This is a genomic window from Streptomyces sp. NPDC008079, assembly GCF_042957385.1.
Lineage (GTDB): Bacteria > Actinomycetota > Actinomycetes > Streptomycetales > Streptomycetaceae > Actinacidiphila.
Genome location: NZ_JBIBIC010000001.1, coordinates 1,490,080 through 1,545,881, shown reverse-complemented (window position 1 = coordinate 1,545,881; position 55,802 = coordinate 1,490,080). Strand labels below are relative to the sequence as shown.

The following is a 55,802-nucleotide window of genomic DNA, read 5'->3' as shown; positions in this document are numbered from 1 at the left end:
CTGACGCAGAGCCGGCGCGGATTCCCGCGCTGAGCGGACGGCTCTCGGCGCGGTCATTCGCGGACCTGGATCCGCGTCCGCGCTACCAGGCGGCAGAAAGACCAGGCTGTGGCATCCAAGGTGCCCACCTCCCCGTCCACGTCCCCACCCGGGACAACGCCCACGCCCGCCGCTGTCGACGCAAAGCCCGGCTACCGGCAACTACTGAGCACCCCCGGCGCCTGGGCCTTCCTGCTCCCTGGCTTCGCCGCCCGGCAGCCGTTCGCGATGCTCACCATTGGCATGGTGCTGCTCGTCGAGCACACCACCGGCTCCTACGGCACAGCGGGAGCCGCCGCGGCCGTCACCGGGGTCTCGATGGCCCTGTGCGCCCCGAGGAGCGGCCGACTGGCCGACCGCTTCGGGCAACGTGCCGTCCTCGTGCCAGGCGTCGCTCTGCACACCGTCTCCGTCATCGGGCTGGTGACGCTCGCGCTGACCCATGCGCCTACCTGGACGCTGTTCGCGGCGGCCGTGCCCGCTGGTGCCACCGTGCCGCAGATCGGGCCGATGGTGCGCGCCCGCTGGGCGGTGGCGTTGAACGGCTCGGCAACCGCCCCGTCCAGCGCCGCCTCCCCCTTGATGACAACGGCCGCGGCCTTCGAGTCGGTGACCGACGAGTTCACCTTCGTCATCGGCCCTGTGCTCGCCACCGCGCTGTGCACCGCGGTGCACCCGGCGGCCGGGCTGATCACCGAGGCGGCGCTGACCCTTGCGGGAGGAATCCTCTTCGCCGCGCAGGGAAGTACCGCGCCCGTTCCGCACCCCACCATGGGGGGCGTCAGCGGAAAGCCCGCCTCAGCCTTGTCCGTACCCGGAGTGCGCGCGCTCGCCGTCGCCTTCCTCGGCATCGGCGCCGTCTTTGGCGGCATGCAGGTGTCGCTGACCGCCTTCACCCAGGAAATCGGCCGGCCCGGCATCAGCGGCCTGTTGTACGGGACCTTCGCCGCCGGAAACATGCTGGCGGGCGTCGTCTACGGCGCGGTCGCCTGGCGCCGCAGCCCCCGCGCCAGGCTGCTCGCGGCGTACGCGGCCCTGACACTCGCCTGCGCCCCGTTGTGGGCCGTGCACGCCGTGCCGGTACTGGCACCGCTCGGACTGCTGGTGGGCCTGTGCATCGCACCCACCCTCATCACCGGCTACACGATGGTGGACGCCCTGGTACCGGCCGAGTCCCGCACCGAGGCGTTCACGTGGCTGACGGGGGCGGTCGCGCTCGGGCAGGCGGCCGCCGTGACGACGGCCGGGCTGCTGGCCGACCACGCCGGCTCGCACGCCGGTTTCACGGTGCCGTTGGCCGGTACGGCGCTGGCGCTCACGGTGCTGGTGGGGCTGCGCGAGAGGTTGGTGCCACAATCGCGAGGAGTGGTCGCGTCGGGTGTGATCGGTCACCGTGCGGCGGTCCCGGTGGACTGACGCCGGGAAATACTGCACTATTGAGCGTCGTTAGCACTCAATGAGTGAGAGTGCCAGGAGGAGCAAGTGCCGACGTACCAGTACCAGTGCACCGAGTGCGGCGAGGGCCTCGAGGCGGTGCAGAAGTTCAGCGATGACGCGCTGACCGAGTGCCCCAACTGCGGCGGACGCCTGCGCAAGGTCTTCTCCGCCGTGGGCGTGGTCTTCAAGGGCTCCGGTTTCTACCGGACCGACAGCCGCGGCTCGTCCACGAGCAGCGCGCCTGCCGCCAAGAGCAGCAACTCGGATAGCAAGTCCGACAGCAAGCCGTCCTCCGGCTCGTCGTCGGGTTCATCGTCCGGCTCCTCTTCGGGTTCCGGCACGGGCTCCTCGTCCTCGAACAGCACGTCGGCGGCCTGAGCCCTTCCGAGGCTTTCGCGGATCTTACGAACCCCCGCCGTTTTCACGGTGGGGTTTCGTCGTGTACGCGGCGTCGCAATAGGGTGATCGACATGGTGCAGAGCAGCAGTGCGACGGACGCGCAGGCCGAGATCGGCGTCATCGGTGGATCCGGTTTCTACTCCTTCCTCGACGATGTGAGCGAAATCACGGTCGAGACTCCCTACGGCCCGCCGAGCGACTCGCTGTTCGTCGGTGAGGTAGCGGGGCGCCGGGTGGCGTTCCTGCCCCGGCACGGTCGCAAGCACCATCTACCACCGCACAAGATCAATTACCGCGCCAATCTGTGGGCGTTGCGGTCCGTCGGCGCGCGCCAGGTGCTCGGTCCGTGCGCGGTGGGCGGTCTGCGCACCGAGTTCGGCCCCGGAACGCTGCTGGTGCCCGACCAACTCGTGGACCGTACGAAGTCGCGCACCCAGTCGTACTTCGACGGCGAGACGCGAGCCGACGGTCAGGTGCCGAACGTGGTCCATGTGACCTTTGCCGACCCGTACTGCCCGGTGGGCCGGAAGGCCGCCGTCGGCACGGCACGGTCGGGTGGCTGGGAGGCGGTCGACGGCGGGACGCTGGTGGTGGTCGAGGGTCCCCGCTTCTCGACGCGCGCGGAATCGCTCTGGCACGCGGCGCAGGGCTGGTCCGTGGTCGGGATGACCGGCCACCCCGAGGCCGTGCTCGCCCGCGAACTGGGGCTTTGCTACACGTCGTTGACGCTGGTCACCGATCTCGACGCGGGCGCCGACACCGGAGAGGGCGTCTCCCACGAGGAGGTGCTGGAGGTCTTCGCGGCCAATGTCGGCCGGATGCGGGACGTGCTCTTCGACCTGATCGGCGAGCTGCCGGACAACGACGCGCGGGACTGCCTGTGCGTGGACTCGCTGGGGGGCCAGGACCCGGGGATCATTTTCCCCTAGCACGCGGGCTCCCGTATCCCTTGGCTCCTGTCTTCCGCGAAGCGGTAATTCACGCCTCCGGGTGGCCGAGTTATCCACAAGTCGGGAGTTGTCCACAGGGATCGGAGCGCTGTCGGCGCCGTGCGCGATGGTGGATACATCGACCGGACATACCGGTATCGAGCACCTCACGTCAGGCGGTGGTCCGTCATGTCCTGCTCCCCCACTCCCTATTCGGCTCCGGCGTGCCCCGAGCCGTACACGCCGCCGCGTTGCGCGGTGCCGGACTTCCCGCCGATCCGAGCGGGCGGCCGACGGCAGCTCCTGCGGCGGTCGCCGGGGCGCCGACGGCGCTCATTGGCCTTCGGTCTGGCGCTGACGGCGGCCGCGCTGGCGGCGGCCGCGGCCCACGGGACCGGCCCGCGTCATGACGCGGCGGCCCCACGCGGACCCGCGCCGGCCAGCGACACCACCCGCGCAGCGACCGTACGGGCGCCCCATGACGTGGCCGAGGTGCTGGTCAGGGCGCCGGTGCGGATCGCCGACGCGGCGGCCGTCGGGCTGCTGCGCCCTGGCGACCGGATCGATGTGCTGGCCAGTTCTCGGGTGGTGGCGTCGGACGCGACCGTTGTGGCCGTGCCGGGCCGCGCGGACGACTCGAAGCCCGCAGGAGAGTCCGCCCCACCCGATGTCAGTGGCGGTGGAGGCGGCGGGGCGCTGGTCGTGCTCGCCGTGCCACGCCGTACGGCGGCGGCGCTCTCCGGAGCGGCCGTCTCGTCACCATTGGCGGTGACATTGTGCTGAATCACCCGTTCGTGGACGGCGATTGGACACGCCGAACCCGCATTGCCTTCTATGGCGGAACCCATCATTCCGCCACATCGGCGTCACGGAAGAGGCATAGCGGTGACCGACAAGAACAAGCCGGGCGTGCTGGCAGGCTTCAAGGAATTCATCACGCGCGGGAACGTGATCGACCTCGCGGTCGCGGTCGTCATCGGTGCCGCGTTCACCAACATCGTGAACTCCGTGGTGAACGGCGTGATCAATCCCCTGGTCGGTGCCTTCGGTACGAAGGATCTCGTTGGGTACTCGTCCTGTCTGAAAGGCCCGTGCGTCGTCAACGACAAGGGCGAGACGATCAGCGGGATCCACATCCTGTGGGGGTCGGTGCTGAGCGCCGTCCTGACATTCCTGATCACCGCGGCGGTCGTGTACTTCCTGATGGTCGTACCGATGTCCCGCTACCTGGCGCGGCAGGCGAGCAAGCGCAAGCACGACGAGGTGGTGGAGAAGGCGGCCGAGGTCGAGGAGATCACACTGCTGCGCGACATCCGCGACGCGCTGGTCTCGCCGCGCAGCGGGGGCGGGAACTGATCGTCCGCTCGGCTCAGAGGTGGTGCGGCGGCTTCTCGTTGAGGAAGCGCGTGAAGTCGTCGTCATCGGCCGCCGAGCCGGAGGGCCGGTCGCCCCAGCCCCGGTCGGTGTCGTCGGCCGAGGGGCGGTCGAGCGGATCGTCGAAGACGAGGCCCGAGGGGCCCACCGGGGGTACGACCGCCGGGGCGGGTTCGTCGCCGGGGTTCTCGGCCGGGGTGCGATCGGGGGCGCTGCTCATGCCTCCAGGGTACGGCGGGGCGTCGGTGGCCGGGCTGTCGTCCCTGCTCAAGCGGCCGGAGGGAGATACCCCAAGTGTCCGTTTGAGGCAGTCGGCCGGATATACCTGGCCGCATGCAGACACCGGACCCGACGCCCTCGCCCACACCGGCAGCCGTACGCCCGGACCCGGAGAGCGGGGAACAGCGACGCGCACAGGCACACGTACCGGAGCGGGAGCACGTAGAGGCGCGGGCGCGGGAACAGGATCTCGACCGAAGCGACCTCGCGTACCGCCGCTGGTTGAGCGAGGCTGTGGGGAAGGTCCATGCCGACGCCAATCGGTCCGCCGATACCCATTTGCTGTCAGTTCCGCTCCCGGCGGACTGGGGCGTCGACCTCTATCTGAAGGACGAGTCCACACATCCGACGGGCTCGCTGAAGCACCGCCTGGCGCGCTCGCTGTTCCTGTACGCCCTGTGCAACGGCTGGATCCGGCCGGGGCGGCCGGTGATCGAGGCGTCCAGCGGATCGACGGCGGTCTCGGAGGCGTACTTCGCCCGGCTGATCGGTGTCCCCTTTGTGGCCGTGATGGCACGTGGGACGGTGCGGTCGAAGATCGAGCTGATCGAGTTCCACGGGGGCCGATGTCATCTGGTCGACGACCCGTGCGAGGTGTACGGGACGGCGGCACGGCTGGCGCGGGAGACCGGCGGTCACTACATGGATCAGTTCACGTACGCGGAGCGGGCGACGGACTGGCGGGGCAACAACAACATCGCCGAGTCGATCTTCCGGCAGATGGCGGTCGAGCGGTTCCCGGTCCCGACGTGGATCGTGGCGACGGCCGGCACCGGGGGGACGTCGGCGACGCTGGCCAGGTACGTGCGGTACGCCCAGGCGACGACGGGGATCTGCGTCGCGGATCCGGAGAATTCGGCGTTCTTTCCGGGCTGGCGGGATCACGATCCGGCGGTGACGACCGGAGCGGGGTCCCGTATCGAGGGGATCGGCCGCCAGCGGGTGGAGCCGAGTTTCGTGCCGGGCGCGATCGACCGCATGATGCGGGTCCCGGACGCCGCTTCCATCGCGTGCGTGCGCGTCCTGGAGCGCCTGCTCGGCCGCCGGGCGGGCGCGTCAACCGGCACCGGGCTGTGGGCCGCCTTCCGGATCATCTCCGAGATGCGCGAACGCGGTGAACAGGGCAGCGTGGTGGGCCTGTTGTGTGATCCGGGTGAGCGGTATCTGGAGAAGTACTACTCGGACGGCTGGCTGGCCGAACAGGGCATCCGGATCGGCCCTTACGTGGAGCGCGTCGAACGCTTCCTGACGACGGGGGAGCTGGCGCGGGCGGATTCGCCGCGCGGGCAGGCGAGTCGGGGCTGAGCGGCCTGGAATTCCGCGCGGCGCGCTGCGCGTAGTGCCTGCCGTACTCCATGGTGTCCTCCATGACTGAACCGACGACTCCGGCGGGTCCCGTGGCCAGGACCAGCGGCGCGTTGCGCCGGATGACGGCACGCAGCCGCCACGAGGAAGACCGCGCGTCCACGCCACTTGAGCTGTTCTTCGACTTGTGTTTCGTGGTCGCGGTCGCGCAGGCGGGCGTCCGGCTGGTGCATGCCGCCGTGGAGGGGCATCCGGGACACGGCGTGACCGGCTACCTGTTGGTCTTCTTCGCCATCTGGTGGGCGTGGGTCAACTTTTCATGGTTCGCCTCCGCATACGACACGGATGATGTGCCGTACCGGATCACCACGCTGGTGCAGATCGTCGGTGTGCTGATGCTGGCAGCGGGTGTGCCGCGCGCCTTCGACAGCGGCGACTTCCGGTTGGCGGTGTGCGGATACGCGGTGATGCGGCTGGCGTTGGTGACGCAGTGGCTGCGGGCGGCCGGGGCGGAGACGGGCGCGGCCCGGGGGACGGCTCTGCGGTACGCGTTCGGGGTGACGTTGTGCCAAGTGGGCTGGATGGCGTTGCTGTTGCCGCACGGTGCGCCGCCGGTGTGGGCGTTCGTGCTGTTGGCGGTGGCGGAGATGTCGGTGCCTGTGCTGTCGGAGCGGGCGGCACCGACGACGTGGCATCCGCGTCACATCGCGGAGCGGTACGGGTTGTTCACGATCATCGTGCTCGGGGAGTCGGTGTCCTCGGCCACCATCGCCGTACAGTCGGCGGCCGACGAGCACGACGCGCTCGGTGAGTTGTTGCCGATCGCCATCGGCGGGTTGCTGATTGTCTTCGCCGCGTGGTGGATCTACTTCGCGGTGCCGATCCATGACCACCTGGTGTCGAACAGGCAGGCGTTCCTTTGGGGTTACGGCCACTTCGCGGTGTTCGGTTCGGCGGCGGCGATCGGGGCGGGGATGGAGATCGCAGTCGAGCAGGCGGTCGGGAAGGCGGAGATCTCGACGCGGGTGGCGGCGGCCTGGGTCACGGTTCCCGCCGCGGTGTTTCTCATCACTGTCTGGTTGTTGCACTCACGGCACTACAAGCGGGGTCTCGCGCAGCAGCTCACGCTGCCGGTCTCGGGGGTGGTGGTGTTGGCGTGCACCTTCACGGGGTCGCACGCCGTGTTGTGGGCCGGGTTGGTGTGTGCGGTCACGGTGGCGGTGGGGGTGACGTTGCAGGCGCGGGGTGGTGGTCAGACGGCGCCGGTCGCGCCGAGGAGCTCGCCGACGGCGTAGGTGATGGCCATCGCGATGGCGCCGCCCGCGGCGTTGCGGAGGATGGCGGGGCCGGTCGGTGCGCTGCCGAGGCGGGCGCTCGCCCAGCCGCAGCCGACGAGGGCCAGCAGGACGGAGACGACGGTGACGGCCAGGCGCCACGAGGTGGGCGGCAGGACGATGGCCAGGAGCGGGAGCAGGGCGCCGATGGTGAAGGAGACGAAGCTGGCGCCGGCGGCGTGCCAGGGGTTGGCGAGTTCGTCGGGGTTGATGCCGAGCTCGACGCGGGCGTGGGCGCCGAGGGCGTCGCGTTCGGTGAGTTGCTCGGCGACTTCGCGGGCGAGTTCCTGGCTAATGCCGCGGTCTTCGAGGAGGCCGGTGAGTTCGTCGAGTTCGGCTTGGGGGGTGGTGGCGAGTTCTTCGCGTTCCAGGGCGAGGGCGGCCTGTTCGGAGTCGCGTTGTGTGCTGACGGAGACGTATTCGCCCGCCGCCATCGACAGGGAGCCCGCGAGGAGCCCGGCCATGCCCGCGGTCAGGAGCGTGGAGCGGGAGTCGGTGGCTCCCGCGACGCCGACGACCAGGCCCGCGGTGGACACGATGCCGTCGTTGGCGCCGAGTACGGCGGCGCGCAGCCAGTTGAGCCGGGTGCCGAGTCCGTCGTGGTGGGGCTCGTTCTTGTGGGGCCCGGCTTGGGCGTCGGTCTGGTCGTCCATAGGCGGAAGCGTCTCACCTGGGGCGGTCGTGCCCGATCAGGTGGTTGTGGGTGTCGCGGACAGGCCGAACCCCGGTGCGGGGGGGAATGCACCGGGGTTCGGGTCTGTGGGGAAGCGCGCCGGTCAGGCGGCTTCGTATTGGTCGAGGCCGGTCGCGCGGGCCATCCGCTTGAGGTCGGCCAGTGCGTGCTTCTCGATCTGCCGGATGCGCTCGCGCGTCAGTCCGTGCTGCTTGCCGACCTCGGTGAGGGTGCGCTCGCGGCCGTCGACGATGCCGTAGCGGGCCCGGATGATGGAGGCGGTGCGGTCGTCGAGGCGGTCGATCAGCCCGTCCAGTTCCTCGCGGCGGAGCATCACGAGCACGGAGTCCTCGGGGGACGGCGCGGCGCCGTCTTCCACCAGGTCACCGAATTCGGTCTCGCCCTCGGCGTCGACGGACATGTTGAGCGACACCGGGTCGCGGGCCCAGTCGAGGACGTCGGTGACGCGCTCGGGGGTCGAGGCCAGTTCGGTGGCGATCTCGGCGGGCTCCGCGTCGCGGCCGTGCTCGCGGTTGAACTCGCGCTGCACGCGGCGGATGCGGCCCAGTTCCTCGACGAGGTGGACGGGCAGCCGGATCGTGCGGGACTGGTCGGCGATGGAGCGGGTGATGGCCTGGCGGATCCACCAGGTCGCGTAGGTGGAGAACTTGAAGCCCTTGGCGTAGTCGAACTTCTCGACGGCGCGTACCAGGCCGGCGTTCCCCTCCTGGATCAGGTCGAGGAGCGGCAGTCCGCTGCGCGGGTAGCGGCGGGCCACGGCCACGACGAGCCGGAGGTTGGAACGGATGAAGACGTCCTTGGCCTGCTCGCCCGCGGCGACGATGGCCTCGAGCTCGTCGCGGCGGGCGTCACCGCCGGCCTTTGCGGGCAGTCCGGGATCGGTTGCGAGTATGCGTTCTGCGTAGACGCCCGCTTCGATGTCGCGGGACAGTTCCACTTCCCTGGCGGCGTCGAGCAGCGGGGTGCGCGCGATCTCGTCCAGGTACATGCCGACGAGGTCGCGGTCGGCGACTTCCCCGCCTGCGGCGCGAACGCTACTGGTCCCGCCAGCGTGACGACGGGCGACGGCACGGGTTGCCATGCGTGCTCCCTTACGAAGGTGCGGTCGGGTCTCGGTCGGACCGGGCGGTCGGGCCGCTTGCCGGATGGTTCCGTCAGGTGCGGCTCTTGCCTTGCGGTTGCCCCGTCCTGATCGGGATAACGATTGGAATCCGGACACAATTCCCATCTCGTGACCTGAATTTTGTGATCATGCAGTACCCTGTCTCGCCACACAGGGAGGCCAAAGGGTGCCGGAACGTCCAGAAGTCCAGGTCAGACCAGGTAGCGAGGGCGATCTGGCCGCTCTTACCGACATCTACAACCACTACATCCGTGAAACGTCGGTCACGTTCGACGTAGTTCCCTTCACCGTCGAACAACGTCGTCCGTGGTTGCTCTCCCACCCGAAAGACGGCCCGCACCGCCTCTTGGTTGCTCACTTTCCCGGCCCGTCGGGACGAATCCTGGGTTATGCGACCAGCAGCCCCTTCCGACCGAAGGCCGCGTACGCGACGTCGGTGGAGACGACGATCTATCTCGCGCACGACGCGGGCGGGCGCGGCATCGGCACGCTGCTCTACACGGCGCTCTTCGAGGCCCTGGCGGAGGAGAACCTGCATCGCGCGTACGCGGGCGTCACGCTGCCGAACGCGGCGTCGCTGCGGCTGCATGAGCGTTTCGGCTTCCGGCCGGTCGGGGTGTACGAGGAGGTCGGCCACAAATTCGGCGCCTACCACGATGTGGCGTGGTTCGAGAAGCGCCTGGGCTGACGTCGGCCTCGCACGCTGATAAGCGCGGACAGTGCGGACAGCCCGGACAGGTGCGGACACGTGCAGCTTATTTGAAGGTTCAAGCATATGGGGTTACGGTGGTGCTCCCGTATGCTTGAAACTTCAAGGAGGGTGCGCGATGACCACGGCAACCCCGGAGCGCATGCCCGCGCTCTACCTCTCGCACGGCGCCCCGCCGCTCGCCGACGACCCGGTGTGGCCCGCAGAGCTGGCGGCCTGGTCGGCCGACCTGCCGCGCCCCAAGGCGATCCTGGTGGTCTCGGCGCACTGGGAGGAGGCCCCGCTGGCGATCGGTGCGACCACCACCGTCCCCCTGGTGTACGACTTCTGGGGCTTCCCCGAGCACTACTACCAGGTGCGGTACACGGCGCCCGGCGCGCCCGCGCTCGCCGACTCCGTACGGAAACTGCTGCGCGGCGCAGGTAATCCCGTACAGGACGTGCCCAACCGCGGTCTCGACCACGGCGCGTACGTACCGCTGGTGGAGATGTTCCCCGCCGCCGACATTCCGGTGCTCCAGGTGTCGATGCCGACGCTCGACCCGGAGAAGCTGCTGGACATCGGACGCAAGTTGGCACCGTTGCGCGACGAGGGCGTGCTGATCGTGGGCAGCGGATTCTTCACGCACAATCTGGCGGCGCTGCGCAACGCGGGTCCGCGGCCGCCGAGCTGGTCGGCGGAGTTCGACGACTGGGGTCACCGGGCGTTGGAAGCCCAGGACGTGGACGCGCTGCTGGACTTTGAACACACCTCGCCCGCCGGGCGGTTGGCGCACCCGCGGACCGAGCACTTCGCCCCGCTGTTCGTTACGCTCGGCGCCGCCGAGTCCGAGCTCGGCAGCCAGCGCAGCATCATCGACGGTTTCTGGATGGGGCTCGCCAAGCGTTCCGTCCAGTTCGGCTGAACAAGGAGACCCCACGCTCATGCAGAAACGACGCATCGGGATCGGCGTGGCCGTAGTGGTCAGCGCCGTGACGCTGGCCGCCTGCGGCTCCGGCTCCAGCTCCGCCAGCGGCAAGGGAGCGAGCGACACGGCGACGACTACCGCGGGCGGTGGTGACAGCAAGCCCGCGGCCAGTTCCGTCTCGTGGCCCGCGCCCGCCGACGCCTCCGCGCAGGTCAAGGCGGCGGGGCTGCCGATGCTCGGGCAGGAGGGGCAGGTGCTGCACATCCACAGTCACCTCGATGTGTTCGTGGACGGCAAGGCCGTCGTCGTGCCCGCCCTGATCGGCATCGACGAGGCGAAGCAGTCGATCAGCCCGCTGCACACGCACGACACCAGTGGCGTCGTGCACATCGAATCGCCGGTGCAGGCCGACTTCACGCTCGGCGAGTTCATGACCGAGTGGAACGTGCCGCTCACGAAGGACACGCTCGGTTCGCTCAAGACCGGCGGCGGCAAGGAGCTGCATGTGTACGTGAACGGCAAGGAGCAGACCGGCGACCCGGCGGCGATCAAGCTGGGCGCGCACGAGGAGATCGCGCTCGTGTACGGCGCGCCTTCGGACAAGGTGACGGTGCCCAGCTCGTACAAGTGGCCCGAGGGGCTCTGACGGTCGCCGCGCGGGGCTGCGTATGGAATGACGAATGACCAACGGCAGGGCCCCGCCTCGTGCTTCACGAGGCGGGGCCCTGCCGTTTTCACGCGCTCACCCCATCGGGTGAGTGCCGTGCCGGGTCAGTGTGCGATGACCGGGATCGGGATGTCCTCGAAGTCGCCTTCGGCGACCCTCTCTCCGGTGTTCTGGACACCCGCGTCGACCAGGACGAAGGCCAGGACGGCGGAGAGCACCAGGATGGCGGTGGCCCAGTAGATGGCGACCGAGTAGCCGTGGACGGCAGCCTGGTTGACGAACAACTGGTTCTTCAGGTCGGCCGGGCTCTTGGCGTGCGAGCCGATCCACGTGGTGGTGGCGCTGGCCGCGAGGGTGTTCAGCAGGGCGGTGCCGATGGAGCCGCCGACCTGCTGCGAGGTGTTGACCATGGCGGACGCGACGCCCGCGTCCTCGGGGCGCACACCGTGCGCGGACAGGCTCATGGCGGGCATGAACGCCGTACCCATGCCGAGGCCCATCAGGACCAGGCCGGGCAGCAGGATTTCGGCGTAGTTGGAGTCGACCTTGATCTGGGCGAGGATGCCCATGCCGACGGCGGCGACCAGGAAGCCGGGCGCCATCAGGAAGCGCGGCCGGACCCGCAGCATCAGCCGGGTGCCGATCTGCGTGGAGCCGATGACCATACCGCCGACCATGGGCAGGAACGCGAAGCCCGACTTGAGCGCCGAGTAGCCCATGACCTGCTGGAGGTAGTAGGTCAGGAACAGGAACAGGCCGAACATGCCGATGATGGCGAGGCCCAGCGACAGGTAGACGCCGCCCCGGTTCCGCTCGGTGATGACGCGCAGCGGCAGCAGCGGGGCCTTGACGCGGCTTTCCACGGCCACGAACGAGGCGAGCAGCACCACGGAGGCGACGAACAGGCTGATGGTCACACCGGACGACCAGCCGTCGGACTCGGCGCGGCTGAAGCCGTAGACGAGCGCGACCAGACCGGTGCTGGCGAGGACCACGCCGGGGATGTCCAGGCGGTTGCGGTTGCGGCCTTCGGCGGGTTCGCGGATGAAGGCGATGGCGCCGAGGACGGCGGCGACGGCGAAGAAGATGTTGACGAACAGCGCCCAGCGCCAGTTCAGGTACTCGGTGAGGACACCGCCGAGGATGAGGCCGACCGCGGCGCCGGCGCCGGCGATGGCACCGTAGATGCCGAACGCCTTGGCGCGCTCCTTGGCGTCGGTGAACATCACCGAGATCAGGGACAGCGCGGCGGGCGCGAGCAGGGCGCCGAAGACACCCTGGAGGGCGCGGGCGCCGAGCAGCATCGCCGTGTTGACGGCGGCGCCGCCGAGCGCGGAGGCCGCGGCGAAGCCGAGCAGACCGACGATGAAGGTGTTCCTGCGTCCCCACAGGTCCGCGATCCGGCCGCCGAAGAGCAGCAGGCCACCGAAGGCGAGGGTGTAGGCCGTGACGACCCACTGGCGGTTGCCGTCCGAGATGCCGAGGTCGGCCTGGGCGGAGGGAAGTGCGATGTTCACCACGGTCGCGTCGAGCACGACCATGAGCTGAGCGATGGCGATAAATATCAGCGCTGTCCAGCGCTTCGGATCGGGCAAGCGTGTTTCAGGCATAACTGATCTCACTAATGGATGCGGAGTGACAGGACGTGGGGACGTGTGTCATCGAGCTGGCGCCGGACGATGCGGATCGTGGTCCGGGATCCGGTCGCGGTGTTCATCGGTCGAGCGGCCGAGAACTGCGCTTCGGTAAGTCGGCGAACTTCCCTACGTTATCGCCCGGTTCATGGGCGTTGCGAACTATTTGTTTCCGGCTTTGAGGTCCTCCAGGGTGGCCGCCGTCCCGACGAGTACGGATCCGGCGGGGGCGCGCAACCCGTCGAGGAAGAGCTGCAGGTGGCGGTGGACGAAGCGGTCGAAGCCCATGCAGCCGGTGCCCGGCAGCGGCCGGGTGAGCTGCGTCAGGGCGACCATCAGGTCACCGACGGCGATGTCGGTACGGAGCAGGCCCGCGCTCTGCGCGCGTTCCATGATGGCGTTGACCGACCGCTCCAGCCGTTCCATCTGCTGGGTGACGGCGGGGTCCTGGCGGTCGAAGGCGTCCGACAGCATCGGGCACAGCGCCCCGATCCGCTCTTCGGCCGCTTCGAAGACGAAGCGGCGCAGCGCGGCGAAGGCGTCGGGCTCCTGAGCGAGGGCGTCTTCGGCCCGCTCGGCGGTCGTGGCCATGACGGTGAGCGTGACCTGGCGGATCAGTTCGGCGCGGTCGGTGAAGTGCCGGTAGAGCGTGGCGTTCCCCACTCCCGCGCGGCGCGCCACGTCGTCGAGCGGCACGTCCGGGCCGAACTCCACGATGGCCTCGCGGGCGGCGGCGACGATGCGCTCGCGGTTGCGTGTGGCGTCCGCGCGCAGCCGCACGGCGCGCGGCCTGGTGCTGCTGGTGGTTGCGGTGGCGCTGGTCGTACCAACAGTGTCGAGGCTCACGGCGGGCGGCTCCTTCCGATCGATCCAGCGGTCGTTCACGGGGGTACGAGCCCCGTCGTTGAAACGGACAAGCACTCCCCGTTTCGCGGTCACCTGGTCTAAACGGGGACCGCGTCCCCGGATATTTCCCGTCACGCTTGTGACCTGCGTCACGCGATTGGCGGGGTTGGCGGGAGGCTTCACCAAAGAGGCGTCCGGTCGTACGAGCCGGACGCGCCCGGTCGCGGACCGACGGCGTGACACGCCATTTTATTGAAGCTTCAAGAAGTGCACGTACCATGAACGCCATGACATGGCTGACCGAAGACGAGCAGGCGACCTGGCGGGCGTTCCTGCACGCCACGACGTTGCTGGAAGACCACCTCGACCGTCAGCTCCAGCGCGACGCGGGCATGCCGCACATGTACTACGCGTTGCTCAGCACACTCTCCGAGACGCCCGGCCGCAGTATGCGCATGACGGAACTCGCCGAGCGCGCCAAGATCACCCGTTCCCGGCTGTCGCACGCCGTCGCCCGCTTGGAGGGGAACGGCTGGCTGCGCCGCGAGAACTGCCCCTCCGACCGCCGCGGGCAGATCGCGGTCCTCACCGACGCCGGCTACGACGAGGTGGTGCGTACGGCGCCCGGTCACGTCGCCGCCGTCCGCTCCGCGATCTTCGACCGGCTCACTCCCGAGCAGACGGCGCAGCTCGGGGAGATCTCCCGCGTCATCGCCGAGGGCCTGCACCAGCCGGACCGCGCGGACCTGCCCTGGCTGCGCTGAAAACGTCGGTCACCGACCGCGGGAGCGTCAACCTCGCGCCCGTGAAGTCACCCCATACGGTCAGCGCCGCCCGGAGCGGGCGAGCCACCGTCCCTCGTGCCTGCTGACCTCGATCGGCCGCCCGAAGCAGTGGGTCATCGACTCGGCCGTGAGCACCTGCCGCGCGGTCCCCGAGGTCAGCACCCGTCCCTCCTTGAGCAGCAGTACGTGCCCGATCGCGGGCGACAGCTCTTCCAGGTGGTGGGTGACGGTGATGGTCGCCAGAGCCGTACGGGTGAGCGCGAGGCGGTGCATGGCGTCGATCAGGTCCTCGCGGGAGGGCAGGTCGAGCGCATTGAAGGGCTCGTCGAGGAGCATCAGTGCCGGGTCGGCCATCAATGCCCGCGCGACCAGAATGCGGGCGCGCTGACCGCCGGAGCAGACCCCGTACGCCCGGTCCGCCAGATCCTTGATCTCCAGCTCCGCCAGCAGCTCGTGCGCGCGCTCGCGGACCTCGTCGTCGTACTTGCGCCACAGCGGCTGCACCGTGCCCGTGTGGCCGGTCAGGACGACGGTGTGGGCGGTGGCGTCGAGCGGCACCTTCTGTGAGGACGACACCAGGCCGATGTGCGCGCGCAATTCGCGCATGTCGACACGGCCGAGACGGTGGCCGAGCACGTCGACCGTGCCGGAGGTGGGATGCATGAGGGCGCCGATGAGGCGCAGCATCGTCGTCTTGCCCGCGCCGTTGGCGCCGAGCAGCGCCCAGTGCTCGCCGGACCGTACGGTCCAGTTGACGTCGTCGAGGATGACCTGGCCGGTGGTGAAGCGGCGGACGCTGACGGCGTCGAGAGCGGCCACGACGGTGTTGGCTGTCATGACGGCACGGTAGCTGTATCCGCCACCTTCACGCCCCGGGATTCCACGATGTGAGCGGCCGTGCGCGGGAGGGAGGCGTCACATATGTGCGGCGGGCGGGGCGTCGGGTTCGGCGTCACCTGGTGCGGGCGAATCGTCGGGCAGCGTGCTGGGCTGCGCCAGGGCACGCGGCTTGCCGCGCCGGTAGAGGAAGGCCGTCACCACGGTGCCGACGGCGAAGAAGCCCGCCGCCCACCAATAGGCGGTCGAATAGCTGTGCAACTGGGCCTGCGCGGCGACGGCGGGAGTGTTCTGCTTGCCGACCACGTAGCTGGCGGCGGCGCTGGTGGCGAGGGTGTTCAGCAGCGAGGTGCCGACGGAGCCGCCGACCTGCTGCGAGGTGTTCACCATGGCGGACGCGACACCCGCGTCCCGCGCTTGTACGCCCGCGGTGGCGAGGTTCATCGCCGTGGCGAAGATCGAGCCGAGGCCGAGGCCGAGGATCAGCAGCGGCGGCAGTACGTGCGCGGGATAGGTGCTGTGCAGGTCGAGCGCGGTCAGCCACGCCATGGCGACGCCGGCCAGGGCCATGCCGGTCGGCACGATCGGCTTGGCGCCGAAGCGCGGCACCAGCACATTGGTGGTGGTCACCGACGTCACCACCATCACGGCGATCATCGGAAGAAAGGCGAGTCCGGTGGAGACCGGCGAGTAGTGCAGGCTCTGCTGGAGGTAGTACGTCAGGAACAGGAAGACGCCGAACATCCCGCCGCCGGAGATGAACATCGCCAGGAACGACGCGCCCCGGTCCCGGTCGGTCACCACCCGAAGCGGCAGCAAGGGGTGCGCCGCACGGCGCTGCCAGGTGACGAAGGCGAGCAGCAGGACGACGCTCGCCACCAGGAAGCCCCAGGTCTGGGGCGAGCTCCAAGGGTGCTTCTCGGCGTTGGAGAAGCCGTAGACGATGCAGAACAGGCCGGCCGATACCAGGGCGGTACCGGGGATGTCCAGCTTGGGACGGTCGGGCAGGGTGCCGCCTTGCAGCAGTCGTACGCCGCCGATGAACGCGATCGTGGCGAAGATCAGATTGACGTACAGGCACCAGCGCCAGTCGAGGTATTCGGTCAGCACACCGCCGAGCAGCAGACCGACGGCGCCGCCCGCGCCCGCGATGGCGCCGTAGATGCCGAACGCCTTGGCGCGCTCCTTGGGGATGGTGAAGGTCGTGGTGAGCAAGGAGAGGGCGGCGGGGGCGAGCAGGGCGCCGAACATGCCCTGGAGGGCGCGGGCGGTGACCAGTACGCCGAAGTTGGGGGCGGCGCCGCCGATCGCGGAGGCGAGCGCGAAGCCGGTCAGGCCGATCAGGAAGACCCTCTTGCGGCCGACCAGGTCGGCGAGACGGCCGCCGAGCAGCAGCAGCGAGCCGAAGGCGAGGGCGTACGCCGTCACGATCCACTGACGGTTGCCGTCGGTGAAGCCGAGGGCCGTCTGGGCGGAGGGCAGCGCGATGTTCACGATGGTGGCGTCGAGGACCACCATGAGCTGCGCCAGGCCGATCACGCCGAGCACCCACCAGCGGTGGGAGGGGGTGCCGACGACACTGCTGCGGCCCGGCTTCCCGTCGGGCTGTGGGCCGCCGCCGAGGCCGGCGGCGGAAGCGGAGGTGTCCGGGCTGCTACGGGCCATGACGGAGTTCTCCCTTGGCGCGACCACCCCCCGGGGACTCCACGCTAGGCGCAGCTCAGCGGCCTCGCCACGCGGGAAGCCGTCGCCCGGACGGCGCAAGGGCCCTGGGCAGTGCCGAGGAGCCGCCGCGGTCCGGTCCCCGTACCGGAACCGCGGCGGCTCCTCCGTCTTCGGTGTCGGTCGTCGCGTCCGCGGCGGTGGTCGCCCGCCGGGCCCTGGAGTCCACCGCGACCGCCATCGGACGACCGTCCCGGGTGGCGATGACGGTCACGGAGTGGTCGGCCGCTCCGCGGTCCGCGGTGGCGGCGTGGGCGGGCGTCGTCCGCGCGGCCGGGAACCGCACGGCGGTGGCCGTGCCTGTCCTGTCCAGCAGCAGACGGGTGGTGATCACGCGGTGCGCCCTTCACGAACCTGACCGCCGCGCGACCCGCGCTTCACCGGGTCTGCGGCACCGACACAACGATCAGTAACCGCCCATCCCATAGGACTAACGCGTCGTCACCCGAATGGCGCGACCCAAGGAGCGCGACCGCGTGCGCTGAGGTAGCGCCGCACACCGTCACACACCGCGCGAAAGACGATTTAGCGACAACCCTGACGTACCAACTCCGCGCGCGCACCCGCCCGGCAGCACGTTCCCTGAGAGGAACGGGCCCGGTCGGGCGGCACTCGCACAGGCAGGGGGTACGTGGATGGCGGCGACCGCCGACGGACCCGCCGCCGGAGACGGCGCGTCAGGGTCGGGACCGTTGGGTGACGACGAGCGCGCGGAGTTGACGGCGCTGCGGGCGCGGTTGGCGGGGACGCGGTCGCGGCACCGGGTGCGGTCGTTCTTCTCCGCGCTGCTCATCACACTGGCCGCGGTACTGGCTCCGCTCGGCGCGGTGGCGGTGTGGGCCGCCGACATCGTCGGCAACACCGACCGCTATGTGGCGACGATGGCGCCGCTCGCCGACAACCCGCAGGTGCGGAGGGCCGTCACCGATCAGGTGACGTCGGCCGTCATGGACCGGATCGACCTCGACTCGCTGCTGTCGAACGTGGCGCCCTCGGATCTGCCGGGGGTGAAGGCGGCGCTGGGCGGGATCAGCGGCCCGATCACGTCGGGGGTGACGGATTTCGTGCACGGCACGGTGGCGACGTTCGTGTCGAGCAGTGCCTTCTCGACGATCTGGGAGGAGCTGAACCGGAGGGCGCACGCGACGGTCGTCGACGCGCTGACCGGCAGTAACGATTCGGCGGTGCAGGTCGAGCACAACACGGTGACGCTCGATCTCGCGCCCGTGGTGGCCGGGGTGAAGCAGCAGTTGGTGGACCGCGGGTTGAAGGTCGCCGGGCGGCTGCCCGACGTGCACACCGACTTCACGTTGCTGAAGTCGGACGAGATCGGGCGGGTGAAGACCGGTTTCCGGGCGCTGCAACTGGCCGGGGACTGGCTGCCGGTGGTCACCGTCGTCGTCGCGGGCGCCGGGGTGCTGCTGGCCGTACGGCGTCGCCGCGCGTTGGTCGCCGCCGCGCTGGGTGTCGCGGCGGGGGTGGCCGTGCTCGGCGTCGCGCTCGCTCTCTTCCGCACCTTCTACCTCGACCACCTCTCTCCCGATGTGCACCATGCGGCCGCCGCGGCGATCTACGACCAGGTGGTGCGGTTTCTGCGGGCGAGCGTTCGGATGGTGATCACCCTGGGGGTCGTGGTGGCGCTGGGGGCGTGGCTGAGCGGTTCGGGGCAGTGGGCGGTACGGGTGCGGTCGATGTGGGAGTCGGGGATCGCGGCGGTGCGGGAGGCGGCGGGGGTGCGGTCGACCGGGCCGGTGGGGCCGTGGGTGGACCGTTTCCGTGTCTGGCTGCGGTGGGTCGTCGTCGCGGTCGCCTCGGTGGTCCTGGCGCTGTGGCCGTATCCGACCGGCACGGTGATCTTCTGGATCGCGTTGGTGACGGTGGCGGGGCTCGCGGTCATCGAGTTCCTGGACGAGCGTCCGGCCGTTGATACGACCGGCGGGGGTGAGCGCGGAGCCGGGGCGTTGACGTCGTAGTTGACGCCGTCGTCGGGTCCCTCGCCCCGGCTCCGTCGCACGGTCACTCTTGTGGCGCCGTCACCCTTGCGCGCCGAGCGCCGCCAACTGCTCGGCGAACGGCACGACCTCGTCGTCGGTACCGGCGCCCATACCGGCGTCCGTCGTCGCGCCCCCGCCCGGCGCCGGGCGGGACGGTCGGGAGGTCATCAGGGCGGCGAGTTCGGCTCCCGCGCGTTCGATGCGGGCGGCGAGGGTGCCGTCGACGGCGCTGCTCCCGTTGCCGTCGCCACCACCGCTGCCGCTGCCTGCCGTGCCCCAGTCCTCGGAGGCCGCGTATACGGCGGTCGGTACGACGATCGCGCGCAGGTAGGCGAACAGCGGGCGCATGGCGTGTTCGAGGACCAGGGAGTGGCGGGCGGTGCCGCCGGTGGCGGCGGCCAGCACCGGGGTGCCCGCCAGTGCGTCTTTGTCGACAATGTCGAAGAACGACTTGAACAGGCCGCTGTACGAGCCGGTGAACACCGGGGTCACGGCGATCAGGCCGTCGGCGCCGGTCACCGAATCGATTGCGTCGCGCAGATGATGCGCCGGGAAGCCAGTGAGCATGTTGTGCGCGATGTCGTTGGCCAGGCCCCGCAGCTCGATGACCCGTACGTCCACGTCCACGTCACCGTCGACATGGCGGCGTACCGCCTCCGTCAGCCGGTCGGCCAGCAGCCGGGTGGACGACGGCTGGCTGAGACCGGCGGTGACGACGGCGAGCCGGCGTCGCTCGATCGGGTGGTGCGTCATGCCCGGGCCTCCAGGACTTCGTCGGCGGTGTCGGCGTCGCGGCGGGCGAGCAGCGAGGCGTGGGTGGGGGCGTCGGGCACCTCGGCCGGGCGGCCCTTGGCGAATTCGGCGCGCAGGACGGGGACGACCTCCTCGCCGAGCAGGTCGAGCTGTTCGAGGACGGTCTTGAGGGGCAGACCGGCGTGGTCCATGAGGAAGAGCTGGCGCTGGTAGTCGCCGACGGCGTCGCGGAAGGTCAGGGTGCGTTCGATGACCTGCTGCGGGGAGCCGACGGTCAGCGGCGTCTGCTCGGCGAAGTCCTCCAGCGACGGCCCGTGCCCGTAGACCGGGGCGTTGTCGAAGTACGGCCGGAATTCCCGTACCGCGGCCTGCGAGTCGCGGCGCATGAACACCTGGCCGCCGAGGCCGACGATGGCCTGCTGCTCGGTGCCGTGGCCGTAGTGCGCGAAGCGGCGGCGGTAGAGGTCGACCATCTTCTTGGTGTGTTCCATGGGCCAGAAGATGTTGTTGTGGAAGAAGCCGTCGCCGTAGTACGCGGCCTGCTCGGCGATCTCCGGGCTGCGGATGGAGCCGTGCCAGACGAACGGGGGCACGCCGTCCAGCGGGCGGGGCGTCGAGGTGAACGACTGGAGCGGCGTACGGAACTTGCCCGCCCAGTCGACGACGTCCTCGCGCCACAGCTTGTGCAGCAGCGCGTAGTTCTCGACGGCGAGCGGGATGCCCTGCCGGATGTCCTTGCCGAACCACGGGTAGACCGGCCCGGTGTTGCCGCGGCCCATCATCAGGTCGACGCGGCCGTCCGCCAGGTGCTGGAGCATCGCGTAGTCCTCGGCGATCTTCACCGGGTCGTTCGTGGTGATCAGCGTGGTGGAGGTGGACAGCACGATGCGCTCGGTGCGGGCCGCGATGTAGCCGAGCATGGTGGTGGGCGAGGACGGCACGAAGGGCGGATTGTGGTGCTCACCGGTCGCGAAGACGTCCAGGCCGACTTCCTCGGCCTTCCGCGCGATGGTGACCATCGCCTTGATCCGCTCGTGCTCGCTCGGCGTCCGTCCGTTGGTCGGGTCCGTCGTGACGTCGCCGACCGTGAAGATCCCGAACTGCATCACACCCACCGTCCTGTCGCACTCACCCTGTTTGGTTGAGCATTCAACATCCCGAACATTCCGGCCACCCTACCTATTCCCCTGACCCGGCCGCACCCTGAGCCCGGCCGCACCCTGACCCCGCCGCACCCGGCCCCCGGCCTCACCCGGCCCCCCGCCGCACCCGGCGCGAGCCCCCGCCTCGGCGTACGTTGGAAACGCCCGCCCCACCCGCCCCCAGCGACACGGAAGAGAGAGCCACCTCCATGGCAAGGATCCTGTTCGTCCTGACCGGAGCCACCCACTGGACACTCGCCGACGGCAGCGCGCACCCGACCGGCTTCTGGGCCGAGGAGGCCGTGGTCCCGTACCGGGTCTTCACCGAGGCGGGCCACGAGGTTGTCGCCGCGACGCCGGGCGGGGTCGTACCGACGGTGGACCGGGGAAGCCTCGCGCCCGAGTTCAACGGCGGCGAGGAGGGCGCAGCGGCGATGGCGGCCGAGCTGGCCGGGATCGCCGCCTTCCAGCACCCCGTGAAGCTGTCCGACGTCTCGCTCGACGACTACGACGCGGTCTTCTACCCCGGCGGCCACGGCCCGATGGAGGACCTGTCGGCCGACGCCGTGTCCGGCGCCCTGCTCAACGCGGCCCTCGCCTCGGGCAAGCCGCTCGGCATCGTCTGCCACGCGCCCGCCGCGCTGCTCGCCACCGCCACGGGACCCGGCGGCGCCTCGCCCTTCGCCGGTTACCGGCTGACCGGCTTCACCAACGTCGAGGAGACCCAGGCGGGCTTCGCCGACAAGGCCCGCTGGCTCCTCCAGGACCGGCTCGTGCAGCTCGGCGCCGACTTCCAGGAAGGCGCGCCCTGGGCGCCGCACACCGTCACCGACCGCAATCTGCACACCGGTCAGAACCCGGCCTCCGCCGGTCCCCTGGCCGCCGAGATCCTCAAGACCCTCGGCTGACGAACCGGCCTTCCGCCCCGCCCCCGGGCCCCCGACCGGCCACCGCCGACCCGCTACAATGGCGCCTGTCCCCGCCCCAGTAGCTCAGGGGATAGAGCACAGCTCTCCTAAAGCTGGTGTCGCAGGTTCGAATCCTGCCTGGGGCACACCGGAAGTAGCAGGTCACAGCCATGAGAGGCCCTCCCGTTGTCGAACGGGAGGGCCTCTTTGGCCGTGGAAGTCCGGACGGGGGCCGCTCGGAGACCGCGCGGGGACCCACGGAGACCGCACGCCCCCGAGGAGACCCGGCCGGTCAGCTCATGTTGTTATACGCGTTGCCCGTGTGGGCGTCGGAGATCGCGCGGGGGGCGAAGGGGCGGGCGGGGTCGCCGGTGCCGGAGTAGAGGTAGACGGTCTTGGTGGCGGCCTGGTAGGCGAAGAGGTCGGCCTTGCCGTCGTGGTCGACGTCGCCGGCGCCGGTGAGCTGGGAGTACGTCTGCCAGCCGGAGCCGATCCGGGTGCGGCGCTCGAAGGTGCCGTCGGACTTGCCGAGGTAGAGCCACAGCACGCCGTCCTTGTCGCGGGCGACGAGGTCGCCCGCGGGTCCGCCCGCGAGGTCGCCGACGGCGGTGAGCTGGTCGTAGCCGGTCCAGCCCGTGCCGACGCGCACACGGGGCTCGAAGGGGCGGGCCGCGCTGCCGGTGCCGCGGTAGAGCCAGAGGGCACCGGTCGTGTCGACCGCGACGAGATCCGGGCGGCCGTCACCGGTGAGGTCGCTGCCGCCGGTGAGATGGGTGTACGTCTGCCAGCCGCCGCCGACGCGGACGCGCGGGGTGAGACCGCCGTCCTCGCGGCCCGAGTAGAGCCACAGGACCCCGTCCTTGTCGCGGGCGACGAGTTCGGGAAGGTAGTCGGGACTGTTCGTCCCCGCGATGTCGCCGACGGTCTCGAGCTTGTCGTAGATCTGCCAGCCGCCGCCGATCCGCGCCCGCTGGCGCCCGTCGGCGGCGCTGTCCCGCCACAACCCGCCCGAGGCGTCGCGGCCCAGCAGGTCGGGCAGGCCGTCGTTGTCGAAGTCGTGCAGGGCGGAGGTCGGGGTGCCCGCGTGCGCGAGGAGCCGCGCGAACGGCCGGCCGTTCGGGTCGAGGGCGACGCGGAAGACGCCCGCGCCCTGGGCGGAGTCGCTGCCCTGGACGATCCGCGCGGTGCCGTCGGGGACGGCGTACGAGGCGTCGGCGCGGTCGAGGAAGGTGACCTTCTCGCCGGTCCCGACGCGCAGGGCCGTCGTCCCGTACGTCACCCAGTCGCCGAGCAGGCCGATGGTCAGGTCCGTACCGGCTTTCACGCCCGGCACGGGCACCGCGGTGTCCGCGCCGGTGGTCCGGTTGCGGACGACCACCCGCAGCGTGTTCGCGGCGGTGTCGTCCTCGATCCAGGCGAGGCGGTTGCCGGAGATCACCGGATTCCGCGCCTGCCGCGGGTAGGGGAAGGTGAGGGTGGCGGTGGTCAGGTCGATCAGGCCGAAGCGCCGGTCGCTCTCCCCGGTCCCGGTGGGGACCAGGCCGTGGGTCGCGTCGCCCGGCCGTACCCGCCCGTAGTCGGTCCCCTCGGGCAGGCCCTGCACGGCGCGGTTCGCCCCGTCCGCGGTCTCGACCCACAGCTTCGTGGCGCCCCGGACGAACAGCGCGCGGCCCGCGACGCCCCCGTAGAGGCTGTCCAGCCCGTCGTCGACCGTCCGCAGCGCGAAGGAGGTGCCGGTGGGCATGTCCAGCACGCGGCTCCCGAACGTGTCGCTCGTGGTGGTGACGGTGTCCCCCGAGATCTCGGCGATCCCGTTGGCGGTGTCGAAGCGCAGGTCGCGGACCGGGCCGGGCCCGTACGGGGTCCAGCGGAGCTTGCCGTCGTCGCCGTCGTGCGGGACGTACGTCCAGAAGCCCTGGGTGCCCGCGGACGCCAGCGTGGCGCCGGGCGTCATCGGGAGCAGGCCGCTCACCCCGGATGTCGCGGCGGACGCCCGCGTCGCACCCGCGGAGGCGGAGGTGGTGGCGGTGGCCGTGGTGGTCAGCGAAACCGCGCCCAGGGTGACGGCCAGGACGGTGGCGGTCGCGGCGACGAGACGGCGGCGCCCGGTGCGGAGGGAGAGCGGGGAGACCAAGGAACGTTCCTCCTGTGCGTAACGGGGTGGGACACCGCCCTTGGTGTCCCACCCCGTCCGACAGCCGACCCGTCGGGTTGGTTGTGCTCTGCGGTCAGATGATCAGAGGAAGTCAATACGGCGTCGTACGGGTGAAGTTGGGGACACCCCGGTCTCCTTCGGCCGTTCTCAGGTCGCGAGGTGGGCGAAGACCACGGTGTTTCCCTCGTAGGAGTGAGTGCGCGCGTTCCAGTCGGAGCAGGTGATGAGCCGGAGTTCGGCGTCCGCGGTGTTGCCGTAGACGTCGAGGGTCGGGAACCGGGCCTTCTCGTAGGAGCGGACGGCGTCGACGGTGAAGACGGCGACTTTGTGGTCGGCGCGGGTGACGCGGATCTGCTGCTCGGGCTTCATCGCGCCGAGCCGGTAGAAGACGGCGGGGCCGGTCTCCTTGGAGTCGACGTGGCCGAGGATGACGGAGGGTCCGGTCTGGCCCGGGGCGGGCGAGTTGCGGTACCAGCCGGCGCGCAGCGGCTTGGAGGGGACCTCCAGGCTGCCGTCCTTGTTGAGGCCCAGGTCCAGCAGGTCGGAGTGGACGCCGATGGCCGGGATGTCGAGGGCGACCGGCTTGGACGCGGGCAGGGTGCCGGGCCGGGTGGGCGTCGGACCGGCCGCTTCGGCCGAGGCGGCGCCGCTCGGCGGGGCGGGCATCGCGGCCATGTCGTGGCCGGACATCTCGTGACCCGACATGTCGTCGCGCGGTGTGCTTCCCGCGACGGCCGGGCCCGGCTGCGGCGGCGGGTTGCCGCCGCCCCCGGTGGTCCCGGCGAGCACGGCGGTGACCCCCGCGGCGACGCAGGCCACCGCGAGGACGACGAGCATGACCGCCGTACGTCGCGTGCGGCCCACGCGGGCAGTGCGGCCGGTGCGGCCGGTGCCGGTCGTACGTACGGTGTCGTCCGTACGGCCGGTCTCGTCCGTACGGCCGGTCTCGTCGTCCGGGCCGTCCTCGTGCGCGGCGGCGGCGTCGTCACTCATCGGGTCGTGACGCCCCTGCGGCGCAGGGCGAATCCGCCGATGCCGAGGCCGACCAGGGCGGCGGCGCTGCCGCCCGCGACCATGCCGGTGTGGATGCCGCTTCCGGTCTGCGTGGCGCCGTCACCGGTGTCCGCGCCGCCGCCGGGCATCGAGGTCATCTGGGAGACGTTGAAGGCGCCGCAGAGGGCGGGGTCGGTGGCCTCGGCGGGCAGGGTCTTGTCGAGTTCGCTCGCGCCGAGCACGTTGTCGTACTTGCCGTTGCCGTTGTAGTCGATGCCGTGCACGACCAGGACGGCCTTGCCGGACTTGAGGTTCGCGGCGACGTTGTCGGTGACTTCGAGGGTGCGGCTGTACTTGACGCTCGAACCGGCCGGGAAGCGGTCGACGGCCAGGGCGCTCTTGGGGGTGCTGTCGCCGCTGGTGGTGAGCGAGGTGCCGATCATGCCGTAGTCCTTCATGGCGTCGGCGACGTTGATCGAGCTGTGGCCGTTGTGGTCCTTGGCCTCGGACGGCTTGGGACACACACCGGCGCCGTCGACGTGGATGTGCATGGCGTGCGGGGAGCCGCCGCCGACCAGGCCCGACGCGGTGACGGTGATCTTCGCGGTGTTGCCGGAGAGCTGGATCATCGCCGTACCGCTGCCCGTGACGTGGTTGGCGGTGATCGGGTCCAGCGACGCCTGGTACGTGGTCCAGGGGACGTCGGTGTCCGTCGGTGCCGCCCACGCCGCTGCCGGGAAGGCCAACGGGACTGCGGCGACTGCTATCGCGGTCACGACACGTGCGCTGGTGGATCGCATGGTGGTGCTGCCCTTCACTCGCGGATCCGCGGAGTCGGCATGGCGTCGGCTCCGCGACCGGAGGCGGGTGCCTCCGCACTGGCATTCGGAGCGGTGGGGGGCGCGGATTGGTACGGGTGTGCCCATGACCTCTTTACGGCGGTACCTCCGCGTCCGGGCATACGGACATATCGCATACGTATGTCCGTATGCCCGGGGAGAGCCGGAGCGCCTTGCGCCGCGCACGACATGACGCGCCGTCAACATCGGCACCATCGCCAAGCCGGACGGCGCACCCCTGGCATCCGTATCCGCATATTCGCCCGATCGGGGACAAAAACCTCTTTCGGGCAATCCGGCACCTCCCCTGGAGACGAACGGGGTGCAGGGACCGGTCCCGAGGCCGGACTCTTCACCCCCACAGAAAGACCACCCATGAGTTCACGCAGAACACCGGGCATCGTCGGCCGGTGGAAGTCGGCAGCGCTGCTGCTGACGCTCGGCACGGCGATCGCGGGAGCGGCGCTCGCCGGTCCCGGTACGGGCGTCGGCCAGGCGTCCAGCCACCGCGAGGCGCCGCTGATCGCGGCGGACCCACAGGTCGACAACACCGACCTCTACGCGTTCTCCAGTCCTGACAAGTCGGACACGGTGACGCTGGTCGCGAACTGGTACCCGTTCCAGGAGCCCAACGGGGGGCCGAACTTCTATCCGTTCGCCACCGACGCCCAGTACGACATCAATGTCGACAGCCAGGGCACCGGCAAGGCGGACCTCACGTACCGCTGGACCTTCCGCAACGAGGACCGGCGCGGAGACAAGACATTCCTGTACAACAACGGCGTGGTGAACAACCTCAACGACAAGACGCTGCTGTTCCGCCAGCACTACACGCTCCAGGAACTGCGCGCGGGCAAGCGCCCGGTCACGCTGGTGAAGGACGGCATCGCGACGCCGTCGAACGTCGGCAAGGCGTCGATGCCGAACTACGGGCGGCTGCGCGGCCAGGCGACGCGGAAGCTGCCCGGCGGCGGTCAGACGGTGGCCTCGCAGGCCGCCGACCCGTTCTTCCTCGACCTGCGCGTCTTCGACCTGCTGTACGGCGGGAATCTGTCGGAGACCGGGCACAACACGCTCAAGGGCTACAACGTCAACACCCTGGCGATCCAGGTCCCGAAGTCGGCGCTGGCGCTCAACTGCAACTCCAAGCGCAACCCGGTGATCGGCGTGTGGAGCACCACCTCGCGCCGCACCATGAACCTCTCCCCGGGCAAGCAGACGGCCAGCGGCCCGTACGTGCAGGTCTCGCGGCTGGGCAACCCGCTGGTGAACGAGGCGGTGGTGCCCGCGGGTCTGAAGAACGCGTTCAACGCGCTGCCGCCGTCGCAGGACCACAACCAGCCCAAGGTCGTGGCGAAGGTGCTCAACCCCGAGCTGCCGATGCTGATCCAGTCGATCTACGGGATCCCGGCGCCCGCGACGCCGCGCAAGGACCTTCAGGAGATCTTCCTGACCGGTATCGCGAAGGCGGCGAACGGCCCGCTGGCCGTGGACCTCAACTCGCAGCTCATGAACCAGGACGCCGACAAGAAGCGGTTCGTCCCCGCCGAGGAGCTGCGGCTGAACATGTCCACCCCGGTGACCGCGAAGCCGGACCGTCTCGGCGTGCTGAACGGCGACTTCCAGGGCTACCCCAACGGCCGCCGCCTCGGTGACGACGTCGTGGACATCGCGATCCAGGCGCTGGAGGGCGCGACCCCCGGCCACCTGATCCAGGCGCTCGCCGCGGGTGACGGCGTGAACGGACCCGGCGTCCCCTTCGCCGGCACCTTCCCGTACGTCGCGCTGCCCTACACCGGCTCGGTCAACCAGGCCGGCTGAGCAAGCCACCCGGCGTGGGCACCTGACAGGCCCACGCCGGGTCCCTCTCCTCCGGTCCGACCGCCCCACCCGTCCGACCGGCCGGAGCCCCTGTTCGCCCCGAGCGGAGAAAACAGACCCCCATGCGCCGCCTCGCCCTGATCGCCACCACCGCCGTGCTCTGTGCGGGCCTGACCGGCTTCGCAGCGCTGGAGCGCTCGGGCGGCGCCTCGTCCCCGCCGCCGTCCGACGCGGTCCCGGGCCAGAGTTCCGATACGGGTTCCGGTACAGGTTCCGGTACGGGTCCCGGCCCGGACTCCGGCCCGGTCTCCGGCCCGCAGGCGGCGCCGTTGAGCGTGGACGCCATCGTCGCCAAGCTCCAGAGCACGCTGCGCGCACAGCCGAACGACGCCTCCTCCTGGGCCCAGCTCGGCTCGGAATACGTCGAACAGGCCCGGCTCGACGTCGATCCGACGCTGTATCCGAAGTCGGAGGCGGCGCTGCGCAAGTCGCTCGCGCTCCAGCCGCGGCACAACACCGCCGCGCTCACCGGAATGGCCGGACTGGCCAACGCGCGGCACCAGTTCGCGCAGGCCAGGACGTGGGCGGACAAGGCGATCAGCGACGACCCGTACGCCTGGGCGCCGTACGGCGCGCTCAACGACGCGCTCACCCAGTTGGGTGAGGACAGCGCCGCGCAGGACGCCGTGCAGCGGATGCTCGATCTGCACCCGTCGACGGCGTCGTTCACCCGGGCGTCGTACACCTTCGAGCTGCACGGGCGCACCGCGGACGCGGAGCAGGCGCTGCGGCGGGCGCTCCAGGACGCAACGACGGCGGCCGACCAGGCGTTCTGCCACCACTACTTGGGCGAGCTGGCCTTCAACACCGGCAAGACGCGCGAGGCGCTGCGGGAGTACCGGACGGCGCTCGCGCTGGATCCGACGTACACCGCGTCGCTGGCGGGCGCGGCCAGGGCGGAGGCGGCGCTCGGGCGGACGGACCAGGCGGTCGCGGACTACCGGACGGCGATCGACCGGGTACCGCAGCCGCAATATGTGCTGGAATTCGGCGAATTGCTGGAGTCGCTGGGCCGGGCGCCGGAAGCCAGGGCGCAGTACGGGGTGCTGGAGGCGGAGCAGAGGCTGTTCGCGGCCAACGGCGTGGTGGACGACCTCAACCTCGGCCAATATCAGGCCGATCACGGCGACGCGGACCTCGCGGTGAAGCTGCTGAGCGCCGAGTGGGACCGGCGGCACAGTGTGCTGGTCGCGGACGCGCTGAGCTGGGCGCTGCACCGGGCGGGCCGTGACGGCGACGCGCTGCCGCTGGCCGAGCAGGCGAACCGGCTCGGCTGGCGCGACGCGCTGCTGCGCTACCACCGGGGCGTGATCGAGCAGTCGCTCGGCGACGACGAGGCGGCGCGTACGGACCTGGCCGGGGCCCTGGCCGCCAATCCGGCCTTCTCGCCGCTGTACGCGCCGGACGCGCGCGCCCGGCTGACCGCCCTTCAGAAGGATCAGAAGGAACCGGCGGCACAACCACCGCAAGGACGGCGAGGACAGCGATGACGACCCCGATCCGTGCCCGGCGCGGCGCGGCCCTGCTGCTGGTGGCGGTGCCCTCGCTGCTGTGGCTGGCCGCCCCGGCCGTCTCCGCCCACCCGCTGGGCAACTTCACCGTCAACCGGTACGACGGTCTGACCGTACGCCCCGACCGGATCGACGACCTCGCCGTCGTGGACACCGCTGAGATCCCCACGCTCCAGGCCAAGGCCGCCATGGACACCGACCACGACGGGGCCCTGAGCCCGGCGGAGGCCGCGGCCCACGCGCACACCGCCTGCACCGACCTGGCGCGCGGTATCGACGCGACGCTCGGCGGCGACACGGGCGCGGCCGGCGGTTCGGGGACCGCGGGCGGCGCCGGGGACGCGCGGCGGGCCGAGGCCCTGCGGTTCGGGCTGACGGACGCGTCCTTCCGGCTGGTGCCCGGGCAGGCCGGGCTCGACACCGGACGGCTGGAGTGCCGGCTGTCCGCGCCCGCCTCCCCCGGCCGCGGCGACACGATCACGCTGGCCACCGGCGTGGACAGCAGCCGGATCGGCTGGCACGAGATCACCGCGCACGGCGACGGCGTACGCATCGGCTCCTCGGACGTCCCTGCCGTCTCGGTCTCGCGCGAGCTGCGCGCGTATCCGGCGGACCTGCTCGCCGACCCGCTGGACCAGCGCCGTACGCGGCTCGTCCTGGGCTCGGGTCCCGGGGCCGTCGCGGCCGTCGCGCCCGGCACCGGCTGGCCCTCCTCCTGGTACGCCGCCCTGGACCGGCGGCTGGGCGCGCTCACCGACCACGACCGCCTCACCCTTCCCGTCGGGCTGCTCGCCGTGCTGATGGCCATGGTGCTGGGCGCGGGGCACGCGGCGCTGCCCGGTCACGGCAAGACCATCATGGCCGCGTATCTGGCGGGCCGTCAGGGGCGTCCGCGCGACGCCGTCACGGTCGCGGGCACGGTGACGCTGACCCACACCGCCTCCGTCCTCGTCCTCGGCATCGCGCTCAGCGTGTCCTCCGCGCTCGTCGGCGAGGACGTCCTGGCCTGGCTCGGTACGGTCAGCGGCATCGTCATCACCGCGGCCGGTCTGTGGCTGCTGCCGTCGGCCGTCCGGGTCTTCCGGGCGCGGCAGGCGGAGCACGGGCACGCGGGGGGCGCGGCTCACGGTTCGCACGGCCACGGCCACGGCCACGAGCACGGACCGGGACACGGACACGCGCACGGACACGCGCACGGACACGGGGCTGAGCACCAGCACCCGCACCCGTCGTCCGGCCCGCTCGTCGAGGTCCCCGAGGGCGCCGAGGGCATCACCCAGCAGAGCGCGGCCACGACCGTCGCCACCACGCGGGTCGCGGTCCTGGACGAACGGGAGGCCCCCGAACACGAACACGACCACGAGCACGGCCTTGAGCACGGCCTTGAGCACGACCACGGCCACGACGGTCACCACTCGCACCACACCGACGATCACACCGCCCACGAACACCCGCACCGCCACGGCCTCTTCGGCCACGGCCACCATCACCACTCCCACTCCGCGGGCGGCACCCGCAAGCGCGGCGGTCTCATCGGCATCGGCATCGCGGGCGGCCTGGTCCCCAGCCCCTCGGCGCTGGTCGTCCTGCTGGGCTCGATCGCCCTCGGCCGTACGGCGTTCGGCGTGCTGCTCGTCGTCTGCTACGGCCTCGGCATGGCCGCCACCCTCGCCGCCGCGGGCCTGCTCCTGCTGACGCTCAGGGACCGCTTCCCCGCGCTGAGCGGCGGGAGATGGCACGCCGTCGGCGCGTGGAGCGGTCGCCTCACCCCTCTGGGCACCGCGCTGCTCATTCTCGCCGTGGGCGTGGGAACCGCCCTGCGTGCGATGCCCCTCTGACGGATCGACAACACCCGCACCCGTTGTCCCACGGACGCCACAAGGACAGAACCATGCGCACACCCTCGCGTACGACGACCCGCACGACTGATATGACCGGCACGACCCGCACGACAACGCGCACGGCAACACGTACGGCCACACGTACGGCCACACGTATGACACCGCCTACGTCACCGCGTACGGCCTCCCGCCCGGCCGCCCTCCTCGGCGCCGCCCTGACCGCCGCCGTCCTCGCGCTCGCGCTCACCTCCTGCGCCGCCGACCGGCACACGGGAGCGCTGGTCACCGGCCCCGCGAGCCCGCGTCCGACCTGCCGCGTGCACCAGGCGACGCTGCCCGACCGCGACTACACGGCGGGCAAGAACAGCGACCCGATGGCCGTACTGTCGATGCTCCGCTACTACACGGCCCAGCACGCGCTGCCCTATTGCGACGGAAAACCGGCCAGCCGTCAGGACGACGCCTGGGACACCCTCTACGGCGACCTCACCCGGCGCTGAGCGCGCCACCGGCCCCCGACTCCGCCCATGACCCCGGCGGACGGCCGACGGGCGCCACGTCAGGGCGCCCGCACATCCGTACGTCCGTACCCCCTTTCCAGGTGGCCATCGGGCGGAGCGGCCATACCTGAGGACCGGGGCCACGAACTCCCCTTGGTCCGCACGGCACCCGGTTCAGCACCGGGCGCTGAGGAGGTGAGCCGAATGCCGGACGCAGGTCCGACGCGTCTCCCGTCGCCGCCGGAGGCGGAGTGCTGGGAGAGCGACGGCCTCGAACAGCACATGCTGGCGGCGGGACGCGGCGACCAGGAGGCGTTCACCGCGCTGTACACGCTGCTCTTTCCCATGGTCAGGTCGCTGGTCCAGCGGCGGGTGCGGCTGCGCGCCGAAGCCGAGGACATCGCCCAGGACGTCATGGCCGAGGTGTGGGCGAAGGCGTCGCTGTACCGGCCGGAGCAGGGGAGCGTACGCGGCTGGGTCGTCACCATCGCGCACCGCCGTGCCGTCGACTGGATCCGGCGCAACGCCGTACTGCTGCGCAGTGAGGACCTGGCGGCCCGCAGGACGCGGCTGCCGCCCGGCGACAACGTCCTGGACATCGTCGAGCGGCGCATGAGGCAGGCGGCGGTGCGGCGCGGGGTGAGCGTGCTGACCGATCTGCAACGGGAGGCGATCCACCTGGCGTTCTACGCCGAGCGCAGCCACCAGGAGGTCGCGGAGACGCTCGGCATCCCGCTGGGCACGGCCAAGTCCCGTGTCCGCAGCGCCCTGACGCGTCTGCGCCGTGACCTCGGTCTCGACCTGGACCTGAACCTGAACCTGAACCTGGATCTGAACCTCGACCTGGACCGCAAGTGACGGCGCGGGACGACGGACACGGGACGACGGAGACGGAACGACGGACACGGGACGACGGGGGCGGGACGACGGGGGCGGGACGGCGAGGGCGGAGGGGCGTTACGGGCGGCGGGCCGCGTTCCACTCGCGGTAGACCGCCCACGCGTCCCCGACCGGGCCCAGGTGGCCGAGCTTGTCGGGGTTGCTGACGGAGTTGATCATCTGGATCCGGCCGTCGAGCACGTCCAGCGTCCACACGTTGAGCACCTTGCGGTCGCGGTCGCGGAAGATCATGCCGGGCTGGCCGTTGATCTCGTGGGACTCGACGGTCACGTCGATGCGGAAGAACCAGGGGAAGGTGGTGGCGAGCAGGCGCGTCACGTTCTCGACGCCGCTGATGGCGCGGGCGAACTGCGGGGTCTTGCCGCCGCCGTCGCCGACGACCTGGACGTCCGCGGCGAGCACGTCGCGCAGGGCCTCGACGTCGCCCTCGCGCAGCGCGTCGAAGAACCGTCCCGCCAGCCTCTCCCGCTCCCGCCGGTCGGCCTCGAAGCGCGGGCGGCCCTCGTCCATGTGCCGCCTGGCGCGTACCGCGAGCTGACGGCAGGCGGCCTCGGAGCGGCCGACGGCGGAGGCGACCTCGGGGAAGCCGAAACCGAAGACCTCGCGCAGCACGAAGACGGCGCGCTCCAGCGGGCTGAGCCGCTCCAGCAGCAACAGGGCGGCCGTCGAGACGGAGTCGGCCAGTTCCGCCGAGCGCGCGGGGTCGTCGTAGGGGTCGGCGAGCAGCGGCTCCGGCAGCCACTCCCCCACGTACTCCTCGCGCCGGAAGCGGGCGGAGCGCAGCACGTCGATGGAGACGCGGGTGACGGCGGCCGACAGGTACGCCTTGGGCGAGGCGGGCGAGGTCCCGGCGGCCTCGTAGCGCAGCCAGGTGTCCTGGACCGCGTCCTCCGCCTCGCTCACGCTGCCCAGGATCCGGTACGCGATCGAGAACAGCAGCGGCCGCAGGTCCTCGAACTCCCCCGCCCGCGCCGCACCGGACCGTGCCCCGTCAGACCGTGCCGAACCCTGCCCCTGCCGCGCATCCGCCCGCGTCACTTCAGCCCCTTCTCGAACCCCTCGCGCCACGACGAGTAGCGCGGCTCCCAGCCCAGTTCCCGCCGGGCCTTGGCATTGGAGAAGCCGCGGCCCTCGGTCATCATCGTCACCGCCACCTCCCCGGCCAGCAAACGGGCCAGCCACGCGGGCACCCGCATCGGCCGTTTCGCGCCCGCACACCGGGCCAGATACGGCAGCCACTCGGCGGCCGGCGCCGGTTCGTCGTCGACGACGTTGAACAGGCCGGTCGCGCGCCGCTCGACGGCCAGGGCGGTGGCGCTCGCCGCGTCGTCCAGGTGGATCCACGAGGTGTGGCCCGCGCCGGCGCCGACGAGCGGGAGCTGCCGCTTGCGCAGGAGTTCGACCATGTCGTCGGTGACGCCGGGGCCGTAGAAACTGCCGTAGCGCATGACCGCGCCGCCGAAGTCCGCCACCACGTCCTCGACGTGCCGGATCGCCCGCATCCCCGCCTGCGCCGCCGTCCCCTCCATCAGGTCGAGCGGGTCCTGTTCCGTCTTGACCCAGCCGCCCTCGCGGACGCCGTTCCAGGAGGCGTAGCCCTGGGCGACGACGTGGCGCACGCCGGTCGCCTGGGCCGCCGCCAGCAGGTGGTCGGTGCCTTCGGTGCGGAGCCGGATGGTGGGGGCGAACCAGCGGTCCATGTGCTTGAGGTCGGGCTTGCCCGCGTGTGCGGTGGCGATCGCCGTCATCTGGTGCACGATGACGTCCGGCCGCGCCGTGGCCACCGCCTCGCCGACCGACGCCGCGTCCAGGCCGTCCATCACGACGCCGTCGGCGCCCAGCGCCTTCAGCGAGACCAGTTTGGCCGCGCTCGTCGTGGTGGCCGTCACCTGGTGGCCCCCGTCCACGAGCAGCGGCACCAGCCGCCGCCCCAGTACCCCGCTCCCGCCCGCCACGAACACCCGCATGACCGCCACCGTCCTCGCGTTCCGGTCGTCCCCGGCTCATCGCGGGGCTCTCCCTCACGGGACGGGACAGCGCGGGCGCCTGTGACACGCGAGGGACGGTGCGGGTGTGCGAGGTGTGCGGGGGAATGTCAGTGCGGCTTGATAGGGATCTTGATAGGGATGGGGCATGACTGAGCGTGTGACGATCCATGACGTCGCTCGAGGGCTGCCGTCGATCGCGGGGCTGCGGGATGTGTGCCGGGCGTCGGCCGCGTTGGAGATCGTGCGGTATCCGGGGGCGGGGGAGGTTCGGGGGGACGGCCGGGGGGAGCTGGAGCGGATCGGCTACCCGGTCGCGCGCTGACGGGGGGCGGGGACATGGCACGCAGGGGCGGGCGCAAGGCGCCGCCGTCGCCGTTGGCGCAGCGGGACGGCGTGGACCCGGTGCGGCTGCGGCTACCCGGCGGGGGCGGGGAGCCGCAGACGGTGGCGGCGTATCTGCTGGAGCGGTACGCGGGGGCGGTGGGCGCGGAGCGCGTCGGGGCGATGCTGGCCGAGGGGCGTTTCGTGACCGCGGACGGCGGTCCGGTGACGGCGGGGACGGCGTACGAGGCGGGCGCGTACGTATGGTTCCACCGCGATGTGGCACCGGAGACGGCCGTGCCGTTCGAGGTGAGGGTGGTGTACCGCGACGAGCGGATCGTGGTGGCGGACAAGCCGCACTTCCTGGCGACGACCCCGCGCGGGCGGCACGTCACGGACACCGCCCTGGCGCGGCTGCGGCGCGACTGCGGGCTGCCCGAACTGTCGCCCGCGCACCGGCTCGACCGGCTGACGGCGGGCCTGGTGCTGTTCGTGGTCCGCCCCGGGGACCGGGGCGCGTACCAGACGCTCTTCCGGGACCGGCGGGTGCGCAAGGAGTACGAGGCGGTCGCCGCGTACGACCCGCGGGTGGAGCTGCCCAGGACGGTACGGAGCCGGATCGTGAAGGAGCGCGGGCGGATCGCGGCGTGGGAGGAGCCGGGGCCGCCGAACGCGGAGAGCCGGGTCGAACTGCTGGAGCGGCGCGGTGCGCGGGGCCGCTACCGGCTGCTGCCCGCGACGGGCCGTACCCACCAGTTGCGGCTGCACATGAGCGCGCTCGGCCTGCCGCTGCTGTACGACCCGGTGTATCCGCGGGTGCTGCCGGAGCCCGAATCGGAGGGCGGCCGGGAGGACTTCACCCGGCCGCTGCAACTGCTCGCGCGGGCGCTGGAATTCACCGATCCGGTGACCGGACGGGCGCTGCGGTTCGACAGCGCACGGGAGCTGGCGGCGTGGCGCGAGGCCCTGTGACCGGTCGGCCACGCTCCGGTGGGCTGGTTGCGGGGCCGCGGGGAAGTACGGGATGGTTGCTGGACGGCAACGGTCTTCTGGTCGCCGTACGCAACTGTCCCCTAGTCGATGAGGTGAGGGATTCGCTCAGCGGATCCTGAATGTGTGGTTGGTTCCGTCACGACGGCAGCCGGTGCGGACGCACCGGTGAGCGTTTCGAGGAGCGACACTCCGTACCCCCTGCTGGCGCCCTACCCGGTGCTCGTGGTCGAGGCCGACGGCAGGCTGATACTCGCGAACGAGGCGGCGGGGATTCTGCTGCCGGGGGCCGGGAAAGGGGTGGCGCTCGCGGATGTGGCGCCACCGTGGCTGTCGCGGGCACACGAAACGCTGCGCGCGCCGACGGAGGATTCCCCGGGCCCGGACGGGGCCGCGACGGCTGACGTGGACGGGGACGTGGCCGCTGACGTGGACGGGGACGTGGCCGCTCACGTGGACGGGGACGTGGCCGCTCACGTGGACGGGGACGTGGCCGCGACCGCTGACGTCGACGTGGCCTGGGGCGCGGTCGGCGGGCGCACCTTCGAGGCGCATCCGACGGTGCTGGCCGACGGAAGCGCCGTGTGGTGGCTGGTCGAGGACACCGACCGGCGGCTGGCGCGCGAGGCGTTGCGCATGGAACGCGAGCGCACCGAATTCCTCAGCCGTTCGTCCAACCTGCTGCTCTCCTCGCTCAACCTGGACCGGTGCATGGACGTCACCGCGCAGATGGCCGCCGAGCACCTGGCCGACGCCGCCATGGTCATCGCCCCGTCGCGGGCGAACCGGCTGCCGGTGGTCTCCTGTGTGCGCGGCGGCAGCCCCTCGCAGTCGCACCTGGGCGTCGATCCGGACGAAGTGCCGGGGCTCGGCGAGGCGTTGCGCGGCTTCCCGCCGGTGCCCTCGCGCTGGCTCGACCCGGCGACGGCCCCCTCCTGGCTGGTGCCCGAGGGCTTCGGGCCGGTCGGTTCGATAGTGATCACCCCGCTGCCGGGGCACGGGGTGTCGGCGGGCGCCCTCGTCCTGCTGCGGCGCTCGGAGACCGACGCCTTCACCGAACGCGAAGAGGTCTTCGCCCGGCTGTTCGCCGCGCGCGCGGGCGCCGCCATGTCGGCGGCCCGGCTGTACGCGGAGCAGTCGGCGATCACCGACGTCCTGATGCGGGAACTGCTGCCGCCGTCGCTGCACCAGGTCGGCGGGGTGGACTTCGCCGGCGGCTACCGGCCCTCGCAGGACCACGAGCGGATCGGCGGGGACTTCTACGACGTGCACCCGTCGGTGACCGAGGGCGAGGCGTCGCTGGCGGTGCTGGGCGATGTGTGCGGCAAGGGCCTCGAGGCGGCCGTGCTGACCGGCAAGATCCGCAACACCCTGCACGCGCTGCTGCCCATGGCCGACGACCACCAGCGGATGCTCAGCCTGCTGAACACGGCGCTGCTGAACTCCCACCACACCCGCTTCGCGACGCTGATCCTGGCCTCCGCGCTCCGCGACGGGCACCAGGTGCGGCTGCGGCTGACCAGCGCGGGGCACCTCGCGCCGCTGATCGTGCGGGCCGACGGCGAGGTGGAGCAGGCCGACACCAAGGGCACCCTGGTCGGCGCGATCCCCGACGCCGTCTCCCGGACGGTCACGCTGTCCCTGGCGCCCGGTGAGACCTGCGTGCTGTACACGGACGGGATCACCGAGGCGCGCGGCGGCCCCCTGGGCGGCGCGCTGTTCGGCGAGAAGCGGCTGCGGCGCGTGCTGTCGGAGTGCGCGGGCATGCCCGCGGAAGGAATCGTGGAGCGGGTCCAGATGCTCGCCGCCGAATGGGTCGGCACGGGGCGTCACGACGACATGGCCGTCGTCGTGATCTCCGCGCCCCGGACGCACCACCTGAGTGCGGTGAACGGCCGTACTCGGGGCAGGTACACAGCGTGAGCACCGACACCGAGCCGACCGCACCCTCGTCGCACTCCGCGTCCTCGCCGCCCGCCCCGCCGTCCGGAGCCCGCTCCGGACCTGATCAGGGGCTCGGGCGGCGCGTGACGGAGCTGTGGGAGGCCGTCGCGCACGGCGACGAGCACGCGGCGGCCGGTGTGGTGCTCGGCGCGCTGGACACGGGGGTGGACGCGGAGAGCGTGCTGCTCGACCTCATCGCGCCCGTGCAGGGCAAGGTGGGCGAGGAGTGGGCGGCCAACCGGCTGAGCGTCGCCGAGGAGCACGCCGCCACCGCGATCAACGACCGGGCGGTGGCGGCGCTGTCCCTGCACCCGGCCGCCCGTACCGAACCCTGGCGGGGCAGGATCACGGTGGCCTGCGTCGAGGGCGAGTGGCACGCGCTGCCCGCCCGGATCCTGGCCGAGGTGCTGAAGCTGCGCGGCTGGCGCGTCGACTTCCTCGGCGCCCAGGTGCCCACCCCGCACCTCATCACCCACCTGCACCGCACCGCGTGCGACGCGGTGGCGCTCTCCAGTTCGCTGGCCACCCGGCTGCCGACCGCGCACGCGGCGATCACCGCCTGCCAGGCCGTCGGGGTGCCGGTCCTCGTCGGCGGCGCCGCCTTCGGCCCGGACGGCCGGCACGCGCGGCTGCTGGGCGCCGACGCCTGGGCCCCCGACGCGCGTACGGCCGCGGAGCGCCTCGCGCGCGGCCCGCTGCCGCGCCCGCAGCCCGAGCACCAGCCGATAGACGATCTGCCGCACCTGGCCGACCAGGAGTACACGATGGTCGCGCGCGCCCGTACGGCCCTGGTGCGGACCGTCTTCGGCGGGCTGGAGGCCGCCTTCCCCGCGATGCGCGCGTACAGCGAGCTCCAGCGCGAGCACACCGCGCAAGACCTCGCGCACATCGTGGACTTCCTCACCATCGCCCTCTACACGGGCGACGAGGACCTCTTCGCGGACTTCCTCACCTGGACAGCGGGGATTCTCGCCGCCCGCGGCGTTCCCGCGCACAGCCTGCCGCCCGCGCTGCGGATCCTGTCCGACGAGCTGAAGGACTTCCCGCGCGCGGTCCGGATACTCCGGCTCGGCACCGACTGTCTGACCTCGTCCGCACTCACCACCGCCAGGACCACCGCATGACCACGATTCCCCCGAGCCATCTGCGGCTGACGGCCGTCGACACCGAGACGACCGTGCGGATCGAACTGCACGGCGACCTCGACTACGACAACGCCGACCGGCTGCTGGCCGTCGTGAGCGACAAGATCGCCGACAATCCGCGCCTGGCGGACCTGCACCTGCACTGCGCCGGGCTCGGCAGCACGGACTCCAGCGGGCTCTCGGCCCTGCTGATGATCCGCCGCCGCACCGACGAGGCCGGTGTCCGGCTCCACCTGGACGACCGGTCCCCCGCGCTGGAGCGGCTGCTGACGATCACCGGCACGCTCGCCCATCTGACGGCGCTCCCCGCGACCGGGGCCGGTGCGGCGGAGCCGTCCGCCGCCGAGCAGGCCGCCCCTTCCACGGGCCAGGACCCGCGGGCCTGAGACCCGCGCGGGCCGGGCATGCTCTGTGGCGGCTTTGCGGGCCGTGCGGGCTGTACGGGCTGTACGGGCTCAGGACGTCATCGAGGCCGCCGGGGTGAGCACGGCGAAGAACGCGCCCTCGGGGTCGGTCAGCAGGGCGAGGCGGCCGACGCCCGCCATGTCGGTGGGGGGCAGGAGGGCCGTGCCGCCGCCCTCGGTGGCCCTGGCGACGACGGCGTCGCAGTCGTCGACGCCGAAGTAGGGCTGCCAATAGGCCGTACCGGCGGGGAGCAGGTCGGGGCCGAGCTGGAGGATGCCGCCGTGCGAGCCGTCCTGGCCGCCGCCGGAGCGGGACACCACGGTGTAGACGTCGGCGGACGCGTCGCCGGGCAGCGGCATGTCCTCGTAGTCCCAGGCCAGGACCGCGGCGTAGAAGTCCTTGGCGCGCTGGGCCCGCGGTGTGTACAGCTCCGTCCAGCACAGGCCCCAGGGGCCGACGTGGTCCAGGCCCTTGTTGGTGCCGGGCTGCCAGACGCCGAATTCGCCGCCGGTCGGGTCGGTGTAGGAGGCGAGGCGGCCCTGGTCGAAGACGTCCATCGGCGGCACCCGTACGGTGCCGCCGTTCTCCTCGACGGCCGCCGTGGTGGCGTCGGCGTCGGCGGTCTCGAAGTAGACCGTCCAGGCCGGGTGGGCGCCGGTGTCCTGGAGCGGGCCCAGCGCGGCGACCGTCGCGCCGTCCCGCACGAAGGTGCCGTACCCGCCGGACGCGGGGCCGCCCGGTTCGAATTCCCAGCCGAAGAGCGAGCCGTAGTACGCGGCGGCGGCCGTGGTGTCGCGGCTGCCCAGGTCGATCCAGTCGGGCGCGCCGGGCACGTAGTCGTTGGTGAGCATGGGTGCCTTCCTCCTGGAGCTGTCGTGCGGTGACCGGGCGGATCGGAGCCGTCCGGGCGGATCGGAGGCGTCGGGCGGGTCAGGGGTGCCGGGCGGATCGCAGGCGCGGGGCGGATCGGGTGGGTGCCGGGCGGATCGGGTGGGTGCCGGGCTTTTTGTCCGATTGGGACGCAGTGTCCTCTCTCACACCCAGCATGGCAGCCGGTCCCGACAATCGCCGTTCGTGCGCAGGTCACCGCCTTGGCGGGTGAAACGGAAGGCGCCGGGCCGCATCGACACGGTCACGCGCGGTGTTTAACGGATTCGGGATTGTCAGTGCCGCCGTCTACTGTGGTTCACATGTACGGGGGAAGTCTCGATCAAGCGAACGCGGCCCTGCGCGCTTATGTGCAGGAGCACGGCGACCGGCCTTGGACGGCCGAAGAGCTCACGGAGCTGGCGCGGCTGCGCGCCGAGTGGACCGCCGCCGCGCGGGGTACCCAGATGCCGATACGCCCGGTCCAGGGCCCGGCCGTCGGCCCGGTGAGCGGCGCGGCGGTCGTCACCGCCGCGTAACGCTCACCGTCGGACACACGAGGCGCGACGCGCCACGAGCGGTCCGCGAACATTCCGCGAACACCCCGCGATCAGCGAGCGGGCCCCGGCACATCAGTGATCCGGCTTCGGCCGTCAGACCCGCGCCACGGCGTGCGGGGGGCGGAGCGTGTCCGCGCCGGGGGTGGGCTCCGACGGGTCGCCACCGACCGTGATGATCCGGTTGTCGGCGTCCACATGGACGACGGCCGGGCGCAGCGCCCTGGCCTCGGCGTCCTCGACCTGCGCGTAGCTGATCAGGATGACCAGGTCTCCGGGGTGCACGAGGTGGGCGGCGGCGCCGTTGATGCCGATGACACCGGAGCCGCGCTCGCCCTCGATGACATAGGTCTCCAGCCGGGCGCCGTTGGTGATGTCGACGATGTGGACGAGTTCGCCGGGCAGCAGGTCCGCGGCGTCCATCAGATCGGCGTCGACGGTCACGGAGCCCACATAGTGCAGATCCGCCTGGGTCACGGTGGCCCGGTGGATCTTCGACTTGAACATGGTGCGCAGCACGCTGCCGCCTCCTGGTGAAAGAGCTGGTCGCGTCCCTGCCACGGGTACGCGCCGACGCGTCCAGCCTAGGCGAGCGCGCGGCGCGCCGGGAGCGGCGGGGCGCCCGGAGTGCCGAAGATCTCAGCTTCGTGGAATACCCCTAGGGGGTATATGGTTGTTCCCGGCGGACGGAGAAGCACGTCCGCACAAAGCAGGCACGCACGCACGTATCGAGGAGAACACCATGAGCGAGGCCGTCTACTCCGTGTCCGGGATGAGCTGCGGTCACTGCGAGTCCGCGATCACCAAGGAGGTCACCGCGATTCCCGGTGTCACCTCCGTCAAGGCGGTCGCCTCGACCGGTCTGCTGACCGTCGCGTCCGAGCAGCCGGTGGACGACGAGTCGGTACGCGCCGCCGTGGACGAGGCGGGTTACGAACTGGTCGGCCGCGCCTGACCGGCGCTTCGCGGCCCTCATGGCGGGGGCCGGGGGCAGGGGCCGGACGGCGGGAAAGGTACGACGGGGACACGAGGGGAGCGGGAGTGGCCATGACCACGGCGGCGAAGGACGGCGGGACGGCGGCGGCCGAGCAGGCGGTCGAGCTGGAGATCGGCGGCATGACGTGCGCGTCCTGCGCCGCGCGGATCGAGAAGAAGCTCAACCGGATGGACGGCGTCAGCGCCACCGTCAACTACGCGACCGAGAAGGCCAAGGTGGCGTACGCCGAGGGAGTCGCGGTCGGCGATCTCATCGCGACCGTCGAGGCCACCGGGTACACCGCCGCGCTCCCCCCGCCCCCGCTCGCGCCCCCGGCCGACGCCGACGGGACCGCCGCCGGCCCGGTGCGCGACCCCGAATCGACCTCCCTGCGGGAGCGGTTGATCACCGCCGTCGTCCTCGCCGTGCCGGTCGTCGCGCTGTCGATGGTCCCGGCGCTCCAGTTCGACAACTGGCAGTGGCTGGCGCTGACGCTCGCCTCACCGGTCGTGGTCTACGCGGGCTGGCCCTTCCACCGCGCCGCCTGGACGAATCTGCGGCACGGCGCCGCCACCATGGACACCCTGGTGTCGGTCGGCACCCTCGCCGCGTACGGCTGGTCCCTGTGGGCGCTGTTCTTCGGCGACGCGGGCATGTCCGGCATGAAGGACTCCTTCGACCTCACCGTCTCGCGCGGCGGCGGCAGCGGCCACATCTATCTGGAGGCGGCGGCCGGGGTCACCGCGTTCATCCTGGCCGGGCGGTACTTCGAGGCCCGCGCCAAGCGGAAGGCGGGGGCGGCGCTGCGCGCGCTGCTCGAACTGGGCGCCAGGGACGTCGCGGTGCTCCGCGACGGGCGGGAAGTGCGCGTCCCCGTCGGCGAGTTGGCGGTCGGCGACCGCTTCGTCGTACGCCCCGGCGAGAAGATCGCCACCGACGGCGTCGTCCGCGACGGGGGCTCCGCCGTCGACGCGTCGATGCTCACCGGGGAGTCCGTACCGGTCGAGGTCAGGCCCGGCTCGCGGGTCACCGGCGCCACCGTCAACGCGGGCGGGCGCATCGTCGTCGAGGCCGAGCGGATCGGCGCCGACACCCAACTCGCCCGTATGGCACGGCTGGTGGAGGACGCGCAGAACGGCAAGGCCGCCGCGCAGCGGCTCGCCGACCGGATCTCGGCCGTCTTCGTGCCCGTGGTGATCGTGCTGGCGCTCGGCACGCTCGCCTTCTGGCTGCTGACCGGAGAGGGCGCGACCGCCGCCTTCACCGCGGCCGTCTCCGTCCTCATCATCGCCTGCCCGTGCGCGCTCGGGCTCGCCACGCCGACCGCGCTCATGGTCGGCACCGGGCGCGGCGCGCAACTCGGCATCCTCATCAAGGGGCCCGAGGTGCTGGAGTCGACGCGGGCCGTCGACACGGTCGTGCTGGACAAGACCGGGACGGTCACGACCGGGTCGATGACGCTGACCGGGGTGCGTGTGTCGGGAGCCGAGGAGGCCGACGTCCTGCGGCTGGCGGGCGCGCTGGAGGACGCCTCCGAGCACCCGATCGCGCGGGCCGTCGCCGCCGGGGCGCGCGAGGCGGCCGGTGAACTGCCGCCGGTCACGGACTTCGAGAACGTCCCCGGCCTCGGTGTGCGCGGTGTCGTCGAGGGCCACGAGGTGCTGGTCGGCCGCGAGCGGCTGCTGAGCGGGCGCGGGCTCGTCCTGCCCGCCGACCTCGCCGAGGCCAAGGCGGCGGCCGAGGCGCACGGCGGCACGGCGGTCGTCGTGGGCTTGGACGGGCGGGCGCGGGCCGTGCTCGTCGTCGCCGACGCCGTCAAGCCGACGAGCGCGGAGGCCGTACGGCGGCTGCGGGCGCTCGGCCTGCGGCCGATGCTGCTCACCGGGGACAACGCGGCCGTCGCGGCGGCCGTCGCCGCCGAGGTCGGCATCGACGCGGCCGACGTCTTCGCGGACGTCCTCCCCGAGGACAAGGTCGCCGTCGTCCGGCGCCTCCAGGCCGAGGGGCGCAGCGTCGCCATGGTCGGCGACGGTGTGAACGACGCCGCCGCGCTCGCCCAGGCCGACCTCGGGCTCGCCATGGGCACCGGCACCGACGCCGCCATCGAGGCCGGGGACCTCACCCTGGTCCGCGGTGACCTGCGCGTGGCCGCCGACGCCATCCGCCTCGCGCGGCGCACGCTCGGCACCATCAAGTCCAATCTCTTCTGGGCCTTCGGCTACAACGTCGCCGCTCTGCCGCTGGCGGCGGCGGGGCTGCTCAACCCGATGATCGCGGGCGCGGCCATGGCCTTCTCCTCCGTCTTCGTCGTGGCCAACAGCCTGCGCCTGCGCGGCTTCCGGCCGCTGAGCCGGTAGTGACGGCGGGGCGTGTGAGCATGAGGTCATGAGCGGAACGCGGCGGCGACAGGTCGGGAACGAGGAGCGGCGGGGGCGGCTGGCGCGGCGGCAGCTCCGGGCCGTGGGCACCTGCGAGGAGGTCGCCGACGCGCTCGTGGCGCTGCACGCGACCGATCCGGCGACGGTGTTCCTGACGGTGGCGGCGCGGCTGCGCGAGCCGGGCGACGGCGTCGGGGCGCTGGAGGAGGCGCTGTACGGGGAGACCGGGTCGCTGGTGCGGATGCTGGCGATGCGGCGCACGATGTTCGTCGTGGGCCGGGCGGCGGCGCCGGGGGTGTACGCGGCGGCCGGGCGGCAGATCGCGGCGAAGGAGCGCAAGGGGCTGCTGGCGTTCCTGGCGGAGGGCGGCGGCTGGGACGAGGCGTGGCTGGAAGGCGTCGAGGCGCGGGTGCGCGCGGCGCTCGACGCGCACGGCGAGACCAGCGGCGCGGGGCTGTCGAAGCTGGTGCCCGAGCTGCGCGAGCAGGTGCTGGTGGCGGCGGGCAAGCCGTACGAGGCGCGGCAGAACGTGGCGAGCCGGATCATCAGGACGATGGCCGCCGAGGGCCGGATCGAGCGGCGCAGGCCGGCCGGGTCGTGGACGAGCAGCCAGTTCCGGTGGGCGAACGCCGAGCCGCTGCCCGACGTGCCGGTGGCCGAGGCGCGCGCCGGGGTGGTGAAGGCGTGGCTGGGGGCGTACGGGCCGGGGACGGCGGCCGATCTGAAGTGGTGGACGGGCTGGTCGCTGACGGAGGTGCGCAAGGCGCTCGCGGCGGTCGGCGCCGAGGAAGTGCTGCTGGACGGGGACGCCGTCGGCCACGTACTGCCCGGTGACGCCGGGCCGTCGGCGGACGCGCCGCCGCCCGCCGCGACGCTGCTGCCCGCGCTGGACCCGACGCCCATGGGGTGGCAGGAGCGCGACTGGTTCCTGCCGCGCGAGCACCGCGCGTCCCTCTTCGACCGCTCGGGCAACGTCGGGCCCACCGTGTGGTGGGGCGGCGAGGTGATCGGCGGCTGGGCACACCGCGCGGACGGCACTGTCGCCTGGCGGCTGCTGGCCGACCGGGGCGCGCGGGCGGCGGACGCGGTCGAGGCGGCGGCGGAGCGTCTCACCGCTTTTCTCGCGGGCGGCGGTGTGACGGTCACACCGCGATTCCGCACCCCTTTGGAGCGCGAACTGTCCGCGTGACCCGGCCGGGACCCGCGCACCGGGCCGGGCCCCGCGCACTCGGCCGGGACCCGCGCACCCGCTGGACTCGGTAGGCCGCGCTTACGCGCGGCGCGGCCGTATAAACCTCGCTTTCCGGACAGAATCCGGAGCGTGCATCTCCCCTCACGCCTCTCGCGTGTCACCCGCGCCGTGGCCCGCGCCGTGTGGGCGTACATCCGCAGCGCCCCCGGCACGTACATCTGGCTGGCGATCCTGTTCTTCACCACGGTCGCGATCCACCGGATGGCGCCCGCCACGGTGGACGACTTCCTGCGGCTGCGGTCGACGAACATCCGCAATCTGTCGAGCCAGCCGGTCCGCGCCCTGGTGCGCAGCGCGCTGTGGACCGACGGCGGCGGATGGCTGCCGTACGTGCTGCTCTACACGGTCTTCCACGCCACCGCCGAGCGCTGGCTGGGCACCTGGCGGTGGCTCGCGGTCGTGCTGATCGGGCACGTCGCGGCGACGTACATCAGTGAGGGCGTGCTGCTGTGGGCGATCCGGCACGGGCACGCGCCGCAGTCGGCCGCCGAGACCCTCGACGTGGGCGTCAGTTACGGGCTGGCGGCGGTCGAGGCGGTGCTGACCTGGGCGGTCACGATGCCCTGGCGGTACCTGTACGGCGCCTGCGTGCTGCTCTTCTACGGGCTCGCACTGGGCGAGGGCCGCACCTTCACCGACGTCGGGCACTTCACGTCGGTGCTGCTCGGCCTGGCCTGCTACCCGCTGACACGCGGACGGCCGGGTCGGATCGACCCGGCCGCCGCGTACCGGAGCCTGCGCGGTGCCGCCCGCGGGCGGCTCGGGGTCAGCCGACCCGGGTGAGCTTCGTGCCGAACGACGGCTCGCTCAGGTCGGACTGGAGGACGACCGGCACCGTGGTGCGGGCCGAGCCGGTGCCGAAGCCGATCGTGCCCACCTCGGCGCCGGACGTCGCGGTGTGCGGCAGCCCGTCCTTGAGGGGGGTCAGCGACAGCGTCGTCCTCAGGCCCGGCCAGCCGACGGCCTTCAAGTCCTTGCTCGCCACGACCGGCGTGTGACCGCCGAGCCCGTCGTCCACATAGCCGACGACCTCGCCCTTCTTCACTATCGTCGACGACGTCAGGCCGCCCTGCACGGAGTTGATCAGCTTCTGCGAGTTGACCAGCGCCGCCTGGAGGCTGTCGTAGACGGTCGTGCCGCCGCGCTGCTGGAGGACGACGCCGAGGATCAACTGATCCTTGCCGTCGACCTTCTTGTTCGCCGCCCACATCAGGGCGCCGCCCGCGGGGGTGCTCGAACCGGTCTTGATGCCGATCACACCCACGTTGACCAGGTCGTTGTTGTTGTTGTAGATCGTGCCGACGCCGGGGATGTCGATGTTCGGCTGCGCGACGACCGACCGGAACACGTCGTTCTTCATGACCTCGCGGGCCAGCTTCAACTGGTCGACGGCGGTGCTCCGCGTGGTCTCCTCGAAGCCGCTCGCGCCGGTGTACGTGGTGTTGGTCATGCCGAGGTCGGCGGCGGCCTTCGTCATCTTCGTGACGAACGCCTCCTGGGTGCCGGAGTCCCAACGCGCCAGCAGGCGGGCGATGTTGTTGCCCGAGGGGATCAGCAGCAGTTGCAGCATCTGCCGCTCGGTGAACTGCTGGCCCTTCTTGACCTGCGCGGTCGACTCGTCGCTCGAACTCGCCTCGTCGGCCGCCTGCGCGTCCACGGGGATCGTCGGACCGGTCTGCTTACCCGTCAGCGGGTGGTCGCGCAGGATCAGATACGCGGTCATCACCTTGGTGACGCTCGCGATCGGCACCGGGGTCTGCGCGCCGTGCACGCCGAGCGAGCCCAGGCCCTCGACCTCGGCCACCGACTGGCCCTGCGACGGCCACGGCATGGACTGCGGCAGCGGCGTGCCGTCGAAGGTGTACGACGAGGCCGCGGTCAGCGCCATCGACGGAGCCGACAGCGGGCGCAGCGCCTGCACCACGACGAACACGATCGCCAGCAGCACCACCAGCGGGGTCCAGATCTTGAACCGGCGCGCGACCGTCCGCAGCACCGTCTGGCGCGGCGGCGGGGTGTTCGTCAGCTCCGCGAGCAGCTTCAGCGGCGCCTCGGGCTCCGGCGGCACGGGCATCGACCGCGTCCCGTCGGGCCCGGCGGCCGCGCCGTCCGGCGAGGCCGCCGTGGGGGTGCCGATCGCGGACGGGCTCCCGGCGTACGGGGGCAGCGGCGCGCCCCCGGCGGGCTTCGGCGGGGCGGACGGCTGCCCGATCGGGCCCGCGGCCGGACTCTCCGAGGGCTTCACGGGGCCCGTACGCGGCTTGGCGGACGCCGGGGGCGGCTGGGGCGCCTCATAGGGCGCGGAGGCGCCAGAGGGCGCGTTACGGGCTCCTGAGACGCCTTCCGCGCCCTGCGCCGCCGGGCGCTCGGCGGGGAGATCGGACACAAGCGGGCGCAGGACGGAGGCGCTCCGGGCGCCGGGGCCCTTGGGAGCGTTGTCCTCGGAGGCGCTTTCGGGGGCGTCCTGCGAGATGTTCTCGGAGGTGTTCCTGGACGCGGAGCTGTCGCCGTCCTCGGGCGCGGAGCTGTCGGAGTCCTCTGGAGCGGCGTCCTCGGCGTCACCGGCAGAGGGCGCGGCGTCCGCCACGTCGTCGGCGGCGTCGGTCGAGGTCGCCGGGGCGGCGTCCTCGGGGTCCGCGGGGTCCGCGTCCTCGGATTCCTGGCCGTCACCGGAGGCCGGGGCCGCGTCCGATACGTCGCCCGGTACGTCGTCGGCGTCGGCCTGTACGTCGTCGGGGTCGGCCTCGGTCACGGCCTCGGCGCCGTTCACGCCGTCCGCGCCCTCGGCGTCGTCCACGCCGTCCCCGTCGGCGCCCTCAGCCGTACCGTCACCGGCCGCACCACCGCCGGCGGTGGCGCCGGCGCCCAGCAGGCCCCCGCGCCCCCCGACGCGCAGCACGGCGGTGTGCTCGTCGCGCTCCGCCGCGGGCGGCCCGGCCGGCGCGGAGTCTTCCGCTTCCGGACCCGTTTCGGAGTCCGGCCCGTCCTCGGAGGCTTCCCCGGCGGCGGAATCCGGGTCCTGGAGGTCACGATTCGGTTCCGCTTCCGGAGGCAGGACCTCCGGGGTGCGGGGCGCGGGCGGCGTCGTGGACGTAGCCGCGTCGGAGGATTCGTCTACGGCCGCTACGCCGTCCGGCGTATTCGCCGTGGAGGCGGCGGAGGAGGCGGCGGCCGGGTGGGGGCGTGCGCCGGAGCCCGCGGAGTCCGCCGATTCGGGGGGCGCGGAGGGGACGGCTCCGACCGCGGCGCCCGCGTGCTCCTCCCGTACGCCCTCCGCCACGCGTGTCCCGTGCCCCTCGGTGGGCGTCCGGAACACCACCAGCCTCGGATCAGCGGTCGACCGCTCGACCGCCTCCCCCGACGTGCTCTGCCGCTGTTCCCTGCCGGGGGACTCGCCCGCCACGCAGACCTCCTCCACACATCACGAAATGGCCGCACACATCGTGCGGGGGCGGATGCCGAATGGCACCCATACCCCTTCAAAGCTCACACTGGCAGTGTCCCGCCGACAGGCCCGCGACCCGTCCGCGACACCACCGCCCACCCCGTAGACGAGAACGACATACCACCCGGTTCCCGTCGATAAGGCAAAGGCGCTCTCGACAGGCCGGTGTGAGAGGCGTCACCCTGTCATTCATCCACGCGGGGAGGCATGGATGGGCAAGAGCCGCAGAACAATTCCGGAAGAGCTGTTGCTGCTCGCACTGGACCCGACGACCGGGACCACGGCGCAGCCTCAATCGCTCGACCTCGGCCTCGCCGGGGCGCAGCTCGTCGAGCTGGCCCTGGCCGGACGGATAGCCCCTGACGGGGATCGTATAGCCGTGGTGCACCCACGGCCGACTGGAGATCCGACCCTGGACTCCGCTCTCGAACTGCTGCGGCGACGCGGCAGTCCGGTGCGGGCCGTCCACTGGATCGGCGGACCCCGCCTCGGGCTCCGCCAGACGTATCTCGCGCACCTGGAGCGGTGCGGCATGGTGCACGCCGTGCCCGGCCAGATGTGCGGGGTGCTGCCGACGACGCGGTACCAGGCGTCCGACAGCGCGGTCAGCCGGGAGATCCGTACCCGGCTGGACAGTGCGATCCGTACCGGCGTGCCGCCGGACCCGCGGACCGCCGCGCTCGCCGCGCTCGCCCACGCCGTGGGACTCGGCAAGCACCTCTACCCGGGCAACGAGGGCCGGTCGTCGCGATCGCGCCTGCGTGACCTGATCAGGTACGACCCGATGGGCGGCCTCGTCGCGCATGCCGTGATGGATGTGCAGAACGGCGTGGCGGCGCAGCCGAAGCGGCCAGCCGCTCCGGCACCGCGAGCGGCGGGGCACAGCACCATGGCCCGCGCCGGCGCCCGTTGAGTCGGCGTGCGACAGCGAGTGGACACAGGCAGCACAGGCAGCACGGTCAGTACGTTCGGCACGCTCAGTACGTTCAGCACGTGAGAGCGCGTGCGCAGGTGAGCACGTAGCGCTCGGCAACCCCCTCATCAGGGACGGCTGCGGCGCCCGTCGGCAGGGACGGGGCACCGCAATCCGCGACCATCGCGCCGTCCTCAGCGACCCGTTCCGGGAGCCGCTGTGACGCGCGGGGCGGCGGGACTCGGAACACGTTCCGGGATTCGTCGCACCGCGCGTCGCCGTATACACCCCCGTGTACCACCGCGTACACGCCCCTGCCGGGTTACCCTCATTCGCCAGCGCGCCGATGACCGCAAGTGGCAGGCTGCTGACCATCAGTAGGTTCAGCGTGGAGGTGCACGTCCAGTGGTCGCCAACGTCAATCCCACCGTCAGGCGCCGCCGGCTGGGTTCGGAACTGCGCAAGTTGCGGGAGCAGAAGGGCATGACGGCCGAGGAGGTCGCCGCCCGGCTCCTGGTGTCGCAGTCGAAGATCAGCCGGTTGGAGAACGGGCGCCGGAGCATCAGCCAGCGCGATGTGCGCGACCTGTGCGGTGTGTACGGCGTCGAGGACGTGCGGATCGTCGACTCGCTGATGCAGATGGCCAAGGAGTCGCGCCAGCAGGGCTGGTGGCATGCCTTCGGCGACATCCCGTACAGCGTGTACATCGGCCTGGAGACCGAGGCGGCCAGTCTGCGGGTCTTCGAACCCCAGGTGGTGCCTGGCCTGTTGCAGACCCCGGAGTACGCCGCCGCGATGATCGCGGGCAATCTGCCGGAGGCCACTCCCGAACAGGTCGACAAGCGCGTCAGCGTGAGAATGCGCCGGCAGGAGCGGATCACCGACCGGGACGGGCCGCTGCGGATGTGGGCCGTGGTGGACGAGGCGGCGCTGTGCCGCAAGGTCGGCGACGAGCACGTGATGCGTGACCAGCTTCTGCATTTGGTGGATTTGAGCCATCTGCCGCATGTGACCGTGCAGGTGCTGCCGTTCGAGGCGGGCGCGCACCCCGGTCTGAGCGGGCAGTTCGCGGTACTGGAGTTCACCGACGCGACCGATGCCACGGTGGTCTATCTCGAAGGCGTCAACAGCGACCTGTACTTGGAGAAGGACACCGATGTGCAGGCGTACAGCGTGATGTACGAGCATCTGCGGGCCCAGGCGCTCAGCGCCGAACAGACCCGGCAGTTCATCACCGAAGCGGCGGAACGATACACCCGCTGAAGTGCGGGCGATACGGTACACCCCCGCTCACTCCCATTGGAAGAGTTACTGGGAATATGCCATCCACTTGGGTGAAGTGGCTCACCGGTCCGTGATGTTGGCTAGTAGCGTCGAGCGCGTAGTCAGGCAATGGCGTACCTCGCCGCCGCCATCAGCACAGACCGGAGCAGAGATGGCAATCAAGCTGGGCAGTACTCCCGCGTGGATGAAGTCCTCGCGGTCCACCGGAAATGGCGCCTGTGTCGAAGTGAAGTCCCCGGCCGTCGAGTCGGTCGTGGTCCGCGACTCCAAGGACCCGCAGGGTCCGGTCCTCAGCTTTTCCCCTGAGGCGTGGACCGCGTTCGTCACGGACGTCGACCGAGGCGCCTTCACGATCAACTAGTACAGCGCGCGCACCTTCAGCAGTACCGCAGAAGAGCCCTCTCGTCTGGCCGCCGTCCTAGCCGAGGGGGCTCACTGCTGTCCTGATGTTCCGGGCCCGGTGATCAACGCGGCAAACGGGGTGATCAACGCGGCGGACCGGGTGATCAACCCAGCGGACCGGGTGATCACGTCAGCGGATCAACGGAGTTGATCGACGTAGGTGTCCGTGCCGGGAATGGTCGGAATGAAGGGAGCGATGAATTCCACTTTCGCCGAGCGCCCCACCGAGTCGGTCCGGCCGGCGATCTCGGCGGCGTGACCGGCGAAATGCTCTTCCCACCCCTCGCGTGGATCTTGTTGCAGGAACCACAGGAGAGTGAGCCGGGTTTCGACGCCTTCGACCTGTTTCACATAAGACATCCGGTCGAGCGGCAGCGCAGTGGGCGTGAAGATCACCACCATCGCCGCCGGTGATCCGGCGAGCTTCTTCGGCAGGTGGCGGGCCCGCAGCCATTCCAGCAATTCGTCCCGGCCTTCCGCGGATTCCGCTTCCAGCACTTCGAGGACGAGTCCGCGGTACGGGTGGTCGAGCGCGTGGATGTCGCGCGGACCGGCGGCGCCGTCCCGGTAGACGCTCGCGGCGCGGTCCTGGAAGGCGGTGAAGACGTGGGTGCGGTCGTGGTAGACGCGGGCGTCGCGATTGAGCCGCTTGTTGATGCCGACCGTCCACCGCATGTGCGCGTCGTAGCGGCCCGCGGTGATCCAGTACAGCGACAGGTAGCAGCCCGCGGTGACCGGCCGCGCGACCGCGGAGTCCGCCGGGTACCGCAGGTCCAGCAGCGGCCGCGTGGCCACCCAGCGGCGCCCGGCGTACAGCCAGGGCATCGCCATCGCACCGGCGATGAAGTGGTCGTCCTCGTACCACCGGTTGTACGCGTATTCGTGCCCGGCGTGCGGCTCGACCATGGTGATCAGCGCGTGCCCGACGTCGACGCCGTACGGTCCGACGGCCGCGAGCCGTCCGTACGCCTCGACGTCCGTTCCGCCGTCCGGGCCCGTTCTCACGTCCTCAGCCATGAATCTGACGCTACGTCAGCTCCGGGGAGAAGTGAAGGTGCCCGGATGCTGGAAAGTACCTGGACATGGCAACGATTCTTCGTAGGCTGCCGGACATGACCTCGACCCGAGCCGCCGTGCCCGCCCTCGCCCCACGCGCCGTCTCGGTGGGCGCCTCGCCGGTACGGGAGATCCTGGCGCTGACCGCGCGGCCGGAGGTGATCTCCTTCGCCGGAGGGCTGCCCGCGCCCGAGCTGTTCGACGCGGCGGCCATCGCGGAGGCGTACGCCCGCGTCCTGGCCGAGCAGCCGCACAAGGTGCTCCAGTACTCGACGACCGAGGGCGATCCCGCGCTGCGCGCGGCCGTGGCGGCCCGGCTGAGCGGGCGCGACCTGGCGACGGGCATGGACGACATCCTGGTGACCGGCGGCTCGCAACAGGGGCTCGCGCTGATCGCGACCGCGCTGATCGAGCCCGGCGATGTGGTGCTGGTGGAGAACCCGACGTATCTGGCGGCGCTCCAGTGCTTCGGTTTCGCGGGCGCCCGGGTGGTGCCGGTGCCGACCGACGCGTACGGCGTGATCCCGGAGGCGCTGGAGGAGGTGGCGCGCCGGGAACGGCCGAAACTGCTCTACCTGGTGCCCAACTTCCAGAATCCGACCGGGCGTACGCTCCCGCTCGAACGCCGCCGCGCGGTGGCCGAGGTGGCGGAGCGGCACGGGCTGTGGATCGCGGAGGACGACCCGTACGGGGATCTGCGGTTCGAGGGCGAGAGCGTGCCGTGGATCTCGGCGCTGCCCGAGGCCGCCGACCGGACGATCCTGCTCGGCAGCTTCTCCAAGATCATGTCGCCGGGGATGCGGCTGGGCTGGCTGCGGGCGCCCGCGGCGCTGCTGCGCGCCTGCGTGATCGCCAAGCAGGCCGCCGACCTGCACACCTCGACCGTCGACCAGGCCGCCGCCGCGCGCTACCTCGCCGACCACGACCTGGACGTCCATCTGGACCGGGTGCGTACCGCCTACCGCGCCCGGCGCGACGCGCTGCTCGCCGGGCTGCCGGCCGCGCTGCCCTCCGGCAGCACCTGGAACCGGCCCGAGGGCGGCATGTTCGTGTGGGTACGGCTGCCCGCGGGGTACGACGCGACGGCGCTGCTGCCGACCGCGGTCGGTCACGACGTGGCGTACGTACCGGGGTTGCCGTTCTTCGCGCAGGCGCCGGAGGCGGGGGCGCTGCGGATGTCCTTCACGACGCACACGCCGGAGGAGATCGGGGAAGGGCTGCGGCGGCTGGCGAAGGTCTTCGCCTGAGGCCGTTGACAGCAGGTAGCGCGGCGGCGCACACGAGGAACGGCGCGGCGCCGTACGCGTCCAACGGCGCGCGTCACCGCATCAGTTCGCCCGCGTTGACGAGCAGGGACTGTCCGGTGATCGCGCGGGCGCGGTCGGAGGCGAGGAACACGGCGGCCTCCGCCACGTCGCCGTCGGTGGCCAGTTCGGGCAGTGCCATGCGGCGGGCGAGGCGGGCCAGCACCTCGTCCTCGCCGACGCCCTCGGCGCGTGCGGTGAGCGCGACGAAGGACCGCACGGGCGGCCCCCACATCCAGCCGGGCAGCACGGTGTTGACCCGGATCCGGTACGGGCCCAGCTCGCGCGCGAGTGAGTACATCGCGGAGGTGAGGGCGCCCTTGGAGGCCGCGTACGCCGCCTGGCGGACCTGGCTGGGCGCCGCGACCGCGGACTGGGTGCCGATGAACACGACGGAGCCGCCGCGCTCCTGGCGCTTGAGGGCGGGCAGGCACGCCTGGGCGAGCCTGAGCGACCCGAGCAGATTGACGTCGAGCACCCGCTGCCAGACGGCGAAGTCCGCGTCCTCCAGGCCGCCGAAGTAGTCGTCGAGCGCGGCGACCTGGACGACGGCGTCGATCCCGCCGAACCGCTCCTGTGCCAGCGCCGCCAGCGCCTCGCACTGCGCGCCGTCGGCGATGTCGGTGGGCAGCCAGGCCGTCGAGGTGCCCGCGGGGTCGATCTCGGCCGCCGTCTTCGCCAGCCGTTCTGCGGTCCGCGCGCCCAGCACCGCCCGTCCGCCGTCGCGTACGACGGCCGCCGCCACGCGCTGCCCGAGTCCGGCGCCGACGCCGGTCACGACCACGGTCTTCCCCTTCAGCAGCATGTCGGCCTCCGCAACCGTTGTCTGACGGAGCGTCAGAATAGGGCGGGCGCCCGCAGGAGGGAAGGCCGCGGCGGTCACGCTCGCGTCGGCGATCGGCCGCTCCCCTCTGCGTCCGCACGGGATCCCGTATCCCGGACGGCTGCCTCCTGTGTCCCGCGCGTCCCGCGGGCCTCGTGCGACGTCCAGCGAAGTGTCCGCTCATCGTGGGTGGGTGATCAGGGTCACGACAATGCCAAGGTAGGTAAAGAGCGAGTAAAATCGTTCGGCTTTCTGATCTGAGTTCAGACTCTTGAACGCGGAGACCCTTGACCGGCCCCCCGCGCGAGGGGTTCAATCCCGGAAGTCCCCACTCCCGCACGGGGGCGACCCGCCCGGACCGGCGCCACAGCGAAGTGCGCTCCTGTTCACAAGGCGGACCCCTCTGGAGGGGACATGAACAGTCTCGACTGGACCGTGCTGATCGCGTACTTCGGCGTGATGCTCGCGATCGGACTCTGGTCCCACAAGCGCGTCGACGACGTCGGCGACTACTTCACCGCGGGCGGCAAGATGCCGTGGTGGCTGTCCGGCATCTCGCACCACATGTCGGGCTACAGCGCGGTGATGTTCACCGGTTACGCGGGCATCGCCTACACCTACGGCATCACCTCGTACGTCACCTGGTCCTTCCCGATCGCGCTCGGCATCGCCATCGGCGCCAAGCTCTTCGCGCCCCGGCTCAACCGGCTGCGCTCACGGCTGCACGTGGCCTCGCCGCTCGAATACCTCAAGAACCGCTACAACCTGACGACCCAGCAGGCGCTCGCCTGGTCCGGCGTGCTGCTCAAGATCGTGGACGTCGGCGCCAAGTGGGCCGCCATCGCGACCCTGTTGTCCGTCTTCACCGGGGTCACCATCACCCAGGGCATCGTCATCACCGGCGCGATCACCGCCGTCTACTGCACGGTCGGCGGTCTGTGGGCGGACGCCCTCACCGAACTCGGCCAGTTCGTCATCCAGTTGATCGCCGGGCTCGCGATGCTGGTCGCCGCGCTCAACAAGGTCGGCGGGATCAGCGGCATCTGGAACGTGTGGGACGAGCCCGCGCTCAAGCACCACGCCGACCCGGTCGCGGGCCCGTACACCACCGTCTTCCTGCTGGCGTACCTGTTCATCAAGACCTTCGAGTACAACGGCGGCATGTGGAACCAGGCCCAGCGCTACATGGCCACCGGCTCCGCCCGCGAGGCCACCCGCAGCGCCTGGCTGTCGTCGGCCCTGTGGTTCGTCTGGCCGGTCGTCCTCTTCTTCCCGATGTGGATCTCGCCGCTGCTGGTGCACGCCAAGAAGCCGG

General features: G+C 71.6%; 53 protein-coding genes and 1 tRNA gene (1 of these 54 running past the window's edge). 34 read left to right on the top strand and 20 right to left on the bottom strand.

Annotated elements, in window-relative coordinates:
• The first annotated feature begins 120 nt into the window (after positions 1-120).
• From ACFZAM_RS06825 to mscL, 5 genes are all read left to right on the top strand, one after another.
• Positions 121-1,455, top strand: a complete 1,335-nt coding sequence (locus tag ACFZAM_RS06825; protein WP_391043585.1) for an MFS transporter — start codon at positions 121-123, stop codon at positions 1,453-1,455.
• Positions 1,456-1,521: 66 nt separating this feature from the next.
• Positions 1,522-1,854, top strand: a complete 333-nt coding sequence (locus ACFZAM_RS06820) for an FmdB family zinc ribbon protein (protein ID WP_391043359.1) — start codon at positions 1,522-1,524, stop codon at positions 1,852-1,854.
• A gap of 92 nt (positions 1,855-1,946) precedes the next feature.
• A complete protein-coding gene (locus tag ACFZAM_RS06815; RefSeq protein ID WP_391043356.1) occupies positions 1,947-2,804 on the top strand; it encodes an S-methyl-5'-thioadenosine phosphorylase in 858 nt (285 codons plus the stop codon).
• A gap of 336 nt (positions 2,805-3,140) precedes the next feature.
• A complete protein-coding gene (locus tag ACFZAM_RS06810; RefSeq protein WP_391043354.1) occupies positions 3,141-3,587 on the top strand; it encodes a hypothetical protein in 447 nt (148 codons plus the stop codon).
• A gap of 102 nt (positions 3,588-3,689) precedes the next feature.
• A complete protein-coding gene (gene mscL, locus ACFZAM_RS06805) occupies positions 3,690-4,160 on the top strand; it encodes a large conductance mechanosensitive channel protein MscL (protein ID WP_317452500.1) in 471 nt (156 codons plus the stop codon).
• A gap of 13 nt (positions 4,161-4,173) precedes the next feature.
• Here mscL and ACFZAM_RS06800 read toward each other — a convergent pair whose 3' ends face one another.
• Positions 4,174-4,398: a hypothetical protein gene (locus tag ACFZAM_RS06800; protein ID WP_355337840.1), complete on the bottom strand. Its 225-nt coding sequence runs from the start codon at positions 4,396-4,398 to the stop codon at positions 4,174-4,176.
• A 113-nt stretch (positions 4,399-4,511) separates the two neighbouring features.
• Here ACFZAM_RS06800 and ACFZAM_RS06795 point away from each other — a divergent pair, with 113 nt between their 5' ends.
• Positions 4,512-5,762, top strand: coding sequence for a pyridoxal-phosphate dependent enzyme (locus ACFZAM_RS06795; protein WP_391043349.1), 1,251 nt, complete (start codon positions 4,512-4,514; stop codon positions 5,760-5,762).
• Between the two features lie 62 nt (positions 5,763-5,824).
• The gene (locus ACFZAM_RS06790; protein WP_391043346.1) at positions 5,825-7,057 is read left to right on the top strand and encodes a low temperature requirement protein A; all 1,233 of its coding nucleotides are present in this window, start codon (positions 5,825-5,827) and stop codon (positions 7,055-7,057) included.
• Here ACFZAM_RS06790 and ACFZAM_RS06785 read toward each other — a convergent pair.
• Both ACFZAM_RS06785 and ACFZAM_RS06780 read right to left on the bottom strand, forming a co-directional pair.
• The gene (locus ACFZAM_RS06785; protein WP_355337831.1) at positions 7,015-7,749 is read right to left on the bottom strand and encodes a VIT family protein; all 735 of its coding nucleotides are present in this window, start codon (positions 7,747-7,749) and stop codon (positions 7,015-7,017) included. The two genes, ACFZAM_RS06790 and ACFZAM_RS06785, sit on opposite strands and share 43 nt — an antisense overlap.
• A 123-nt stretch (positions 7,750-7,872) precedes the next feature.
• Positions 7,873-8,871: a sigma-70 family RNA polymerase sigma factor gene (locus ACFZAM_RS06780; protein WP_391043343.1), complete on the bottom strand. Its 999-nt coding sequence runs from the start codon at positions 8,869-8,871 to the stop codon at positions 7,873-7,875.
• 208 nt (positions 8,872-9,079) lie between these two features.
• Between ACFZAM_RS06780 and ACFZAM_RS06775 the strand changes: the two genes are divergently transcribed.
• The 3 genes from ACFZAM_RS06775 (at position 9,080) to ACFZAM_RS06765 (ending at position 11,175) form a co-directional block, all read left to right on the top strand.
• Complete coding sequence (locus ACFZAM_RS06775) at positions 9,080-9,601, top strand: GNAT family N-acetyltransferase (protein WP_391043340.1); 522 nt, start codon at positions 9,080-9,082, stop codon at positions 9,599-9,601.
• 139 nt (positions 9,602-9,740) lie between these two features.
• Positions 9,741-10,526: a dioxygenase gene (locus tag ACFZAM_RS06770; protein WP_391043337.1), complete on the top strand. Its 786-nt coding sequence runs from the start codon at positions 9,741-9,743 to the stop codon at positions 10,524-10,526.
• A 19-nt stretch (positions 10,527-10,545) separates the two neighbouring features.
• Positions 10,546-11,175 carry a hypothetical protein gene (locus tag ACFZAM_RS06765; RefSeq protein ID WP_355337816.1) on the top strand — a complete coding sequence of 210 codons (630 nt, stop codon included), beginning with the start codon at positions 10,546-10,548 and terminating at the stop codon, positions 11,173-11,175.
• A gap of 125 nt (positions 11,176-11,300) precedes the next feature.
• Here ACFZAM_RS06765 and ACFZAM_RS06760 read toward each other — a convergent pair whose 3' ends face one another.
• On the bottom strand, positions 11,301-12,806 hold the full coding sequence (locus tag ACFZAM_RS06760; RefSeq protein ID WP_355337814.1) for an MFS transporter: 1,506 nt from the start codon (positions 12,804-12,806) through the stop codon (positions 11,301-11,303).
• A gap of 186 nt (positions 12,807-12,992) precedes the next feature.
• Positions 12,993-13,676 carry a TetR family transcriptional regulator gene (locus ACFZAM_RS06755; RefSeq protein WP_391043333.1) on the bottom strand — a complete coding sequence of 228 codons (684 nt, stop codon included), beginning with the start codon at positions 13,674-13,676 and terminating at the stop codon, positions 12,993-12,995.
• 278 nt (positions 13,677-13,954) lie between these two features.
• Between ACFZAM_RS06755 and ACFZAM_RS06750 the strand changes: the two genes are divergently transcribed.
• Positions 13,955-14,440, top strand: coding sequence for a MarR family transcriptional regulator (locus ACFZAM_RS06750; protein ID WP_391043331.1), 486 nt, complete (start codon positions 13,955-13,957; stop codon positions 14,438-14,440).
• Positions 14,441-14,500: 60 nt separating this feature from the next.
• Here the strand turns inward: ACFZAM_RS06750 and ACFZAM_RS06745 are convergent, their stop codons facing one another.
• The 3 genes from ACFZAM_RS06745 to ACFZAM_RS06735 form a co-directional block, all read right to left on the bottom strand.
• Positions 14,501-15,298, bottom strand: coding sequence for an ATP-binding cassette domain-containing protein (locus tag ACFZAM_RS06745; RefSeq protein WP_391043329.1), 798 nt, complete (start codon positions 15,296-15,298; stop codon positions 14,501-14,503).
• A gap of 78 nt (positions 15,299-15,376) precedes the next feature.
• Complete coding sequence (locus ACFZAM_RS06740; protein ID WP_355337808.1) at positions 15,377-16,963, bottom strand: DHA2 family efflux MFS transporter permease subunit; 1,587 nt, start codon at positions 16,961-16,963, stop codon at positions 15,377-15,379.
• A 55-nt stretch (positions 16,964-17,018) separates the two neighbouring features.
• Entirely contained in the window at positions 17,019-17,354 is a 336-nt protein-coding gene (locus ACFZAM_RS06735) for a hypothetical protein (RefSeq protein WP_391043325.1), read from the bottom strand.
• Positions 17,355-17,655: 301 nt separating this feature from the next.
• Between ACFZAM_RS06735 and ACFZAM_RS06730 the strand changes: the two genes are divergently transcribed.
• Positions 17,656-18,993, top strand: a complete 1,338-nt coding sequence (locus ACFZAM_RS06730; RefSeq protein WP_391043322.1) for a hypothetical protein — start codon at positions 17,656-17,658, stop codon at positions 18,991-18,993.
• Between the two features lie 60 nt (positions 18,994-19,053).
• On the opposite strand, the gene ACFZAM_RS06725 is transcribed toward ACFZAM_RS06730, so the two are convergent.
• On the bottom strand, positions 19,054-19,767 hold the full coding sequence (locus ACFZAM_RS06725) for a CE1759 family FMN reductase (RefSeq protein ID WP_391043320.1): 714 nt from the start codon (positions 19,765-19,767) through the stop codon (positions 19,054-19,056).
• The gene (locus ACFZAM_RS06720) at positions 19,764-20,873 is read right to left on the bottom strand and encodes an LLM class flavin-dependent oxidoreductase (RefSeq protein ID WP_355337796.1); all 1,110 of its coding nucleotides are present in this window, start codon (positions 20,871-20,873) and stop codon (positions 19,764-19,766) included. The genes ACFZAM_RS06725 and ACFZAM_RS06720 overlap by 4 nt, the downstream gene beginning before the upstream one ends.
• Before the next feature lie 245 nt (positions 20,874-21,118).
• On the opposite strand from ACFZAM_RS06720, the gene ACFZAM_RS06715 reads away from it, so the two are divergent.
• Positions 21,119-21,817 (top strand): type 1 glutamine amidotransferase domain-containing protein, encoded by a 699-nt coding sequence (locus tag ACFZAM_RS06715; RefSeq protein WP_355337793.1) that lies wholly within the window; start codon positions 21,119-21,121, stop codon positions 21,815-21,817.
• Between the two features lie 73 nt (positions 21,818-21,890).
• Positions 21,891-21,963: transfer RNA gene (locus ACFZAM_RS06710), tRNA-Arg, on the top strand.
• A 146-nt stretch (positions 21,964-22,109) separates the two neighbouring features.
• On the opposite strand, the gene ACFZAM_RS06705 is transcribed toward ACFZAM_RS06710, so the two are convergent.
• From ACFZAM_RS06705 to ACFZAM_RS06695, 3 genes are all read right to left on the bottom strand, one after another.
• Complete coding sequence (locus tag ACFZAM_RS06705) at positions 22,110-23,951, bottom strand: FG-GAP-like repeat-containing protein (RefSeq protein ID WP_391043317.1); 1,842 nt, start codon at positions 23,949-23,951, stop codon at positions 22,110-22,112.
• A 168-nt stretch (positions 23,952-24,119) separates the two neighbouring features.
• The gene (locus ACFZAM_RS06700; protein WP_391043315.1) at positions 24,120-24,965 is read right to left on the bottom strand and encodes a class F sortase; all 846 of its coding nucleotides are present in this window, start codon (positions 24,963-24,965) and stop codon (positions 24,120-24,122) included.
• Positions 24,962-25,741, bottom strand: a complete 780-nt coding sequence (locus ACFZAM_RS06695) for a hypothetical protein (protein ID WP_391043313.1) — start codon at positions 25,739-25,741, stop codon at positions 24,962-24,964. The genes ACFZAM_RS06700 and ACFZAM_RS06695 overlap by 4 nt, the downstream gene beginning before the upstream one ends.
• A 438-nt stretch (positions 25,742-26,179) precedes the next feature.
• Here ACFZAM_RS06695 and ACFZAM_RS06690 point away from each other — a divergent pair, with 438 nt between their 5' ends.
• The 5 genes from ACFZAM_RS06690 (at position 26,180) to ACFZAM_RS06670 (ending at position 32,395) form a co-directional block, all read left to right on the top strand.
• Positions 26,180-27,625: a DUF4331 family protein gene (locus tag ACFZAM_RS06690; RefSeq protein ID WP_391043309.1), complete on the top strand. Its 1,446-nt coding sequence runs from the start codon at positions 26,180-26,182 to the stop codon at positions 27,623-27,625.
• Between the two features lie 122 nt (positions 27,626-27,747).
• A complete protein-coding gene (locus tag ACFZAM_RS06685; RefSeq protein ID WP_391043306.1) occupies positions 27,748-29,175 on the top strand; it encodes a tetratricopeptide repeat protein in 1,428 nt (475 codons plus the stop codon).
• A complete protein-coding gene (locus tag ACFZAM_RS06680; protein WP_391043303.1) occupies positions 29,172-31,034 on the top strand; it encodes a hypothetical protein in 1,863 nt (620 codons plus the stop codon). The genes ACFZAM_RS06685 and ACFZAM_RS06680 overlap by 4 nt, the downstream gene beginning before the upstream one ends.
• Before the next feature lie 158 nt (positions 31,035-31,192).
• Positions 31,193-31,537, top strand: coding sequence for a hypothetical protein (locus ACFZAM_RS06675; protein WP_391043302.1), 345 nt, complete (start codon positions 31,193-31,195; stop codon positions 31,535-31,537).
• A gap of 204 nt (positions 31,538-31,741) precedes the next feature.
• Positions 31,742-32,395: a sigma-70 family RNA polymerase sigma factor gene (locus ACFZAM_RS06670; protein ID WP_391043299.1), complete on the top strand. Its 654-nt coding sequence runs from the start codon at positions 31,742-31,744 to the stop codon at positions 32,393-32,395.
• A gap of 99 nt (positions 32,396-32,494) precedes the next feature.
• Here ACFZAM_RS06670 and ACFZAM_RS06665 read toward each other — a convergent pair whose 3' ends face one another.
• Both ACFZAM_RS06665 and ACFZAM_RS06660 read right to left on the bottom strand, forming a co-directional pair.
• A complete protein-coding gene (locus ACFZAM_RS06665; RefSeq protein ID WP_355337766.1) occupies positions 32,495-33,475 on the bottom strand; it encodes an RNA polymerase sigma-70 factor in 981 nt (326 codons plus the stop codon).
• Positions 33,472-34,404, bottom strand: a complete 933-nt coding sequence (locus ACFZAM_RS06660; RefSeq protein ID WP_391043296.1) for an NAD-dependent epimerase/dehydratase family protein — start codon at positions 34,402-34,404, stop codon at positions 33,472-33,474. The genes ACFZAM_RS06665 and ACFZAM_RS06660 overlap by 4 nt, the downstream gene beginning before the upstream one ends.
• Positions 34,405-34,570: 166 nt before the next feature.
• Between ACFZAM_RS06660 and ACFZAM_RS06655 the strand changes: the two genes are divergently transcribed.
• From ACFZAM_RS06655 to ACFZAM_RS06635, 5 genes are all read left to right on the top strand, one after another.
• Positions 34,571-34,747: a hypothetical protein gene (locus ACFZAM_RS06655; RefSeq protein WP_391043293.1), complete on the top strand. Its 177-nt coding sequence runs from the start codon at positions 34,571-34,573 to the stop codon at positions 34,745-34,747.
• Between the two features lie 14 nt (positions 34,748-34,761).
• A complete protein-coding gene (locus ACFZAM_RS06650; RefSeq protein ID WP_391043291.1) occupies positions 34,762-35,718 on the top strand; it encodes a pseudouridine synthase in 957 nt (318 codons plus the stop codon).
• Between the two features lie 267 nt (positions 35,719-35,985).
• Positions 35,986-37,659: a SpoIIE family protein phosphatase gene (locus ACFZAM_RS06645; protein WP_391043584.1), complete on the top strand. Its 1,674-nt coding sequence runs from the start codon at positions 35,986-35,988 to the stop codon at positions 37,657-37,659.
• The gene (locus tag ACFZAM_RS06640) at positions 37,656-38,804 is read left to right on the top strand and encodes a cobalamin-dependent protein (protein WP_391043289.1); all 1,149 of its coding nucleotides are present in this window, start codon (positions 37,656-37,658) and stop codon (positions 38,802-38,804) included. Before ACFZAM_RS06645 ends, ACFZAM_RS06640 begins: the two co-directional genes overlap by 4 nt.
• Positions 38,801-39,211 (top strand): STAS domain-containing protein, encoded by a 411-nt coding sequence (locus ACFZAM_RS06635; protein WP_355337754.1) that lies wholly within the window; start codon positions 38,801-38,803, stop codon positions 39,209-39,211. Before ACFZAM_RS06640 ends, ACFZAM_RS06635 begins: the two co-directional genes overlap by 4 nt.
• 69 nt (positions 39,212-39,280) lie before the next feature.
• Here ACFZAM_RS06635 and ACFZAM_RS06630 read toward each other — a convergent pair whose 3' ends face one another.
• Positions 39,281-40,081 carry a VOC family protein gene (locus ACFZAM_RS06630; protein ID WP_355337751.1) on the bottom strand — a complete coding sequence of 267 codons (801 nt, stop codon included), beginning with the start codon at positions 40,079-40,081 and terminating at the stop codon, positions 39,281-39,283.
• Positions 40,082-40,420: 339 nt separating this feature from the next.
• Between ACFZAM_RS06630 and ACFZAM_RS06625 the strand changes: the two genes are divergently transcribed.
• Positions 40,421-40,636 (top strand): hypothetical protein, encoded by a 216-nt coding sequence (locus ACFZAM_RS06625; protein WP_188279703.1) that lies wholly within the window; start codon positions 40,421-40,423, stop codon positions 40,634-40,636.
• A gap of 114 nt (positions 40,637-40,750) precedes the next feature.
• Here ACFZAM_RS06625 and panD read toward each other — a convergent pair whose 3' ends face one another.
• Positions 40,751-41,173, bottom strand: a complete 423-nt coding sequence (gene panD / locus ACFZAM_RS06620) for an aspartate 1-decarboxylase (protein WP_355337748.1) — start codon at positions 41,171-41,173, stop codon at positions 40,751-40,753.
• A 223-nt stretch (positions 41,174-41,396) separates the two neighbouring features.
• Between panD and ACFZAM_RS06615 the strand changes: the two genes are divergently transcribed.
• From ACFZAM_RS06615 to ACFZAM_RS06600, 4 genes are all read left to right on the top strand, one after another.
• Positions 41,397-41,609, top strand: a complete 213-nt coding sequence (locus tag ACFZAM_RS06615; RefSeq protein ID WP_188279701.1) for a heavy-metal-associated domain-containing protein — start codon at positions 41,397-41,399, stop codon at positions 41,607-41,609.
• Between the two features lie 92 nt (positions 41,610-41,701).
• A complete protein-coding gene (locus tag ACFZAM_RS06610) occupies positions 41,702-43,987 on the top strand; it encodes a heavy metal translocating P-type ATPase (protein WP_391043282.1) in 2,286 nt (761 codons plus the stop codon).
• 28 nt (positions 43,988-44,015) lie between these two features.
• Positions 44,016-45,197 (top strand): DNA glycosylase AlkZ-like family protein, encoded by a 1,182-nt coding sequence (locus ACFZAM_RS06605; protein WP_391043279.1) that lies wholly within the window; start codon positions 44,016-44,018, stop codon positions 45,195-45,197.
• A 132-nt stretch (positions 45,198-45,329) separates the two neighbouring features.
• Positions 45,330-46,043 (top strand): rhomboid-like protein, encoded by a 714-nt coding sequence (locus ACFZAM_RS06600; RefSeq protein WP_355337739.1) that lies wholly within the window; start codon positions 45,330-45,332, stop codon positions 46,041-46,043.
• On the opposite strand, the gene ACFZAM_RS06595 is transcribed toward ACFZAM_RS06600, so the two are convergent.
• Positions 46,027-48,663, bottom strand: a complete 2,637-nt coding sequence (locus ACFZAM_RS06595) for a D-alanyl-D-alanine carboxypeptidase (protein WP_391043275.1) — start codon at positions 48,661-48,663, stop codon at positions 46,027-46,029. The two genes, ACFZAM_RS06600 and ACFZAM_RS06595, sit on opposite strands and share 17 nt — an antisense overlap.
• A gap of 253 nt (positions 48,664-48,916) precedes the next feature.
• On the opposite strand from ACFZAM_RS06595, the gene ACFZAM_RS06590 reads away from it, so the two are divergent.
• The 3 genes from ACFZAM_RS06590 to ACFZAM_RS06580 all read left to right on the top strand — a co-directional run bounded on the left by ACFZAM_RS06590 (position 48,917) and on the right by ACFZAM_RS06580 (position 51,263).
• Positions 48,917-49,618 (top strand): GPP34 family phosphoprotein, encoded by a 702-nt coding sequence (locus ACFZAM_RS06590; RefSeq protein WP_355337733.1) that lies wholly within the window; start codon positions 48,917-48,919, stop codon positions 49,616-49,618.
• Positions 49,619-50,023: 405 nt separating this feature from the next.
• Positions 50,024-50,881 carry a Scr1 family TA system antitoxin-like transcriptional regulator gene (locus ACFZAM_RS06585; RefSeq protein ID WP_391043272.1) on the top strand — a complete coding sequence of 286 codons (858 nt, stop codon included), beginning with the start codon at positions 50,024-50,026 and terminating at the stop codon, positions 50,879-50,881.
• A 172-nt stretch (positions 50,882-51,053) separates the two neighbouring features.
• Entirely contained in the window at positions 51,054-51,263 is a 210-nt protein-coding gene (locus ACFZAM_RS06580) for a DUF397 domain-containing protein (RefSeq protein ID WP_355337727.1), read from the top strand.
• A gap of 179 nt (positions 51,264-51,442) precedes the next feature.
• On the opposite strand, the gene ACFZAM_RS06575 is transcribed toward ACFZAM_RS06580, so the two are convergent.
• Positions 51,443-52,321 carry a hypothetical protein gene (locus ACFZAM_RS06575; protein WP_391043269.1) on the bottom strand — a complete coding sequence of 293 codons (879 nt, stop codon included), beginning with the start codon at positions 52,319-52,321 and terminating at the stop codon, positions 51,443-51,445.
• Positions 52,322-52,416: 95 nt separating this feature from the next.
• Between ACFZAM_RS06575 and ACFZAM_RS06570 the strand changes: the two genes are divergently transcribed.
• On the top strand, positions 52,417-53,607 hold the full coding sequence (locus tag ACFZAM_RS06570; protein ID WP_391043265.1) for an aminotransferase class I/II-fold pyridoxal phosphate-dependent enzyme: 1,191 nt from the start codon (positions 52,417-52,419) through the stop codon (positions 53,605-53,607).
• A 73-nt stretch (positions 53,608-53,680) separates the two neighbouring features.
• On the opposite strand, the gene ACFZAM_RS06565 is transcribed toward ACFZAM_RS06570, so the two are convergent.
• Positions 53,681-54,469, bottom strand: coding sequence for an SDR family oxidoreductase (locus tag ACFZAM_RS06565; protein WP_355337718.1), 789 nt, complete (start codon positions 54,467-54,469; stop codon positions 53,681-53,683).
• A gap of 432 nt (positions 54,470-54,901) precedes the next feature.
• Between ACFZAM_RS06565 and ACFZAM_RS06560 the strand changes: the two genes are divergently transcribed.
• A protein-coding gene (locus tag ACFZAM_RS06560) for a sodium:solute symporter family protein (RefSeq protein WP_391043262.1) crosses the window boundary here: on the top strand, positions 54,902-55,802 show its 5' portion. It continues 671 nt past the right edge of the window; only the first 901 of its 1,572 coding nucleotides appear in the window; it begins with the start codon at positions 54,902-54,904; its stop codon lies beyond the right edge, outside the window.

Bases quoted from the DNA above. Each gene is read 5' to 3' on its own strand.
- ACFZAM_RS06815 (WP_391043356.1), top strand. From the start codon at position 1,947: ATGGTGCAGAGCAGCAGTGCGACGGACGCGCAGGCCGAGATCGGCGTC.
- ACFZAM_RS06800 (WP_355337840.1), bottom strand. From the start codon at position 4,398: ATGAGCAGCGCCCCCGATCGCACCCCGGCCGAGAACCCCGGCGACGAA.
- ACFZAM_RS06795 (WP_391043349.1), top strand. From the start codon at position 4,512: ATGCAGACACCGGACCCGACGCCCTCGCCCACACCGGCAGCCGTACGC.
- ACFZAM_RS06790 (WP_391043346.1), top strand. From the start codon at position 5,825: ATGACTGAACCGACGACTCCGGCGGGTCCCGTGGCCAGGACCAGCGGC.
- ACFZAM_RS06785 (WP_355337831.1), bottom strand. From the start codon at position 7,749: ATGGACGACCAGACCGACGCCCAAGCCGGGCCCCACAAGAACGAGCCC.
- ACFZAM_RS06780 (WP_391043343.1), bottom strand. From the start codon at position 8,871: ATGGCAACCCGTGCCGTCGCCCGTCGTCACGCTGGCGGGACCAGTAGC.
- ACFZAM_RS06770 (WP_391043337.1), top strand. From the start codon at position 9,741: ATGACCACGGCAACCCCGGAGCGCATGCCCGCGCTCTACCTCTCGCAC.
- ACFZAM_RS06765 (WP_355337816.1), top strand. From the start codon at position 10,546: ATGCAGAAACGACGCATCGGGATCGGCGTGGCCGTAGTGGTCAGCGCC.
- ACFZAM_RS06760 (WP_355337814.1), bottom strand. From the start codon at position 12,806: ATGCCTGAAACACGCTTGCCCGATCCGAAGCGCTGGACAGCGCTGATA.
- ACFZAM_RS06750 (WP_391043331.1), top strand. From the start codon at position 13,955: ATGAACGCCATGACATGGCTGACCGAAGACGAGCAGGCGACCTGGCGG.
- ACFZAM_RS06745 (WP_391043329.1), bottom strand. From the start codon at position 15,298: ATGACAGCCAACACCGTCGTGGCCGCTCTCGACGCCGTCAGCGTCCGC.
- ACFZAM_RS06740 (WP_355337808.1), bottom strand. From the start codon at position 16,963: ATGGCCCGTAGCAGCCCGGACACCTCCGCTTCCGCCGCCGGCCTCGGC.
- ACFZAM_RS06730 (WP_391043322.1), top strand. From the start codon at position 17,656: ATGGCGGCGACCGCCGACGGACCCGCCGCCGGAGACGGCGCGTCAGGG.
- ACFZAM_RS06725 (WP_391043320.1), bottom strand. From the start codon at position 19,767: ATGACGCACCACCCGATCGAGCGACGCCGGCTCGCCGTCGTCACCGCC.
- ACFZAM_RS06720 (WP_355337796.1), bottom strand. From the start codon at position 20,873: ATGCAGTTCGGGATCTTCACGGTCGGCGACGTCACGACGGACCCGACC.
- ACFZAM_RS06715 (WP_355337793.1), top strand. From the start codon at position 21,119: ATGGCAAGGATCCTGTTCGTCCTGACCGGAGCCACCCACTGGACACTC.
- ACFZAM_RS06700 (WP_391043315.1), bottom strand. From the start codon at position 24,965: ATGAGTGACGACGCCGCCGCCGCGCACGAGGACGGCCCGGACGACGAG.
- ACFZAM_RS06690 (WP_391043309.1), top strand. From the start codon at position 26,180: ATGAGTTCACGCAGAACACCGGGCATCGTCGGCCGGTGGAAGTCGGCA.
- ACFZAM_RS06685 (WP_391043306.1), top strand. From the start codon at position 27,748: ATGCGCCGCCTCGCCCTGATCGCCACCACCGCCGTGCTCTGTGCGGGC.
- ACFZAM_RS06680 (WP_391043303.1), top strand. From the start codon at position 29,172: ATGACGACCCCGATCCGTGCCCGGCGCGGCGCGGCCCTGCTGCTGGTG.
- ACFZAM_RS06675 (WP_391043302.1), top strand. From the start codon at position 31,193: ATGACACCGCCTACGTCACCGCGTACGGCCTCCCGCCCGGCCGCCCTC.
- ACFZAM_RS06670 (WP_391043299.1), top strand. From the start codon at position 31,742: ATGCCGGACGCAGGTCCGACGCGTCTCCCGTCGCCGCCGGAGGCGGAG.
- ACFZAM_RS06660 (WP_391043296.1), bottom strand. From the start codon at position 34,404: ATGCGGGTGTTCGTGGCGGGCGGGAGCGGGGTACTGGGGCGGCGGCTG.
- ACFZAM_RS06655 (WP_391043293.1), top strand. From the start codon at position 34,571: ATGACTGAGCGTGTGACGATCCATGACGTCGCTCGAGGGCTGCCGTCG.
- ACFZAM_RS06650 (WP_391043291.1), top strand. From the start codon at position 34,762: ATGGCACGCAGGGGCGGGCGCAAGGCGCCGCCGTCGCCGTTGGCGCAG.
- ACFZAM_RS06635 (WP_355337754.1), top strand. From the start codon at position 38,801: ATGACCACGATTCCCCCGAGCCATCTGCGGCTGACGGCCGTCGACACC.
- ACFZAM_RS06630 (WP_355337751.1), bottom strand. From the start codon at position 40,081: ATGCTCACCAACGACTACGTGCCCGGCGCGCCCGACTGGATCGACCTG.
- ACFZAM_RS06625 (WP_188279703.1), top strand. From the start codon at position 40,421: ATGTACGGGGGAAGTCTCGATCAAGCGAACGCGGCCCTGCGCGCTTAT.
- ACFZAM_RS06615 (WP_188279701.1), top strand. From the start codon at position 41,397: ATGAGCGAGGCCGTCTACTCCGTGTCCGGGATGAGCTGCGGTCACTGC.
- ACFZAM_RS06610 (WP_391043282.1), top strand. From the start codon at position 41,702: ATGACCACGGCGGCGAAGGACGGCGGGACGGCGGCGGCCGAGCAGGCG.
- ACFZAM_RS06605 (WP_391043279.1), top strand. From the start codon at position 44,016: ATGAGCGGAACGCGGCGGCGACAGGTCGGGAACGAGGAGCGGCGGGGG.
- ACFZAM_RS06590 (WP_355337733.1), top strand. From the start codon at position 48,917: ATGGGCAAGAGCCGCAGAACAATTCCGGAAGAGCTGTTGCTGCTCGCA.
- ACFZAM_RS06580 (WP_355337727.1), top strand. From the start codon at position 51,054: ATGGCAATCAAGCTGGGCAGTACTCCCGCGTGGATGAAGTCCTCGCGG.
- ACFZAM_RS06575 (WP_391043269.1), bottom strand. From the start codon at position 52,321: ATGGCTGAGGACGTGAGAACGGGCCCGGACGGCGGAACGGACGTCGAG.
- ACFZAM_RS06570 (WP_391043265.1), top strand. From the start codon at position 52,417: ATGACCTCGACCCGAGCCGCCGTGCCCGCCCTCGCCCCACGCGCCGTC.
- ACFZAM_RS06565 (WP_355337718.1), bottom strand. From the start codon at position 54,469: ATGCTGCTGAAGGGGAAGACCGTGGTCGTGACCGGCGTCGGCGCCGGA.